At 39.5% G+C, this 57251-nt stretch carries 59 protein-coding genes, 1 tRNA gene, 1 rRNA gene and 1 pseudogene (1 of these 62 running past the window's edge); 34 read left to right on the top strand and 28 right to left on the bottom strand.

The genetic code is table 11. The features are described from left to right. Nucleotides 1–62, bottom strand: a 16S ribosomal RNA gene (locus U1E44_RS04865); the annotation flags it as partial. Nucleotides 63–854: 792 nt separating this feature from the next. On the opposite strand from U1E44_RS04865, the gene thrS reads away from it, so the two are divergent. The 4 genes from thrS (at nucleotide 855) to rplT (ending at nucleotide 4163) form a co-directional block, all read left to right on the top strand. After that, on the top strand, nucleotides 855–2795 hold the full coding sequence (gene thrS / locus U1E44_RS04870; RefSeq protein ID WP_322929930.1) for a threonine--tRNA ligase: 1941 nt from the start codon (nucleotides 855–857) through the stop codon (nucleotides 2793–2795). Between the two features lie 34 nt (nucleotides 2796–2829). Then, complete coding sequence (gene infC, locus U1E44_RS04875; protein WP_322930117.1) at nucleotides 2830–3378, top strand: translation initiation factor IF-3; 549 nt, start codon at nucleotides 2830–2832, stop codon at nucleotides 3376–3378. Nucleotides 3379–3471: 93 nt separating this feature from the next. Further along, nucleotides 3472–3669, top strand: coding sequence for a 50S ribosomal protein L35 (rpmI, locus tag U1E44_RS04880; protein WP_323673850.1), 198 nt, complete (start codon nucleotides 3472–3474; stop codon nucleotides 3667–3669). 149 nt (nucleotides 3670–3818) lie between these two features. Beyond that, nucleotides 3819–4163 carry a 50S ribosomal protein L20 gene (rplT, locus tag U1E44_RS04885; RefSeq protein ID WP_322929932.1) on the top strand — a complete coding sequence of 115 codons (345 nt, stop codon included), beginning with the start codon at nucleotides 3819–3821 and terminating at the stop codon, nucleotides 4161–4163. A gap of 36 nt (nucleotides 4164–4199) precedes the next feature. On the opposite strand, the gene U1E44_RS04890 is transcribed toward rplT, so the two are convergent. Together U1E44_RS04890 and U1E44_RS04895 are read right to left on the bottom strand one after the other, a co-directional pair. Beyond that, nucleotides 4200–4478: an EF-hand domain-containing protein gene (locus tag U1E44_RS04890; protein WP_322929933.1), complete on the bottom strand. Its 279-nt coding sequence runs from the start codon at nucleotides 4476–4478 to the stop codon at nucleotides 4200–4202. Between the two features lie 131 nt (nucleotides 4479–4609). Beyond that, nucleotides 4610–5032, bottom strand: a complete 423-nt coding sequence (locus U1E44_RS04895) for a secondary thiamine-phosphate synthase enzyme YjbQ (protein WP_322929934.1) — start codon at nucleotides 5030–5032, stop codon at nucleotides 4610–4612. A 110-nt stretch (nucleotides 5033–5142) separates the two neighbouring features. On the opposite strand from U1E44_RS04895, the gene U1E44_RS04900 reads away from it, so the two are divergent. Further along, nucleotides 5143–5949, top strand: a complete 807-nt coding sequence (locus U1E44_RS04900) for an HAD family hydrolase (protein WP_322929935.1) — start codon at nucleotides 5143–5145, stop codon at nucleotides 5947–5949. Here the strand turns inward: U1E44_RS04900 and U1E44_RS04905 are convergent. From U1E44_RS04905 to tgt, 6 genes are all read right to left on the bottom strand, one after another. Beyond that, nucleotides 5946–7160 (bottom strand): asparagine synthetase B, encoded by a 1215-nt coding sequence (locus U1E44_RS04905; protein ID WP_323673852.1) that lies wholly within the window; start codon nucleotides 7158–7160, stop codon nucleotides 5946–5948. The two genes, U1E44_RS04900 and U1E44_RS04905, sit on opposite strands and share 4 nt — an antisense overlap. A gap of 112 nt (nucleotides 7161–7272) precedes the next feature. Beyond that, complete coding sequence (gene dnaB / locus U1E44_RS04910) at nucleotides 7273–8814, bottom strand: replicative DNA helicase (protein WP_322929937.1); 1542 nt, start codon at nucleotides 8812–8814, stop codon at nucleotides 7273–7275. A 168-nt stretch (nucleotides 8815–8982) separates the two neighbouring features. Beyond that, a complete protein-coding gene (locus U1E44_RS04915) occupies nucleotides 8983–9936 on the bottom strand; it encodes an acetyl-CoA carboxylase carboxyltransferase subunit alpha (protein WP_322929938.1) in 954 nt (317 codons plus the stop codon). A gap of 48 nt (nucleotides 9937–9984) precedes the next feature. Continuing rightward, nucleotides 9985–10893, bottom strand: a complete 909-nt coding sequence (locus tag U1E44_RS04920) for a DMT family transporter (RefSeq protein ID WP_322929939.1) — start codon at nucleotides 10891–10893, stop codon at nucleotides 9985–9987. After that, complete coding sequence (locus tag U1E44_RS04925) at nucleotides 10880–11959, bottom strand: LptF/LptG family permease (protein ID WP_322929940.1); 1080 nt, start codon at nucleotides 11957–11959, stop codon at nucleotides 10880–10882. The genes U1E44_RS04920 and U1E44_RS04925 overlap by 14 nt, the downstream gene beginning before the upstream one ends. A 1-nt stretch (nucleotide 11960) precedes the next feature. Next, a complete protein-coding gene (gene tgt / locus U1E44_RS04930) occupies nucleotides 11961–13091 on the bottom strand; it encodes a tRNA guanosine(34) transglycosylase Tgt (RefSeq protein WP_322929941.1) in 1131 nt (376 codons plus the stop codon). A gap of 165 nt (nucleotides 13092–13256) precedes the next feature. On the opposite strand from tgt, the gene U1E44_RS04935 reads away from it, so the two are divergent. The 3 genes from U1E44_RS04935 to U1E44_RS04945 all read left to right on the top strand — a co-directional run bounded on the left by U1E44_RS04935 (nucleotide 13257) and on the right by U1E44_RS04945 (nucleotide 15773). Next, on the top strand, nucleotides 13257–14102 hold the full coding sequence (locus U1E44_RS04935; RefSeq protein ID WP_322929942.1) for a transketolase: 846 nt from the start codon (nucleotides 13257–13259) through the stop codon (nucleotides 14100–14102). A 65-nt stretch (nucleotides 14103–14167) separates the two neighbouring features. Further along, a complete protein-coding gene (locus U1E44_RS04940; RefSeq protein ID WP_322929943.1) occupies nucleotides 14168–15121 on the top strand; it encodes a transketolase family protein in 954 nt (317 codons plus the stop codon). 37 nt (nucleotides 15122–15158) lie between these two features. Continuing rightward, nucleotides 15159–15773 (top strand): outer membrane beta-barrel protein, encoded by a 615-nt coding sequence (locus tag U1E44_RS04945; RefSeq protein WP_322929944.1) that lies wholly within the window; start codon nucleotides 15159–15161, stop codon nucleotides 15771–15773. A 53-nt stretch (nucleotides 15774–15826) separates the two neighbouring features. On the opposite strand, the gene U1E44_RS04950 is transcribed toward U1E44_RS04945, so the two are convergent. Then, nucleotides 15827–16786 (bottom strand): FKBP-type peptidyl-prolyl cis-trans isomerase, encoded by a 960-nt coding sequence (locus tag U1E44_RS04950; protein ID WP_322929945.1) that lies wholly within the window; start codon nucleotides 16784–16786, stop codon nucleotides 15827–15829. Nucleotides 16787–16866: 80 nt separating this feature from the next. Here U1E44_RS04950 and U1E44_RS04955 point away from each other — a divergent pair, with 80 nt between their 5' ends. Both U1E44_RS04955 and U1E44_RS04960 read left to right on the top strand, forming a co-directional pair. Beyond that, nucleotides 16867–17259 (top strand): RNA-binding S4 domain-containing protein, encoded by a 393-nt coding sequence (locus U1E44_RS04955; RefSeq protein ID WP_322929946.1) that lies wholly within the window; start codon nucleotides 16867–16869, stop codon nucleotides 17257–17259. A gap of 101 nt (nucleotides 17260–17360) precedes the next feature. Beyond that, nucleotides 17361–17858, top strand: a complete 498-nt coding sequence (locus U1E44_RS04960) for a phosphoribosyltransferase family protein (protein ID WP_322929947.1) — start codon at nucleotides 17361–17363, stop codon at nucleotides 17856–17858. Here the strand turns inward: U1E44_RS04960 and U1E44_RS04965 are convergent. After that, nucleotides 17850–18365: a shikimate kinase gene (locus U1E44_RS04965; RefSeq protein WP_322929948.1), complete on the bottom strand. Its 516-nt coding sequence runs from the start codon at nucleotides 18363–18365 to the stop codon at nucleotides 17850–17852. The genes U1E44_RS04960 and U1E44_RS04965 overlap by 9 nt on opposite strands. Before the next feature lie 320 nt (nucleotides 18366–18685). Between U1E44_RS04965 and U1E44_RS04970 the strand changes: the two genes are divergently transcribed. From U1E44_RS04970 to U1E44_RS04995, 6 genes are all read left to right on the top strand, one after another. Then, nucleotides 18686–18758: transfer RNA gene (locus U1E44_RS04970), tRNA-Lys, on the top strand. Nucleotides 18759–18989: 231 nt separating this feature from the next. After that, entirely contained in the window at nucleotides 18990–20234 is a 1245-nt protein-coding gene (locus U1E44_RS04975; protein WP_322929949.1) for a site-specific integrase, read from the top strand. A 99-nt stretch (nucleotides 20235–20333) separates the two neighbouring features. Further along, a complete protein-coding gene (locus tag U1E44_RS04980; RefSeq protein WP_322929950.1) occupies nucleotides 20334–20609 on the top strand; it encodes an RteC domain-containing protein in 276 nt (91 codons plus the stop codon). A 318-nt stretch (nucleotides 20610–20927) separates the two neighbouring features. Continuing rightward, the gene (locus U1E44_RS04985) at nucleotides 20928–21206 is read left to right on the top strand and encodes a helix-turn-helix domain-containing protein (RefSeq protein ID WP_323673853.1); all 279 of its coding nucleotides are present in this window, start codon (nucleotides 20928–20930) and stop codon (nucleotides 21204–21206) included. Nucleotides 21207–21213: 7 nt separating this feature from the next. Then, nucleotides 21214–21861, top strand: coding sequence for a hypothetical protein (locus U1E44_RS04990; RefSeq protein WP_322929952.1), 648 nt, complete (start codon nucleotides 21214–21216; stop codon nucleotides 21859–21861). After that, on the top strand, nucleotides 21845–22501 hold the full coding sequence (locus tag U1E44_RS04995) for a hypothetical protein (protein ID WP_322929953.1): 657 nt from the start codon (nucleotides 21845–21847) through the stop codon (nucleotides 22499–22501). The genes U1E44_RS04990 and U1E44_RS04995 overlap by 17 nt, the downstream gene beginning before the upstream one ends. Here U1E44_RS04995 and U1E44_RS16755 read toward each other — a convergent pair. From U1E44_RS16755 to U1E44_RS05010, 4 genes are all read right to left on the bottom strand, one after another. Beyond that, complete coding sequence (locus U1E44_RS16755; RefSeq protein ID WP_323673851.1) at nucleotides 22417–22713, bottom strand: DUF5712 family protein; 297 nt, start codon at nucleotides 22711–22713, stop codon at nucleotides 22417–22419. The genes U1E44_RS04995 and U1E44_RS16755 overlap by 85 nt on opposite strands. 8 nt (nucleotides 22714–22721) lie before the next feature. Next, on the bottom strand, nucleotides 22722–23276 hold the full coding sequence (locus U1E44_RS05000; RefSeq protein WP_322929954.1) for a BfmA/BtgA family mobilization protein: 555 nt from the start codon (nucleotides 23274–23276) through the stop codon (nucleotides 22722–22724). A 458-nt stretch (nucleotides 23277–23734) separates the two neighbouring features. Continuing rightward, nucleotides 23735–23932: a hypothetical protein gene (locus tag U1E44_RS05005; RefSeq protein ID WP_322929955.1), complete on the bottom strand. Its 198-nt coding sequence runs from the start codon at nucleotides 23930–23932 to the stop codon at nucleotides 23735–23737. A 17-nt stretch (nucleotides 23933–23949) separates the two neighbouring features. Next, a complete protein-coding gene (locus U1E44_RS05010) occupies nucleotides 23950–24330 on the bottom strand; it encodes a DUF6876 family protein (protein ID WP_322929956.1) in 381 nt (126 codons plus the stop codon). An 834-nt stretch (nucleotides 24331–25164) separates the two neighbouring features. On the opposite strand from U1E44_RS05010, the gene U1E44_RS05015 reads away from it, so the two are divergent. The 12 genes from U1E44_RS05015 (at nucleotide 25165) to U1E44_RS05070 (ending at nucleotide 34646) form a co-directional block, all read left to right on the top strand. After that, nucleotides 25165–25530 carry a DsrE family protein gene (locus U1E44_RS05015; RefSeq protein WP_322929957.1) on the top strand — a complete coding sequence of 122 codons (366 nt, stop codon included), beginning with the start codon at nucleotides 25165–25167 and terminating at the stop codon, nucleotides 25528–25530. Nucleotides 25531–25584: 54 nt separating this feature from the next. Next, nucleotides 25585–26508: a pyridoxamine 5'-phosphate oxidase family protein gene (locus U1E44_RS05020; protein WP_322929958.1), complete on the top strand. Its 924-nt coding sequence runs from the start codon at nucleotides 25585–25587 to the stop codon at nucleotides 26506–26508. Continuing rightward, complete coding sequence (locus tag U1E44_RS05025) at nucleotides 26505–27536, top strand: FAD-binding oxidoreductase (protein WP_322929959.1); 1032 nt, start codon at nucleotides 26505–26507, stop codon at nucleotides 27534–27536. The genes U1E44_RS05020 and U1E44_RS05025 overlap by 4 nt, the downstream gene beginning before the upstream one ends. A gap of 366 nt (nucleotides 27537–27902) precedes the next feature. Then, nucleotides 27903–28097, top strand: coding sequence for a hypothetical protein (locus U1E44_RS05030; protein WP_322929960.1), 195 nt, complete (start codon nucleotides 27903–27905; stop codon nucleotides 28095–28097). Nucleotides 28098–28206: 109 nt separating this feature from the next. Continuing rightward, nucleotides 28207–28923: a bacillithiol biosynthesis deacetylase BshB1 gene (gene bshB1 / locus U1E44_RS05035; protein ID WP_322929961.1), complete on the top strand. Its 717-nt coding sequence runs from the start codon at nucleotides 28207–28209 to the stop codon at nucleotides 28921–28923. A 347-nt stretch (nucleotides 28924–29270) separates the two neighbouring features. Further along, nucleotides 29271–29792, top strand: coding sequence for a peroxiredoxin-like family protein (locus tag U1E44_RS05040; RefSeq protein ID WP_322929962.1), 522 nt, complete (start codon nucleotides 29271–29273; stop codon nucleotides 29790–29792). A gap of 31 nt (nucleotides 29793–29823) precedes the next feature. Continuing rightward, entirely contained in the window at nucleotides 29824–30384 is a 561-nt protein-coding gene (locus tag U1E44_RS05045; RefSeq protein ID WP_322929963.1) for a TetR/AcrR family transcriptional regulator, read from the top strand. A gap of 122 nt (nucleotides 30385–30506) precedes the next feature. Beyond that, nucleotides 30507–31391 (top strand): helix-turn-helix domain-containing protein, encoded by an 885-nt coding sequence (locus U1E44_RS05050; RefSeq protein WP_322929964.1) that lies wholly within the window; start codon nucleotides 30507–30509, stop codon nucleotides 31389–31391. A 45-nt stretch (nucleotides 31392–31436) separates the two neighbouring features. Beyond that, complete coding sequence (locus tag U1E44_RS05055) at nucleotides 31437–31856, top strand: hypothetical protein (RefSeq protein ID WP_322929965.1); 420 nt, start codon at nucleotides 31437–31439, stop codon at nucleotides 31854–31856. A gap of 223 nt (nucleotides 31857–32079) precedes the next feature. Next, nucleotides 32080–32508: a nuclear transport factor 2 family protein gene (locus tag U1E44_RS05060; RefSeq protein ID WP_322929966.1), complete on the top strand. Its 429-nt coding sequence runs from the start codon at nucleotides 32080–32082 to the stop codon at nucleotides 32506–32508. Between the two features lie 106 nt (nucleotides 32509–32614). Further along, entirely contained in the window at nucleotides 32615–33493 is an 879-nt protein-coding gene (locus U1E44_RS05065; RefSeq protein WP_322929967.1) for a helix-turn-helix domain-containing protein, read from the top strand. Between the two features lie 61 nt (nucleotides 33494–33554). Beyond that, nucleotides 33555–34646 carry a 3-keto-alpha-glucoside-1,2-lyase-like domain-containing protein gene (locus U1E44_RS05070; protein ID WP_322929968.1) on the top strand — a complete coding sequence of 364 codons (1092 nt, stop codon included), beginning with the start codon at nucleotides 33555–33557 and terminating at the stop codon, nucleotides 34644–34646. A gap of 96 nt (nucleotides 34647–34742) precedes the next feature. Here U1E44_RS05070 and U1E44_RS05075 read toward each other — a convergent pair whose 3' ends face one another. The 5 genes from U1E44_RS05075 to U1E44_RS05095 all read right to left on the bottom strand — a co-directional run bounded on the left by U1E44_RS05075 (nucleotide 34743) and on the right by U1E44_RS05095 (nucleotide 39190). Continuing rightward, nucleotides 34743–35714 carry an NAD(P)-dependent alcohol dehydrogenase gene (locus U1E44_RS05075; RefSeq protein ID WP_322929969.1) on the bottom strand — a complete coding sequence of 324 codons (972 nt, stop codon included), beginning with the start codon at nucleotides 35712–35714 and terminating at the stop codon, nucleotides 34743–34745. Between the two features lie 369 nt (nucleotides 35715–36083). Continuing rightward, on the bottom strand, nucleotides 36084–36662 hold the full coding sequence (locus tag U1E44_RS05080; RefSeq protein ID WP_322929970.1) for an NAD(P)H-dependent oxidoreductase: 579 nt from the start codon (nucleotides 36660–36662) through the stop codon (nucleotides 36084–36086). 93 nt (nucleotides 36663–36755) lie between these two features. Continuing rightward, complete coding sequence (locus U1E44_RS05085; protein WP_322929971.1) at nucleotides 36756–37220, bottom strand: VOC family protein; 465 nt, start codon at nucleotides 37218–37220, stop codon at nucleotides 36756–36758. Nucleotides 37221–37616: 396 nt separating this feature from the next. Beyond that, nucleotides 37617–38366, bottom strand: a complete 750-nt coding sequence (locus U1E44_RS05090; protein WP_322929972.1) for a haloalkane dehalogenase — start codon at nucleotides 38364–38366, stop codon at nucleotides 37617–37619. Continuing rightward, the gene (locus U1E44_RS05095; RefSeq protein WP_322929973.1) at nucleotides 38363–39190 is read right to left on the bottom strand and encodes a type II toxin-antitoxin system RatA family toxin; all 828 of its coding nucleotides are present in this window, start codon (nucleotides 39188–39190) and stop codon (nucleotides 38363–38365) included. Before U1E44_RS05095 ends, U1E44_RS05090 begins: the two co-directional genes overlap by 4 nt. Before the next feature lie 76 nt (nucleotides 39191–39266). On the opposite strand from U1E44_RS05095, the gene U1E44_RS05100 reads away from it, so the two are divergent. Next, nucleotides 39267–40232, top strand: a complete 966-nt coding sequence (locus U1E44_RS05100) for an AraC family transcriptional regulator ligand-binding domain-containing protein (RefSeq protein WP_322929974.1) — start codon at nucleotides 39267–39269, stop codon at nucleotides 40230–40232. A gap of 117 nt (nucleotides 40233–40349) precedes the next feature. Here U1E44_RS05100 and U1E44_RS05105 read toward each other — a convergent pair whose 3' ends face one another. From U1E44_RS05105 to U1E44_RS05115, 3 genes are read right to left on the bottom strand one after another with little or no spacing between them, the layout of a single operon-like run. Further along, on the bottom strand, nucleotides 40350–41249 hold the full coding sequence (locus U1E44_RS05105) for a helix-turn-helix transcriptional regulator (protein WP_322929975.1): 900 nt from the start codon (nucleotides 41247–41249) through the stop codon (nucleotides 40350–40352). A gap of 56 nt (nucleotides 41250–41305) precedes the next feature. After that, nucleotides 41306–42079: an SDR family NAD(P)-dependent oxidoreductase gene (locus tag U1E44_RS05110; RefSeq protein ID WP_322929976.1), complete on the bottom strand. Its 774-nt coding sequence runs from the start codon at nucleotides 42077–42079 to the stop codon at nucleotides 41306–41308. A 59-nt stretch (nucleotides 42080–42138) separates the two neighbouring features. After that, nucleotides 42139–43461 carry a DUF1330 domain-containing protein gene (locus tag U1E44_RS05115; RefSeq protein ID WP_322929977.1) on the bottom strand — a complete coding sequence of 441 codons (1323 nt, stop codon included), beginning with the start codon at nucleotides 43459–43461 and terminating at the stop codon, nucleotides 42139–42141. A gap of 171 nt (nucleotides 43462–43632) precedes the next feature. Here U1E44_RS05115 and U1E44_RS05120 point away from each other — a divergent pair, with 171 nt between their 5' ends. The 5 genes and pseudogenes from U1E44_RS05120 to U1E44_RS05140 all read left to right on the top strand — a co-directional run bounded on the left by U1E44_RS05120 (nucleotide 43633) and on the right by U1E44_RS05140 (nucleotide 47047). Continuing rightward, nucleotides 43633–44061, top strand: coding sequence for a hypothetical protein (locus U1E44_RS05120; RefSeq protein ID WP_322929978.1), 429 nt, complete (start codon nucleotides 43633–43635; stop codon nucleotides 44059–44061). A gap of 43 nt (nucleotides 44062–44104) precedes the next feature. Beyond that, on the top strand, nucleotides 44105–44467 hold the full coding sequence (locus U1E44_RS05125) for a nuclear transport factor 2 family protein (RefSeq protein WP_322930118.1): 363 nt from the start codon (nucleotides 44105–44107) through the stop codon (nucleotides 44465–44467). A gap of 25 nt (nucleotides 44468–44492) precedes the next feature. Next, nucleotides 44493–45533 (top strand): annotated as a pseudogene (locus U1E44_RS05130) (NAD(P)H-dependent flavin oxidoreductase). 232 nt (nucleotides 45534–45765) lie between these two features. Then, the gene (locus tag U1E44_RS05135) at nucleotides 45766–46848 is read left to right on the top strand and encodes a WD40/YVTN/BNR-like repeat-containing protein (RefSeq protein WP_322929979.1); all 1083 of its coding nucleotides are present in this window, start codon (nucleotides 45766–45768) and stop codon (nucleotides 46846–46848) included. Between the two features lie 37 nt (nucleotides 46849–46885). Continuing rightward, a complete protein-coding gene (locus U1E44_RS05140; RefSeq protein WP_322929980.1) occupies nucleotides 46886–47047 on the top strand; it encodes a hypothetical protein in 162 nt (53 codons plus the stop codon). A 318-nt stretch (nucleotides 47048–47365) separates the two neighbouring features. Here the strand turns inward: U1E44_RS05140 and U1E44_RS05145 are convergent, their stop codons facing one another. From U1E44_RS05145 to U1E44_RS05165, 5 genes are all read right to left on the bottom strand, one after another. Continuing rightward, entirely contained in the window at nucleotides 47366–49864 is a 2499-nt protein-coding gene (locus U1E44_RS05145) for a heavy metal translocating P-type ATPase (protein WP_322929981.1), read from the bottom strand. A gap of 116 nt (nucleotides 49865–49980) precedes the next feature. Continuing rightward, entirely contained in the window at nucleotides 49981–50589 is a 609-nt protein-coding gene (locus tag U1E44_RS05150; protein WP_322929982.1) for a DUF3347 domain-containing protein, read from the bottom strand. A 30-nt stretch (nucleotides 50590–50619) separates the two neighbouring features. After that, on the bottom strand, nucleotides 50620–52395 hold the full coding sequence (locus U1E44_RS05155; protein ID WP_322929983.1) for an efflux RND transporter periplasmic adaptor subunit: 1776 nt from the start codon (nucleotides 52393–52395) through the stop codon (nucleotides 50620–50622). Then, the gene (locus U1E44_RS05160; RefSeq protein ID WP_322929984.1) at nucleotides 52388–53641 is read right to left on the bottom strand and encodes a TolC family protein; all 1254 of its coding nucleotides are present in this window, start codon (nucleotides 53639–53641) and stop codon (nucleotides 52388–52390) included. The genes U1E44_RS05155 and U1E44_RS05160 overlap by 8 nt, the downstream gene beginning before the upstream one ends. 11 nt (nucleotides 53642–53652) lie before the next feature. Then, a protein-coding gene (locus U1E44_RS05165; RefSeq protein WP_322929985.1) for an efflux RND transporter permease subunit crosses the window boundary here: on the bottom strand, nucleotides 53653–57251 show its 3' portion. Its footprint extends 247 nt past the window's final position; the window shows 3599 of its 3846 coding nt (coding positions 248–3846); its start codon lies off the right edge, out of view — the gene reads right to left on this strand; the stop codon is at nucleotides 53653–53655.

Genomic DNA, 57251 nt, shown 5'->3' on the forward strand with positions numbered 1-57251 from the left:
ACTTGCATGTGTTAGGCCTGCCGCTAGCGTTCATCCTGAGCCAGGATCAAACTCTTCATCGTTAATTCTTAAATAATATCTAATTACTCAAAAACTACCAAAATATCCCGCTCATCGTCTCGATTTAATTTCTGTCTTTACAATATGTCAAATGAACTTATCTATTCCTTCACCCCAAACATCTCTGCCTTAAAGCGGGTGCAAATATAATATCGTTTTTTTAATTCTTAAGCCTTTTTACAAGCTTTTTTTTATTAGCACAAATCACAAATCACAACAACTTGGAAAACACCTTTTTAGAACGTTATGTTTCTTGAGGTGAATAAAAATATTTCTTCTAATAAAAAATTTCTTGAAACTGACTATCCCCGAGACAAGCCATAGGGGTATACTTCTACTGCGCTCAGTACGGGTTTCGCTAGTTTCATTTTGGCCTTTGGGCCAAAAACCGAAATGTTGTATTATACCTCACCCGGAACTGCAAAAAGGCAGTTCCGATCGCACGAAAGGAGCGATAAATAGGAAACCCCGACCCAAGGGTCGGGGAATCTTTAGATTGAAGCTTAAATGTATCGAAACGCTTCAACTGTGTCCATCGTGCTAATAGTATTCGCCAAAACTAATTTACTCCGTTTCATTCTCAATTAAATTGAGGCATTCCGCACTCTTCACTTTCGGCAGGAACCCAACTAATAGCTATAACACTTTTCAAAATAACACCTTAACTCCTTCGCATTGTTGGCAAACCTTATCCGTATTCCATTAAATCGCACCTCATACTTAAAATGATACCTTATATATATTGCCGACCTCAATAGTACATCCTATATTTGCACTCCTATTGCCAAAAAAATATGATCAATATTACCTTACCTGACGGAACGATCCGGAATTACGAAAATGGGACTACCCCAATGGACATTGCCAAGAGCATTAGTGAAGGCTTAGCTCGAAATGTGATTTCTGCTGCCTATAATGGCACTACCATTGAAACAACTACTCCCTTAACGCAGGACGGTTCTCTTGTTCTATATACATGGAACGACGCTGAAGGAAAAAAAGCATTTTGGCATTCTAGCTCTCATGTGGTGGCGCAAGTGCTGGAAGAGAAATATCCCGGCGTAAAACTCACCATTGGCCCTGCTATAGAAAATGGATTTTATTATGATGTAGATTTAGGTGCACATTCTCTTTCTGAAAAGGATTTTCCGGAAATTGAAAAAAGAGCCTTAGAAATTGCGAGAGCAAAACACGATTTTAGAATACACCCCGTGTCTAAAGCAGCAGCTTTAAAACTTTACCAATCGCAGGGCAATGAATATAAAATTGAACTAATAGAGAATCTCGAGGATGGCACTATAACCTTTTGCGACCACGATACCTTTACCGATTTATGTAGAGGCGGTCATCTTCCTAATACCGGTTTTATAAAGGCGATTAAAATTTTAAGTGTTGCCGGTGCTTACTGGCGAGGCGACGAAAAAAACAAACAGCTAACTCGGGTATATGGTATTTCGTTCCCAAAACAAAAAGAACTTACAGATTATTTGGCTCTTTTGGAAGAGGCAAAGAAAAGAGATCATCGCAAATTAGGTAAGGAATTAGAACTTTTCACCTTTTCTCAAAAAGTAGGACAAGGGCTACCTCTATGGCTACCAAAGGGTGCGGCATTGCGTGAACGTTTGGAGCAATTCCTTAAAAAAGCGCAAAAAAAAGCAGGCTACGAAATGGTAGTTACGCCTCACATAGGGCAAAAAGAACTTTATGTTACTTCCGGACATTATGCTAAATATGGAGCAGATAGCTTTCAGCCTATAAAAACGCCTAAAGAGGATGAAGAATTTTTGTTAAAACCAATGAATTGTCCGCATCACTGCGAAATATACAAAACCAAGCCCTTCAGTTATAAGGATTTACCCAAACGCTTCGCGGAATTTGGAACCGTATATCGCTACGAGCAAAGCGGGGAACTTCATGGGCTAACTCGCGTTAGAGGGTTTACCCAAGATGATGCCCACATATTCTGTACCCAAGAACAACTAGACCAGGAATTTAAAAATGTGATCGATTTGTCACTGTATGTCTTGCGATCTTTGGGCTTTGATAATTTTACGGCTCAGGTTTCGGTACGCGACTTGGAAAAACCGGAAAAATATATTGGCTCTATTGACAATTGGGAAAAGGCAGAAAATGCTATTATCAATGCTGCCCAAGAAAAAGGATTACGCTACAAAATCGTTTCCGGAGAAGCCGCCTTTTACGGCCCTAAATTGGATTTTATGGTAAAAGACGCACTAGGGAGGCATTGGCAGTTGGGTACTATTCAGGTAGATTACAATCTTCCGGAACGATTTGACCTAACCTATAAAGGGAGCGATAATGAGCTGCATAGACCGGTTATGATTCACAGGGCTCCCTTTGGTAGCATGGAACGATTTATAGCCCTTTTGTTAGAGCATTCGGGCGGTAATTTTCCATTATGGCTTACCCCGGAACAAGCCATCATCCTGCCTGTGAGCGAGAAACATGAAAAATATGCCGAAAAAGTTTTAAATTCACTGGAAAATAACGAAATTCGCGCCCTCGTAGATCGTAGGAATGAGACGGTTGGAAAAAAAATCCGAGAAGCAGAGATGAATAAAATTCCGTTTATGCTCATCGTCGGAGAGAACGAAGAATTAGAAAACACCATTTCTGTCCGAAAACATGGAGGTGAAGACATAGGATCTATTTCCATAACAGAATTTATAGACTTGGTTTCTAACGAAATAAAACGTACCTTAAAGTCGTTCTAAAAATAATGTTTAACTAAAAGATAAGGCCATAGCAATACGAAAAAGATTTAAACCTCAACCGAGGAGGGAAAATAAAAATCCCCACAACATCAATGAAAAAATAACGGCACCACAGGTAAGGCTCGTTGGTGACAACGTGGAAGTGGGCGTGTACTCCTTCAGAGATGCCATTACAAAAGCAGAGGAATTGGAGCTGGATTTGGTTGAAATTTCACCCAAAGCAGACCCACCGGTATGTAAAATAACGGATTACAAAAAATTCCTTTACGAGCAGAAAAAAAGGGAGAAAGTGATAAAGGCCAAGGCTACAAAGGTTATTGTAAAAGAAATACGCTTTGGTCCGCAAACCGATGACCACGATTACGAATTTAAAAAGAAGCACGCCGAAAAGTTTCTTAAGGAAGGTGCCAAGCTAAAGGCGTACGTCTTCTTTAAGGGACGATCTATCGTTTATAAAGACCAAGGAGAAATACTCTTGCTAAAATTGGCTTCTGAACTCGAAGATTTTGGTAAGGTAGAGCAGATGCCGCGATTGGAAGGAAAACGAATGACGATGTTCTTGGCTCCCAAAGCGAAAAAATAATACAAAGTTTCCCCGTTGTAAAAGCATATGGTTACTTCTTAGAACGAAGTACCTTAAAAATAGTAAGTGAGATAAACCCTAAAGCAGGAAAAGATGCCTAAAATGAAAACAAAATCCAGTGCTAAAAAGCGATTTAAGCTTACGGGTACCGGTAAAATTAAAAGAAAACACGCGTACAAAAGCCACATTCTTACAAAGAAATCGAACAAGCGTAAGTTAAAGTTAACACATTCTACGCTGGTACATGTGGCCGATGAAAATAGTGTGAAAGAACAGTTATGTTTAAAATAATTGTTCACAAAGGTAATTCATAATAACCCTGGAGTAAGGCAAAAAAAAGAGTTGAGAGTTAAAAGTTGAGAGTTTAGAGTTTAATAAAAACGCATCTCTACTCACTTTTAACAGCGTTGACCGCCTACTACAAAAAAAATTAAAAACTTATGCCTAGATCAGTAAATTCAGTTGCTTCAAGAGCACGAAGAAAAAAAGTAATGAAACAAGCCAAAGGATACTTTGGCCGACGTAAAAATGTTTGGACGGTAGCTAAGAATGCGGTTGAAAAAGCCATGTTATATGCCTACAGAGACCGAAGAAATAAGAAAAGGAATTTTCGTTCCTTATGGATAACCCGTATCAATGCGGGTGCCAGATTACATGGCTTGTCTTATTCGCAGTTTATGGGAAAAATAAAAGCCAACAATATTGAGTTGAACCGAAAGGTTTTGGCCGACTTGGCCATGAACCACCCGGTGGCGTTCAAAGCTATTGTTGACAAAATAAAATAGATTTACAAACCTATCTCACTTTATAAAAACCGATTCTTAAGAATCGGTTTTTTTTATTTTCGCTATGGCCGCCTTAAATTCTTCCCAATCAATTAGTTCGTCCCTGTTTTTGTCATATCCTGCGATGAGTTTTGAGGAAACAATCCCTCTTAGAAAACCACTTACTTCAGCCTCTTTAAGCAGTTTTATGATTTCCGCCTTGGATAGCTTTTGGTCGTTATCGGCATCAAAAAAATTAAAGGCTTCTTGTGGTGTTTCAAAATGATTGGTGATCAAAATCTGTAATTTGTTTAAAATAGACTCTTCTGCTGTCATAAGTATGGTATTTTAAAGCGAATGTATCACAATTTCTATAAAATCATCAAGCCGATATACGTGCTTATATATGTGCACTTTGTTCCTCTCTACGATGTACTCGGCCTGTCCAAAGCGTGTTTCCTTCTCGTCTAAATCCCAAAGACCGAAACCACCAAATTTCGCCCGGAAGCCCTATTTCTGTGTTCACACAAATATATGCCTTGCCAAATTCCCAAATTAAGTGCGCCATTAGTGATCGGTATCTGTACCGATACGCCCATTAAGGAGGACTTGATGTGCGCCGGCATGTCATCGGATCCCTCATAATTGTGAATATAATACGGTTCGTTTTCAGGCACCATAACGTTCATGTGGCTTTCAAAATCTTGGCGCACGGTAGGATCTGCGTTCTCATTTATGGTGATGCTCGCCGAAGTATGTTTTATAAAAACCTGAAGCGTCCCCATTGTAAACGTTTTCAATTCCGGTAAAGCCCGCACTATCTTGTCGGTAATAACATGGAATCCTCGGGGGTATGCCGGTAACGTAATTTCATTTTGGTAGTATCGCATCGTACACGAAAAATAGTGCAATAATTTGGCCTAAAATAAGCTAAACTTCCTATAACTACAAGCTAATTTCGATCTGTATCGTATACCTTTGCCCCCTTAATTGCTATAGTATGGATTTTTCAAAAATAAAGATGGTCGTTAGCGATATGGACGGCACCTTACTGAACTCGAAACACGAGGTGAGTTCACAGTTTTTTCGACTGTTCTACGAGCTTCAAAAACGCAACATTTTATTTGTAGCTGCCAGTGGCAGACAATATAACAGTATCGTAGATAAGTTACATCCCATAAAAGATGACATCATCATCATTGCAGAAAACGGGGGCTTTGCCAAGCACCGCAATGAAGAGCTTTTAGCTACCCCATTACCGACCAAACATACCACTACGGTTTTAGATATCTTAGAACAAATAGAAGGTGCATACCCGGTACTTTGCAGTAAATACAATGCTTTTGTTACTAATAAATCGCCCGAATTTGTGGCCAAATTACGAGAGTATTACAGTGCGTTTGAAATTGTAAATGCGTTGTCTGATTTTGATGGTGAAATTATGAAAATTGCGACCTACCACTTTGATAGCTCCGAAAAATTCCTATATCCTGCCGTGCAACAATTTGAAACGGAATTAAAAGTGAAGATTTCCGGGGAAAATTGGATGGATATCTCAGATATTAATGCTCATAAAGGCTTTGCGCTGCAAAAAATACAAAAACTACATGGGATACTCCCGGAAGAAACCATGGTCTTTGGCGATTATAATAATGACTTGGAAATGTTAGCCCAAGGGCATTTTAGCTTTGCCATGGAAAACGCGCATCCAAACGTACTGCAAGTTGCAAATTACCGTACCAGCAGCAATGATGCCTTTGGGGTGGAGCGCGTTTTGGAAAATTTAATTGCCCGTACCACAAACTAGGTTTTCTGCTTTTGTTTCTGTGCCGCAGGAAAAAGGACATTATTCAGGATTAGTCGATATCCCGGCGAATTGGGGTGTAATTCCAGTTCGGTTTTTGGGTCGCCCACCCGATGCTGGTAGTCTTCCGGATCGTGTCCGCCATAGAACGTAAAAAATCCCTTGCCTTTAATACCGTGAATGTAACGTGCCTCGCTATTGATTTTATTTTCGCCCAAAATTAATACCGTAGGCTTTACTTGATTGCGATCAAAGGCCGTTGTTTGCCCCATAAACCCTTTCACCAGCGCGGTATGGTTTTGGCAAAGCATGGTAGGGATGGGATCCCATTTGGCAGAAAAATCCATCAACGAAAAATAATCCATTTCCTTAGGAATGACATTCGCACGGCGCTCGGTCATGTCTATCGATGAGAATTCGTAGCGCATAGGGTTGCGCTCCAGCACAAAATCGGTAAAGGCAAAGGTATTGGCATAGTTCATTTTTGAAGCATAATCCGGATCGGAAGGATCCCCATCGAACATGGGTTCACAAATATCTACACCTTCTGCGGCTAGGGCAATGTCAAAACTATCGGTGGCAGAACACATGGCAAACATAAAACCGCCTCCAACCACATAATTCCTAATTTTTAATGCCACATCGCGTTTCGATTCTGACACCTTTTGATACCCCAGGCGGTTGGCCATAGCCTCTGCCTTTGCTTTAGTTTCTATATACCAAGGGGCGGCCCGGTAAGCGCCGTAAAATTTGCCATACTGTCCTGTAAAATCCTCGTGATGCAAGTGCAACCAATCATACAAAACCAACTGATCGGAAAGTACTTCTTCATCATAAATAGTTTCATACGGGATTTCTGCATAAGTAAGTACCATTGTTACGGCATCATCCCACGGAAGATTGTCCTTGGGAGAATAGACGGCAATTTTTGGCGCCTTTTCTAAAATTATAGCCTCCTGATTTTGCGAAGGGCTACTAATACCTTCTAACAATGTTCCCGTCTGCGCATCGGTTAAGATCTCGAATGTGACACCTCTAATTTGGCATTCTCTTCGAATTTGTTCCCCATCGGGTAATAGAAAAGAACCTCCTCGATAATTGAGCAACCATTGTACTTTTTGTTGTTTGGAAAGTACCCAATACGTGATACCGTAGGCTTTTAAATGATTTTTTTGGCTTTCGGCATCCATGGGTATTAATAAGGACGACGCCATGACCGATGTGGACAAAAACAATCCCAATACACCAAATACCACTACTATAGTACGTCTTACGTAGGGTGTACCTTTAGTGCATTCCGAATTTAAATGGCTATTTCTAAAGGGTTTAAAAAGGTACGTCATTATCATCCACCTCATCATTCATACTACTGCCAAAAGCCTGATTGGCATCTGGTAGATTTTTTGTTTTGAAGGGATTGTCTTCATTGGCATTCATCTTAGATTGAAACTCAAAAGGAGAATCAAAGTCTTCTAAATTATCAAATTTACCTAGATTACCAATAAACTTTAACCTAATATTATCCAAACCACCATTCCTGTGTTTGGCCACAATAAACTCGGCCTGCCCAGTAGTGGGCGATCGTTCTTCATCATCCCATTCATCAATCTTATAATACTCCGGCCGGTAAATAAAAGATACGATATCCGCATCTTGTTCTATAGCACCGGACTCCCTAAGATCGGACAAAATAGGTCGTTTGCTACCTCCTCGGGTTTCAACGGCTCGGGACAACTGAGAGAGTGCAATAATAGGCACATTAAGTTCCTTTGCCAAGGCTTTAAGGTTTCTGGAGATGGTAGAAATTTCCTGTTCCCGGTTTCCTCCTTTCTGACTGCCACCGGCGGTCATTAACTGCAAATAATCGATGATGATAAGCTTAATGCCGTGTTGCGAAGCCAATCTTCGCGCCTTGGCCCGTAAATCAAAAATAGACAGGGAAGGGGTATCGTCTATGAGTAAAGGGGCGCTTTCTAACGACTTTACTTTTACGCTGAGTTGTTGCCACTCGTGTTTCTCCAATTTTCCGGTTCTCAACTTCTCGGAAGAAAGTCCGGTTTCGGAAGAAATGAGTCGGGTTATAAGTTGCACGGAAGACATTTCTAAGGAAAAAAAGGCCACCGGAATATCCGAATTAACCGCCATGTTTCTGGCCATGGACAAGGTAAGTGCCGTTTTACCCATACCCGGACGGGCTGCCACAATGATAAGATCGCTAGGTTGCCAGCCCGAGGTTAGTTTATCTAGTTTGGTAAATCCGGAGGGCACGCCACTAAGCCCTTCTTTTTGAGCAATCTCCTCGATCCGTTTTTTGGCCTGAATCACTAAATTTTGTGCTGTCTCGGCAGAACGTTTTAAATTGCCTTGTGTAACCTCGTAGAGCTTGGATTCTGCACTGTCTAAAAGATCGAAAACATCTGTGGCATCTTCATAGGCATCTTCAATAATTTCATTCGAAATTTTGATAAGACTACGCTGAATAAATTTCTGTAGGATGATACGCGCATGAAACTCAATATGCGCAGAAGATGCTACTTTTTGAGTGAGTTTGATAAGGTAAAAATCGCCCCCACTAGACTCTAATCGTCCATCTTTCTTTAATTGCGAGGAAACGGTTAATAAATCGATAGGTTGCGAATTTTCAAAAAGTTTTATAATCGCCTCATAGATATAGCGGTGCGCATCCTTGTAAAAAGCTGTCGGATGTAAAATATCGATGACTTCATCGATTCCCTTTTTATCAATCATCATAGCGCCCAATACAACCTCTTCTAAATCAAGTGCTTGAGGTGGTATTTTTCCCCTTTCTAAGTTGATAATAGTGCTTCTATCTATTTTATGACCAATAACAGGACTTGTTTTTTCCATGGCTGCTAAAGTATACAATTAACCTTAAGGTAACTTAAAAAAGGGACATTACCATATCAACATTTCGCAAACAATTACAATGTTGATAAGTCTTAAAAACTGTTGATAACCAAAAAATCCAAAGTTGCCGGACTTTGGATTTTTTGTAGTGTTCTTAAAAAGTGTTTCTTATCCGTTGAACACACCCATATTAGCGTATTTGTCCATGCGCAATGCCACCAATTCGGTTGGTGATAACTTTTTTAATTCCTCGTAATGCGCTACAATTTTGTTTTTTACGATTTCGAAGGCCTTTTCTCTATTGGTATGTGCGCCTCCGATAGGTTCTCTAACGATTTCATCGATCAGTTTAAGTTTTTTCATATCGGTTGCCGTCAGCTTTAAGGCTTCGGCAGCCTGCTCTTTATACTCCCAACTACGCCATAAAATAGACGAACAAGATTCGGGCGAAATTACAGAATACCATGTGTTTTCGAGCATTAAAACCTTATCGCCTACCCCAATACCCAAAGCACCACCCGAGGCGCCTTCACCAATAATAACCACGATGATAGGAACCCTTAAGCGGGTCATTTCTAAAATATTACGGGCAATAGCCTCGCCTTGTCCGCGTTCTTCTGCTTCAATGCCGGGAAATGCACCGGGAGTATCGATTAGTGTAACTACGGGAATACCAAATTTCTCGGCAGATTTCATTAAACGTAAGGCTTTGCGATAGCCTTCTGGATTGGCCATTCCAAAATTGCGATATTGTCTTGTTTTGGTATTGTACCCTTTTTGTTGGCCAATAAACATGTACGTCTGATCGCCAATTTTTCCCAGACCGCCAATCATCGCTTTATCATCCTTTACATTGCGATCGCCATGCAATTCTAGAAAGGTATCGCCAAAAATAGCATTAAAATAATCTAACGTATACGGTCTGTTGGGGTGTCTGGAGAGCTGTACCCGCTGCCATGCTGTAAGATTTTTATAGATTTCTTTGCGCGTATCGTCCAGTTTTCGTTCTATCTGTTTGCAGGTTTCGGAGACATCCACATCGCTTTCTTTCCCAATGATCATGCATTTGTCCAATTGCTCTTCGAGTTCCTTTATAGGGAGTTCAAAATCCAAATATTCCATGCTTTTTTATAGGTTTAGCTAAGGTTATGATGGGCAAATATAAAACATTCATGCCGAACCTTTAGTAACCAACGGCTTTTTTAACCTTGATCTGTTTTTTATAATTCCACTGGCTACAACGGTGGTGAGGATAACCAAAGCTCCTATATAAAATAAGGGATTCATTTTTTCTGAATCGCCCAAAATTAGAAAAGCAAGTACAATACCGTATACAGGTTCCAGATTGGTGGTTAGCATAACGGTATACGGACTTATAAATCGCATGATTTTTACAGATGCAATAAACGCATAGGCCGTACAAATGGAGGCCAACAGAAAAATAAAAGTCCAATCGCTCATTGTAAGCGTAAAGAAATCGGCGCTGAATCTATTCTGGAATGCCAAGACAATGCTTAACACACACATACCACTACTCATTTCAAACAGAGCGATGATAGACGGTCTTTCTTGATGGATTAATTTACCATTTATCAAAGAAAAAACAGCTGCTAAAAATGCAGAAACTAGTGCCAGTAAGATACCGTAGGCATATTGTGTTTCCACTTTAAAAATGAGGAACAATGCGCCCATAACAATAAGACCAAAAACAATTTCGTATCCTATTAGTTTGCGTTTGTACCAAATAGGTTCTAACACGGCTGCAAATAGCGCACCGGTAGCCATAGTGGCTAGAGCAATAGACACATTAGATACCTTAATGGCTTCAAAAAAAGTAAGCCAATGCAATGCAATTATAAGACCTGCCACACCCATGGTACCCCATAACTTGCCGTTCCATTGCATTCGTATTCCCTTAAATACGATAAATAGAAAGATAAGTACGGCGGCCATACCCATTCTGTACCACACTAAGGAAAGTGCATTAATAGTTATTAATTTTCCCAATACAGCCGTAAAGCCCCAAATAAAAACAATGACATGGAGATGCAGGTAGTTTTTAAGTTTATCGTTTTGCATTTTGCAGTAAGTAAAACGCTAAAAAACCAAAGGCAATGTTGGGAATGAGTACTGCCAACGCGGGTGAGAAACCCGATTGCTGTGCCAAGGTACCAAAGACCTTATCAAAGAAAATAAAGATAAACGCCACTAAAATGCCAAATGCCAAATTAGTGCCCATGCCGCCTCTGCGCTTCACCGAAGACACGGCCACCGCAATTATGGTTAAAATAAAAGCGGTGACAGGCAGTGCCCAACGTTTGTATTTCACTAAAATATAGGTGTTTATATTTGATGCTCCTTTTCGTTTCTGATCTTCAATGAATGAATTGAGTTCGAACAGATTTTTGGTTTCAGCAATGTACGATACCGGGGTAAGATCATCTATCCGGAAATTAAAAATAGTATCTAACCTGTTTTTTGTTTCCATTATTTCAATACTATCTCTAAGCTTCCTTTTTTTGTAGGCCGTAAGCCGGTATACCGAGTCCTTTGGAATCCACCGAATGTTCGCTGCCGAAATTTTGAATTCTAAAACGTTTTGTTCGTTAAAATGTTCGTAGGTAAAATTATAGCCTATTTGCCGTGCGGGATCAAAACTGCTTACGTAGATATAATCGTTTTCATTTAACTGATTGTAAATATTGCTGGTAACCCTATCTTTTTTTCCTTTTTTTAAATAGGTATAAATAAATTCGTTAAAGCCTTTACTGGAATTTGGCACAATAAACATCCCCATAAAAAACATGAGTACCGCAATAATAGAAGCTCCTATTAGGTACGGTCTTAAAAAACGATTAAAAGAAACGCCGGAGCTCAAAATAGCGACAATTTCGGTATTGTTCGCCAATTTTGATGTAAAGAAAATAACAGACAGAAACAGAAAAATAGGAAACAACAGACTCCCAATATACACTGTAAAATGAAGATAATAGATCAAAATTTCATTTAATGGTGCTTCATTGGTAATCATCTTATCGATTTGCTCGGCCAAATTGGCCATGATACCAATGGGAATAAAAAGCATCAACATTACCGCAAAAGTAAGAAGATAGCGTTTTAATATATATTTGTCTATAATGGTCACCTTACAGCCTTTTGTCCATTTGTTGTACCATACTATTTTTCCAAGGGGTAAAATCTCCTGCTAAAATATGCTTTCTGGCCTCACGAACCAACCACATGTAGAAGCCAAGATTATGGATAGTTGCAATTTGCTTTCCCAAATATTCGTTGGCGGCAAATAGATGTTTTAAATATGCTTTGGAATATTCTCTGTCTACAAACGTAGTGCCGTTTTCATCTATAGGCGAAAAATCATCTTCCCATTTTTTATTTTTGATATTGATGGTGCCCTGCGCTGTAAATAACATCCCATTTCGCGCATTTCGGGTAGGCATGACACAATCGAACATATCTATGCCTAAGGCTATGTTCTCCAGAATATTTATGGGTGTACCTACTCCCATTAAATAGCGCGGTTTATCTTCGGGCAAAATTCCACAGACTACTTCGGTCATGGCATACATTTCTTCAGCGGGTTCCCCTACCGAAAGTCCACCAATAGCATTCCCCTCGGCTCCTGCATTGGCAATATATTCTGCAGATTGTATGCGCAATTCTTTATAGGTAGATCCCTGCACGATAGGGAAAAAAGTTTGTTGGTAATCGTAAATCAATGGTGTTTTCACTAAATGAGCCATACAACGGTCTAGCCACCGGTGTGTCATGTGCATAGATCGTTTGGCATAGGTATAGTCGCAGGGATACGGCGTACATTCATCAAACGCCATAATAATATCGGCACCAATGATACGCTGAATTTCCATCACGTTCTCTGGGGTAAACATATGATGAGAGCCATCGATATGCGATTTAAATTTTACGCCTTCTTCCTTTATTTTTCGATTGGCCGATAACGAATAAACCTGATATCCACCGCTATCGGTAAGAATATTCTTTTCCCATCCCATAAATTTATGGATACCTCCTGCCATTTGAAGAATATTGGTTTTGGGTCGTAAGTACAAATGGTAGGTATTTCCTAAAATTACATCGGGCTTTATCTCATCTTTCAATTCCCTCTGATGCACTCCCTTTACAGAGGCAGCAGTACCTACAGGCATAAAAATAGGGGTTTCTATGGTACCGTGATCGGTAGTTAAGGTGCCCGCACGGGCTTTACTTTGTGGATCTGTATGTTGTAAGATGTATTTCAAATCTATATTTAAAGCTGCAAATATAGGCAACTGAAAGGCACATCGTCCTTAACAAAAAAATAAAGTTAACCCACTACGAGTACTCCAAGAAAAAAATATCGCAAATCATTCTTGTGTACCCAAAAGTTTGAGGTTACTTTTGGAGTACTAAAAATTTAGAGACACATGTCAAAATTGGAAGCATTAGAGGATTTGGTAACACAAGTCCGAAGGGATATTTTACGAATGGTGCACAAAGTGAATTCCGGACATCCCGGTGCATCTTTAGGTTGTACCGAATTTTTTGTAGCCTTGTATAACGAGGTATTAGAACTACAACCTGAGTTTGAAATGGACGGTATTGGAGAAGACCTCTTTTTTCTCTCTAACGGGCATATTTCACCTGTATTTTATAGCGTACTGGCCCGCAAAGGCTATTTCCCGATAGAAGAATTGAATACATTTCGTTTGATAGATTCCAGATTACAGGGGCACCCTACCACCCATGAAGGCCTCCCGGGCGTTCGTGTGGCTTCGGGTTCTCTGGGGCAAGGGATGTCTGTGGCCATAGGTGCCGCGTTGGCGAAAAAATTGAACCAAGATACGCATTTGGTGTACAGTTTGCACGGAGATGGAGAATTGCAAGAAGGACAAAATTGGGAAGCCATTATGTATGCCGCCGGAAGAAAAGTGGATAACCTCATTGCTACCATCGACTACAACGGTCAGCAAATAGATGGTGCTACTAATGATGTATTGCCTATGGGCGACTTAAAACTGAAGTTTGAAGCTTTTGGTTGGGATGTTGTGGATGTAAAAGAAGGCAACGATCTAAAAGCGATCTTAGAGGGTCTAAAAGAGGCTAAAAATAAAACAGGACAAGGAAAACCGGTGTGTGTGTTACTACATACCGTAATGGGTCACGGGGTCGATTTTATGATGCATACCCACGCTTGGCACGGGAAGGCACCGAACGACGAACAATTGGCCAATGCCTTAGGGCAGAATCCCGAAACCTTGGGAGATTATTAATAAAAATTTGCGCCGTTTTATAATTCGGTTAAAAAAAATAGGAATATAAACCTGAAAAGTACACGATGACAACATATACAGATCAAGGAAAAAACGATACACGAAGTGGTTTTGGTGCCGGATTGGCCGAACTAGGCAGGACGCATCCCAATGTGGTAGCCCTATGTGCCGATTTGGTAGGCTCTTTAAAAATGGAAAAATTTATTGAAGAAAATCCGGAACGTTTTTTTCAAATAGGAATAGCCGAAGCCAATATGATGGGCATCGCTGCCGGACTTACCATTGGCGGTAAAATACCGTTTACGGGTACCTTTGCCAATTTTTCTACGGGACGCGTTTATGACCAAATACGCCAATCTATAGCGTATTCTGATAAGAATGTAAAAATATGCGCCTCTCATGCCGGATTAACGCTGGGTGAAGATGGTGCTACCCACCAAATATTGGAAGATATTGGCCTCATGAAAATGCTTCCGGGCATGACGGTGATTAATCCTTGCGACTACAACCAAACGAAAGCAGCTACTATTGCCATTGCCGATCATCACGGTCCGGTGTACCTCCGTTTCGGACGACCTAAAGTGGCTAATTTCACCCCTGTAGATCAGAAATTTGAAATTGGAAAGGCATTGATGCTTAATGAGGGAAGCGACGTTACCATTATCGCCACAGGCCATTTGGTTTGGGAAGCCCTAATTGCTGCCGAAAATTTAGAAAAACAAGGTGTTTCTGCGGAAGTCATCAATATACACACCATTAAACCTTTGGACCGTGAAGCCGTGTTAAAGTCTGTTAAAAAAACAGGCTGTGTGGTTACTGCTGAAGAACACAATTATCTTGGTGGTTTGGGCGAGAGTATTGCCGGATTGCTGGCAATGCAACACCCTACCCCACAAGAATTTGTGGCTACCATGGACACTTTTGGCGAAAGTGGCACCCCCGAAGAACTTATGGAGAAATACAAGTTGAACAATAAAGCCATATCAGAGGCCGTTTTGAAGGTGTTAAAACGAAAATAGACCTTTTAGTGTCTGTTTTCACAAAAAATGAGACACCATGAAAAAAACACTTCTTACAATGGCACTTGCCTTTATTGGCATGGCCGCAATGGCACAAAGCGGTTCCGGATTTGGTATTAAGGCGGGACTAAACTACAACCAGAACGGGGATTTACGATTCCAAGATATTCAGAATGCCGGACAGGATTTAATTCGCGGATCTGATGGTAAAGTAGGTTTCCATGTAGGCTTTTTTGGCAAAGTAGATTTGATTAAATTCTATCTGCGTCCGGAGCTGGTTTTTACACAAACAAAAAGTAGTTACGAACTTAACGGTACCAGCAATGAATACGACGTTTCCAAACTAGACTTACCCCTCTTATTTGGGTTCAAAGTCATTGGTCCGGTACATATTTTTGCAGGGCCGGCCTTTCAGTATACCTTAAATAATGATTTGGATGATTTTAGCGTAGACGATGTAAAAAATGATTTTACTGTGGGTCTCAACATTGGTGCCGGCGTAAATTTAGGTAGAATTGGTTTGGACGTACGTTACGAACGCGGTTTTTCGGAAAATGAAGCCAATTTTATAGACCGTAATGTAACCTCCGTATCCGGAAGGGTAGATTCCAGACCATCGCAGGTTATTTTTGCCTTATCATTGATGCTTTAAGTAAAATAAAAAAAAGGGCTAATTCATTAGAATTAGCCCTTTTTTTATGATTTTTAGAAACAACAGGTGTCATCCAAATAATCCGGAATACCATTACCATTGGTGTCCGGAAAGGTGATAGAACCATCCGGATTAATGATGATCTCATCGCGTGTTGGTATGCCATCACCATCATCATCGGGATCGGCATGATTGGGCGTAAACGGTATAAAACGTCGCCTCTCCAAATCGGCATCTGTATTGTCATCATTTAAGTTCCCGTTACCGTTAAGATCTTCTAAAACCGAAGGAATACCATCATTATCAAAATCGGTATTTTCTACATAAAGACCTACATCTAACTTAAAAATTAGCGGATCGTAAGCGCCAATAAGCACGGTCGGTGGACTATTAAAATAGCCCATACCGGAGGGAAAAATAACCAATCCTATTCCTGTGTTCTCAATGGCCGTGGTACCATCATTATTTACAATAATACCATTCCCAACTTTAAAACTAGCCACACCGTTGTAAAAGCCCGTTAAAAATCCAGGCAGATATAACCAGTTAAAATTTGTGGTGCCGTCGAACACTGAACCATCTAACAAGGAGCCTTCAAAACGCACAAATGTGGAATCGGCCACCGTTGGAATTCCGCCGGCGCCATCGCGAGCTTTAAGAATGTAATATCTATGTAAAATATCATCCTCTTCCTCTAGACCATTAAAAGCGGAGGAGGACACACTAAACGTTTTGGTTTCCACCTGATCTATCAACGGCGTTTTCCCTGCATTGTCCCCTTCTATGGTGTCCAGTTTTATGGTAAAATCGAAACCCGCCGGAGGATTCGCAAATTCTTCATAGTTGTAGAAATGCGTTTGTAGGTATGCTCTAATGGCAACATCATTCTCTACCGCCACTTCACTTAATAGCCTGGGCGGTGTAATGGTTCCTGAAACACCATCGTCCTTTTTGCACGAACTACACAGCACCGAAAGCAATAGTATAAAGGGAACCCATCTTTTCAAAATCATCTTGCGCTTCTTTTTAAGGGGGCAAGATACAATTTTCCCTTATTTTTGTAGAAATCGTTAACAAACATTTTGAATTGTTTATGAGAATAGACAAATATCTTTGGTGCACCCGCTATTATAAAACGAGGAATATGGCTTCTGAGGCCTGTAAAAAAGGCCATATCCGGGTAAACACACTTGCAGCAAAACCGTCTAAAGAAGTGTACCCTACCGATACGGTGGTAGTACGCAAAGATCAAATTAACCATGAGCTTGTGGTGCTGGAATTACCTGATAATAGAGTTTCTGCCAAATTGGTAGATCTGTATCGTAAAAACACCACCGCAGCGGAGGCTTTTGAGCATTTAGCGCTGGTAAAACAAGCCAAAGAACACTACCGCAAAAAAGGAACGGGACGGCCTACCAAGAAAGATCGGCGGGATATTCAGGAATATACCGCACCATCTTCAGAAAACAAAGATGACGTTGCATAATGGATGGTGTGGTTGTACATAAGGAGGTAACACAAACTAGGTGTAAGGAAGTATGCCTCTATTGGTTGATTGTGTATCTTTGATTTTTGAAACAACAGGCCATGGAGAACAAAATTCTAAACCATATAGAAATTCAATACAAAATAAACCGTATTGCGTACCAAATCTACGAGAGTAATGTGGAAGAAACTGAAATTTATGTGGCAGGAATAGATGGTGGGGGACTTCAATTTGCAAAAAAAATACAAGAAGTACTTCAAAAAATAACCGAAGCACGCATTATTTTATGCACGGTCTATATGGACAAGAAAAATCCGTTGCGGAGTGGGGTTTCTACGTCTATACCCGAAAAAGAGTACACAAATAAATCGGTGGTTTTGATAGATGATGTTTTAAATTCGGGTTCTACATTAATTTACGGAGTACATCATTTTCTAAAAACACCACTTAAGCAGTTAAAAACGGCGGTGCTGGTCAATAGGAATCACAAAAAATACCCGGTTAAGGCCGATTTTAAAGGTATTTCCTTATCCACTTCCTTACAAGAACACATTAAAGTAGTATTTAGTGCTAAAAATGATGCCGTGTATTTAGAGTAGTATTTCCGCAATTTCCTGAGCAATAGTGTCGATACTTTTTTGCTGGCACGCAATGGTGTGCGTAGCCTTTGAGTAAAATAAATTTCGCTCAAAAAGGTGTTTCCCAATAAATTCGGGCAATTCTTCATCCGGTATATGCTTAATAAGCGGCCTATGCTCCTTTTCCATGGAAAGTCGTCTTACAAGTGCCGGAATGGGAACCTGCAAATAAACCACATGATCTGCATGTTGTAGTATGTAATCCATATTGCCGCTGTAGCAAGGCGTACCCCCGCCTGTGGATACGATAAAATTATCGTTTCTTGATAGAATTTCCGCTAAAACCTGACGTTCGTGCTTTCTAAAAAACAACTCGCCTTTACTCTGAAATATGTCCGGAATCTTGATACCAAGGGAGTTTTCTATAGCATCATCCAAATCTAAAAAGCGCATTCCGGTACGTTTGGCCACTGCATTACCAATGGCACTTTTTCCACTTCCCATATACCCAACCAGCACTATTTTCATATGTATATTGTTATTTTTTTTAGCGGTTAGTTGTACCCTTTTGTGATTAAAATAATCATTGCCCAATATGTTTAAGGGTTATTTTGGTCTTATCAATTCCTTTAGCTTCCTTATTTCGAAGTCATTTTAGATTAAATTCTGCGGTAAAACCTCTAGACCTTCGAAACTAAATCCGTTTAGAAGCGGTAAAAATGAGTCAAATTTATCGGAATTCAAAAAAAAAGAAAATTATGCAAAAAACGCCTTGTTAACTAAATTATAGATACTATATTTGCAGCCGCTAACAAGGAAACGGCGTTGCTATAGGAAACCCGATGAACGACCTGGTAGCTCAGCTGGTAGAGCATCTCCCTTTTAAGGAGAGGGTCCTGGGTTCGAATCCCAGCCAGGTCACTTAAGGAGGTATTAAAAAACATTGAAATTCTGTAAAACTTATGATAATGAGAATTTTACATATTTTTTAATATCATTCCATTCGATTTGTTATCCGATCTAAGGTTCGCAAATCGACAACAAAAGTTAACCGTGTCAACATCTGTTGACACGGTAAATTTTTAAAGAACATAAAGTATAGTTGATTTGACTTTCGTCTCACTGAATGTTTAATCGTTTAAGACGACAACTATGCAAAATTCAAACACCTTTTCAATCCTTTTCTGGATTTACACGGCTCGTGCTAAAAATAACCAATGTAAAATTTATGTGCGGATAACAGTAAATGGAAAGCGCACCAACCTGAGCCTCAACAGAAGTATAGACCCAGACTCATGGGATTCAGCACGGCAGCGGGTAAATGGGAATTCCGAAATCACCCGTCAAATTAACACCCTTTTGGATCTGGTTCATTCGCAAATCCTTGCAGCCTACAATGAACTAAGTTTTAGTGGAAAATTAGTTACCGCTGAATTAATCCGGGCTAAATTCCTAAATCAAAGCGACGATGGAAAAACGCTATTGGATATCATTGACTATCACGCAAAAAAAATTGAAAACACCTTAGCCAAAGGTTCCATCCGGAATTTTGGTGTATCTGAAGGGTACCTAAAACGGTTTCTTTCCCAAAAACTGAAAACACCCAATGTGTATTTATCCGAACTGAACTACAAGTTCATCTGCGATTACGAAAGTTTTCTGCACGGTTACTGGCCTAAGGGCCACCCCAAGGCCATGGGCAACAATACCGTGATGAAGCACATCCAGCGTTTGCGAAAGATAACGACCCTTGCCTATCATTTGGAGTGGATAGAGCGAGACCCCTTTGTGCGTTGGAAACCCTCCTTTGAGAAAAATGATCGGGAATTTCTTTCGGAACATGAATTGTCCGATTTGGTCGGGTATCCCTTTCCCATAGAACGTTTGGAACGCGCAAGGGATATCTTTGTGTTCAGTTGTTACACCGGAATCGCTTATGCGGATTTAGTCTGTTTGACCAAGGACAACATTGTCCGTGGCATTGATGGCGATTATTGGATTATGGCAAAACGCACAAAAACGAAAACGCCATTTAAAATTCCCTTGTTACCAAAAGCCCAGGAATTAATTGAGAAGTATGACGGGCATCCAATAACCTGTATATCGGGAACACTTTTTCCTTCCATTACGAATCAAAAACTAAATCTCTACCTCAAGGAAATTGCAGATGCCTGTGGGATCGCAAAAAACCTGACCTTCCATATGGCAAGACATACATTTGCCACTACGGTTACTTTGACGAACGGGGTGCCTATAGAAACTGTTTCTAAACTATTGGGGCATACCAAATTGGCGACGACCCAAATCTACGCCAGGGTTATTGATAGAAAAGTAAGCGAGGATATGGCCGTGTTGAGGCAAAAACTTGCCAAGCCCATTAGCCACAAAAGAAGGTGATTGTTGTGAAACCGGGGTATTGATCTAGGGTATGATAATGCTTTTGTAATTTGGCAAGGCCAAGTTTTAAACACTACTTGGATTCGCCGGGATCACTCTGTGAAGTACATAAGCAGGCAAAATAACCGCTCAACCAACCACAATTCCAAAGCAAGAATCGAATTGATCTACGCCCTCCATTATGCCAGAGTCATCAAAGACGGCAAGTCGGACATCCAGGAGATCGCCCTTAGCCTACAGCAATTGTTCAGTTTTGATCTGGGGGATTTCTATAAGACGTTCAATGAGATTAAGGCCCGAAAAAAAGGCAGAACCAAGTTTCTGGACGACCTGGCTATGGGATTGATCACCCAATTGGACAAAGAGGATCGATAGGCCTATTATTGCATTTTTATGGGCAAGTCCAAATGTTAAAAAAAGACCGTACTCGGACGACCTCCGGTGTTTTTGAAAATCGGCGTGTTTTTAGGTTCATTTTCTTCATAATCTCCCTTTTTTGTCGTTGGGTAGCCCCTAAATACCTGTAAAATAGACCAAAATTAATTATGTTAAAATTTGACCGGAGGTCGGTCATCTCCTGATTTTTATTGCAGGAAAACCTTCAGTTTTGTCCCAGAAAGTCAAATCATGATCGGAGCCACCATGCTAAAAAAGACGAACCAATGGTGGCTCCTTTCTTTAAAAACTAGAATTATGCCAGCACATCCGATTACCTCTGATGATCTCCGGGAGTTTAAATTGGAACTCCTTGAAGCCATACAAAAACTGCTCACCGATCCCGTATCGGGTGGCACCAAAAAATACCTGAAATCCGGGGAAGTGATGAAGCTGCTCCAGATCAGTGCCAGCACCTTGCAGACCCTCCGGATCAATGGCACGCTTCCCTACTCCAAAATGGGCGGTACCCTTTTCTATGCCGTGGACGATATCGAAAGAATCATGCAGGATAACAAAATTCAACATTCGTATTAATTGCTCTATGAATTACATTAAACACCTCAATGCGGTCTTTGTACGGTTTGTAAAGGATCCCCGTCTGAACCCTACCCATGTCAGCCTGTACATGGCACTTTTCCAATATTGGAACATACAGAACTTTCCGGAGCGGGTCTTTGTCAGCCGGGACTATATCATGCAAATGAGCAAGATTGGTTCACTGGCCACCTACCATCGTTGCCTGAAAAACCTCCATGACTGGAGCTACCTTCATTATATGCCCTCTCATAACCCCTATCAGGGCAGTCAGGTGAGGATGCTCAAATTCGGCACAAGCTCTGAACAAGTGCCAAACAAGTTAGAAACAAGTACTGAACAAGCATTAGTACCTAATATAAACCTATACAAACCTTTAAGAAACTTAAATAAACTAAACACACACACTATGGAAAATGAGGTTGCTTTATTTTTTAAAGAAAAAAAATGGCCTGCTGTTGAAGGAAAAAAATTCTTTCACCACTATTCCAGTTTAGATTGGACGCTCAATGGAACGACCATCATCACCAACTGGAAGGCACTGGCCGAAAAATGGATGATCAATGGCATTCGCATCCATGAGCCTAAAACAGTAAAGCCGATTAAAGACCATCTCCGAACCGTAAAAAACAAAGATTATGGAAAACCCCTCTAGGATCGAGGAAGGCGGGGTGGTGTATACCCTGGCAGACGTGATTGGTGGAAAATTAATATACAACTTTCCAAGGATTTTGCGCTTTCTGGATGTTAAAGGGAAAAAATTGTTTGGCTCCGATTTTAAGATTCATGCCGAAGACCATAAAATACTGTTGAAGCTGGCCAATTATTTTATCCGGGACGAAGAGCGGTGTCGGGAAAACGGCCTTGACATTCACAAAGGGCTTTTGTTGAGCGGTCCGGTGGGCTGTGGCAAAACCAGCTTTATGCGCCTCTTGCGGTATATTGTGCCACACCAACGACCCTACGAGGTTATTCCCAGTAGGAACATCGCCTTTGCCTTTAACCATCTTGGCTATAAGGTCATTGAGGATTACGGGCAGAATGGCTCCTACTGTTTTGACGATTTGGGTGTAGAACCCACCGGCCGATTTTATGGTAAGGATTGCAATGTCATGGGCGAAATCCTTATTTCACGGCACGATTTGTTTATTAAACACAACCTAAAAACCCATGCCACCACCAACCTCAATGCCGAGGAACTGGAGGATCTTTATGGTAACCGGGTACGGAGCCGCATGCGGGAATTGTTTAATCTGGTGGCTTTTGATGCAGATACCAAGGATAAAAGGAGGTGAAATTTTGGTTCGCCTTGTTTCAATTTATAGGTATTGGAATCAATCGATTTTACAACTTCATTTTTATATACCTTGTCCCTGTTTTGATTGAAAAAATGTTCTTGTTCTGATTTAGGAACACCTTCATTTTCCTTTTCCAAATAGGCCACAAAATCCGCTACGCTTTGTGCATAGCCAGTTGTTAGTTTTTGTGCTGTGATGGTGATGTACATTAGGTTGATTATTGAATTGATTTTTTGATGGATTCCAATTGTTCTTCCGTAAGGTTCAGTTTGAAATAAGGCTTCCCAAAATTGTTCCGGACGATAACGACGTTTTCTATTACAATTTTGATACTGTCCTTGTGGGCGGTCAATTCCTTTTTCAGTTCCAGGGCCTCCATCCGCAATTTGATGGTCTGTAACTTTGTGTCTTGAGAGGTATCATTTCCATGCTCCGGCTTTCGTTCTAACCACAGTTCCTGTTTGGGCCACGGGGCTTCTTCGAAAAGCAACTGCATCATAGCAAGAATTGGTTTAGTTTGTGTCTTTTCTATATTTTTAATAATGGACACAAGACCATTTACCCGCTTTTTTATAAGGTACTCGAGCGTCTGGATTTTTGGTCCTAAAGACTCATTGGGAGATACGCCATTGTCTTCGAAAAATTCGAGCATCATCAATAATGTTGCGGATTGAGTCTTCGACATTGCTCTGCTATACTGACGAAACTTTACTGCTACAGCACTTTGAATACTGACGCTCTCGTACTGCTGTTTTCTAGGTTTTTCTTTCATTTTCCGTGAAAAAATTGCCGTTTTTATTGGGCTGACAGCGTTTTTCCGTGAAAAGTCCGCCCAAAACGTGATTTTTAATATTTCTAGTTACCGCATAAAATATTGATTATAAATATTTTAAAACAAAAATGAAAAACTGTAACCCCGCTCTGCGGGTTACCCTCTTGCTTTTCATTTTACGTCCGTCAAAGGCGGACAAAAATTTCAAACAACCAGGCCTTGCCCTGTTGCTTTTTTTGAAACCAAAGATTCCGTATTTGTTGTTTTGTGATGGGTATTGTTTCCGGCGAAAGTCAAATAGTGGGAAAACAATACAAATAAAATGTGCTGCGTATCAGCATGGAAAAGATACGATTATTTTTTTTTCTTAGGGAAGATTTTTCTCTTTTAGTCCGTCTAAAAACAAAAAAATGCACTACCAAAATAGCGCATCCGTTATTGTGTTTTGTGTGCCTAGTTCATACCCGAAATTCATAGGTATAGGTATAGAGATTCCGTTGGGCTTCTTCCTCCACTAATGCATCAAAATTCAGGCAATTGGTTTTTGCATAGTTTCGAATAGCTTCTCCAAATTTGCGTTCCACGTCCCTGATAGATTGCTGCAGCAATCGCTTTTGGGTTTCCTCACTGAGATCAGAATAATTTAGCTGTATCATAAGACCTGTTTTAAGGGTTAATACTCGCTTGGAAGTAATAAAGTATCATCCACAAAATAGAGCCGTAATTGCTCTAGTGGAAAATCGGTAGCGGCATACCTTTGTTCAAAAAGAATATTCCCATTCCCGTCGCTGTAGGTCACTATCGCTTCACATTCGTTTCGAATAGCTTCATCCCCCAAAAAGCGTTGTACATCAATGGTTATAAAATAAGAATGGTCTTGCAGACTTTTTGCCACTATGGAAGCATCGGTTAACAACCAATAGCATTTTGCACGTGCTGCCAAATACTGTATTCCCTCCGTATATTTGGTTTTACAATGGGGGTGACTGTAAATAACCTGTGACCCGTTAAATTGGTTCAGTCCGGCTTTGATTTCATTTGCTAGTGTTTCCATATGATTATGATTTAAAGAGGTTATAGTAGGGTCACATTTTGATTATTCATCCCATTAAAAAGTGATTTACTTATGCTATCCGTAGCGATTTCCCTGCCTGCGGCAGGCAGGCCCTTTTTGCTTTTTTTGTTGTCTCGCTTCCTTTTTAATGTGTAAGATTGATTTCATTCGATTCTATTTCGATGTACTTCCGCTAGTGCCTTCGCTGATACCCTTTTTTGATGCTTATTGTGGTACAATATCCAGGCTTGGTAAGACGTATAAATAAGAGACCGCCAAAGCGGTCCTGGTTTATGCCGTCGGGCAAGAATGGGTATTGTTGTTTTGCCATCAAAAAAAGGTAGCGCAGTGAAGAGATAAGGAATCGAAATGGGTAGTTTGAGAAATCAGTACACATAGGAAGTGAGACGACAGGCAACAAGATGAATTTGCCGGTATGCCATTGTGTCCTTTCCTCCCAAAGGACATTGAGGATAGCTATGTCCGTCCAAATAACCCCAGTTTCGATAGGTGCTGGAGGAACTTATGGTGATTTGTATCCACCCCATGAAGTGCAAATTACAAAATTGCTATCTCATATTTGTATTTGCTCAACTATAAACAAGATGAATGAATAACAGGAGTTGTAAGCCCTGATCGATGAATTTGAGATTATCGCCCTTAAGGGTAGATTTTTGTATGGACAAAGAAAAGGTGATCCTAATCTTTTATGCATTTATAAAAAAATTATATTACCGAACGTTTGGTTTGTTATTAAATTTGTTTATATTTGCATCATAATTTTCAACCCATTTGGGTAAAACATCATTCTTTCACTATTAAATTTTTAAAAAAATGAGTAAAACTGCAATTGTTGTACTTTCAGAACCCAAATCGGGTTCAGAAGAATCGTTGGGTCGTGTTTTTAACGCCTTGGCCGCTGCGTACGATTTTAAAGAAGCTAAAGAGGAAGTAAAAATCCTTTTTCAAGGAGCCGGTACCCGTTGGCCGGAAGTACTCCAAGACACAAAACATCCGGGAAACGCACTATATAAAGCCGTTGAGGATAAAATAGAAGGTGTTTCCTGTGGTTGCGCTGATGTTTTTGGAGCCAACCCTTCAGGCTTGGATTTGGTTAGGGACAATAAAGTGCCTGGAACGACGGGTTTGCCCAGCTTTGTGAAACTTCTAAGCGAAGGATACCGTATTTTAACATTTTAAGCAAACAAGGCCTGTATCCTATAGCACTGGAGCAGGCCTTTTAAAATTAGATGTATGGAAAATGTTTACCATCAGGGAGAGATCCAAATCCAAGAAAAGGTGGGTGAATCGCTAATGGCACAGTCCAATGGAAGGGTCATTTCTAGAAACATCATAAAAGGAGCTGTCAATTTTATAGAAAAGCAGCCAATGGCCATCGTAAGTTCCGTTGATCACTACAATCAGGTATGGGTATCCCTACTCATTGGGGATTACGGGTTTGTCAGTGTGCGAGATGAACAAGAATTGTTGTTTGACAAAACCAAAATTCACAGCGATCCCAAGGATATTTTTTTTAACAATATTACGTCTTCCGGTCCTGTAGCTTCTCTTTTTATTGAACTTGAAACTAGAAGAAGATTCAGGATCAATGGAACAGTAACAAACAATGGCCATTTAATAAAAATGTTAGTTCTGGAAGCCTATCCGAATTGCCCAAAATTTATACAACAAAGGGAAATATCCGTTCCCGAACACTTCAAAAAAACATCACCTTTGAAAATGACCGGCAAAACGCTGCCAGAATCGTTAATGCGTTGGATTATGACATCGGACACCTTATTTGTGGGCAGTCAGAGTGCACACTCCCGCTTAGATGCTTCACACCGTGGCGGGCCAAGCGGCTTTGTGGAGATCTTGGATGACCAGACTCTTAAAATACCGGATTATCCGGGGAACAGCATGTACAATACTTTTGGCAATATTCACCAAAACCCCAATGTAGGCCTACTTTTTATAGATTTTGAAAAGAAAAAAACACTGCAACTCACTGGAGAGGCTGAATTGACATTTAATCGAACCACTCCTCTGGATATGCTTAAAACTTCAGGTACCGGAAGATATTGGACCTTTAAAACAAAACAATGGATACTAGCAGAAAACCACCATGAAGTCGTCTGGAAGTTCTTGAGCCATTCACCCTATAATCCCCCTATATGAATTTTGAAGAATTTATTGTAGATCATATAGCACAGGAAAGCAGTACAATTATTTCTTTATATGTAAAGAAGAAAGTGGGCAATAAGCCTGTATCGTATTTACCCGGTCAATATGTTGCCGTACAGGTGCCCATCGGTGGATCCCTATTGATCCGGAATTATACTTTATCCGACGCTCCTGATAGAGAGCATTATAGACTCACTATCAAAAAAGAACCAAATGGATTGGTTTCTAATTACGTACACAATGAAATAAAAATAGGCAGTACTTTAAAGGTCAGTTCCCCAATGGGAAATTTTTATTTGGCTACCGAAAATGAGGATCCAGTTCTATTCTTGTCGGCAGGTGTTGGTATTACTCCGATGATAAGCATGTTAGAGTACTTGGCACTGCATCAGCCAAGCAGAAAGGTATTTTTTATTCATTCAAGCAGGAGTCAAAATGAACAGCCCATGGCTCAAAGGTTGAAGGAACTTGCCAATAAAATGGTTGGGGTCGAAATGCAAATCCATCACACACAGCCCGCAGATGGTGAAATAAGTGGTGTTGACTACGATGTATGCGGTAGGGTTGAATATCGTCACCTTAAAAAGCGGTTAGCAGGCCTGACCAAACTTGTATGCTATATTTGTGGCCCTATAGACTTTATGAAAGTAATGACAGGAGACCTAATGCAATTAGGTCTTTCAAAGCAACAGGTTAAGCAAGAATTTTTTGTGTTAAACCAAAATGAACAACCACATCCTAAGGAGGAAATCGTTAGACCCTCTACTTTGCACCAAGTGCATTTTGTCAAGTCTGAAAGAAAAATAGTTTGGGATCATTCGAAACAAAACATTTTGGAATTGGCTGAATCTGTAGGTGTCCAAGCCACCAGCAGTTGCCGAATAGGTACCTGCGCAACTTGCGAAACCAATTTGTTGAAAGGAAAAGTCAGCTATAACCCCGAACCGTTTATGGAACCTCAGTTTGGTAAAATATTCATCTGTTGCGCTAAACCGGATACCAATATCGAAATATTACTTTAGATGTGTCTAAATACGAAGGTATTTCAGAAAAAGATACGTGAGCTAGCCGAACAGGCATGCGTAAGTGACAAAAGGCCGGAAGGTTCCCCATTTGTCCCTCAACTAAGTGATCGGATCTGAAGTGTAATCAGTAAAAACCACCGGAAATGTACCATATTAGGCTGAGATTATTTCCTTCAATGTCCAAAATCTAGGACAGAGCCTTTATTGGGAGTTGCCAGAGGCTTGGAGAGCATTATTTGTCTTGGTTCTAAGAAATCCAATACTATTCCCGCAAACATAAATAGCTAAAAACTTGAGAGATGCTTTACACTATATTTGATTTGGTAGTGCGAAAATCTAATCAGAAAGGAAATAAAAAATTTCTTGAAACTGACTATCCCCGAGGCAAGCCATAGGGGTATTTCCGCAGTTTCATTTTGGCCTTTAGACCAAAAACCAAAATTTTGTATTTTACCTCACCCGGAACTGCAAAAAGGCAGTTCCGACCTCTCCAAAGGAGAGGTAAATAGGAAACCCCGACCCTTGGGTCAGGGAATCTTTAGATTGCAATTGTATTAAATAATACCTTTGACGCACATGGTCATATAGTGCCGTTGCTTTATTGAAAAGGTTACGCATTTCAAGCTTATTATGTCCTTAATTTAATAAATTAAAAACGGTAAGAAAGATGAAGAATTTTAATGTTGATATTTTGGCGTTTGGAGCGCATCCCGACGACGTGGAATGTGCCGCAGCTGGGGTAATTTTAAGTACCATTCACAAAGGAGGAACGGTAGTGTTAACAGATCTTACACGGGGTGAAATGGGGAGTTACGGAACAGTAGAATCCCGAAAAGAAGAGGCTTTAAAAGCTGCCAAAATAATGGGTATTTTCAACAGAGAACAGCTAGACCTGTGCGATGGTAAAATCAAAAATAGTATTAAAAATCAGGAAAAAGTGATAGAACTGATTCGAAATTATAGGCCCAAAATCGTGCTGGCGAATGCATTTACCGATAGACATCCCGACCATAGAAAGGCAGCAAAATTGGTGTCTGATGCCTGCTTTCTATCCGGTCTAAAAAGGAACATCACAAAATATAACGGTAAAATTCAGGAACAGTGGAGGCCCTTAGCGGTGTATCATTACATACAAGATTATTTTATTCAACCACATTTCGTAGTCGATATAAGCGATTACTTTACCACGAAAATGGAGGTTGTAAAAGCTTATAACACCCAATTTGTGACTGCAAATGATGCCCATCCCAATGGCACAAATGCGTTGTTGGATCAAATTAAGGCTACAAATCAGATTTTTGGGCGGTCTATAAACAGAAGATTTGCAGAAGGCTTTGTTTCGCAGCGCTATGTTGGCGTCGAGGAAATTACATCGTTAGTTTAATAATTCAATCAGATAAAGAGAAGTCGTAGTATAGGAAAAGCGCACTGTATTACTTCAATTACACCTTTATAGCTAACGCCTTTGTTTGCTGTTGTTTTTTCGATTTACGTAATGATTGCATTTAGGATTGCTTGAGATAAAACGTTTTGATATGTAGTCTGAGGTATGCGATTTGTACCAATTCCCTAAATCATCATCTATTGTAAAAAAAGGATAGGAACTTTACCATTACTTTTAAATTAGTTTAATTGTGAAAGAATGATATGTTTTTAGCGTTTTATAAATGTTAAAATTTAACGAACGTTAGGTAAATAATTTTTATTCACTATTTTTGACAAAAAAAACCCATGAAGTTACTTACTCAGAAAGTTGCTCCCGACTTTAAAGTTGACGATTACCGCGGTTCCAAAGTACATTTAAGTGATTACAAAAATAAAAAAGTGCTTTTAAGCTTTTTTAGAACGGCTTCTTGTCCCTTTTGCAATATGAGGGTACAGGAGTTGATTCATAAGGAACAGCAGTTTAAGGATAGCGGAATTGAAGTGATTGCTTTTTTTAGTTCAAATGCCGATGAAATAAAATCCTATGCAGGTCAACAAAACCCTTGGTTTCCTATGGTAGCCGACCCTGAAAAAAAAATTTACACCTTATATGATGTTGAAGCGTCTAAAAGCGGCATGCTAAAGACCATGCTCAAACCCTTAAAAATGATGAAAATGATGACTAGCGGTTTTTTTAATTTAAAATCAATGAAGGCGGCACCTATTATACCGGCAGATTTTCTACTGAGTCCTGGTTTAAAAATTGAAAAAACATATTATGGTAAGGACTTTGGGGATCATATTGATTTAAAAGATATTTTAAATTAAAATTCTTAATTTTGAACTCTAAACAATAAGCTTGAGACCTCAAAAAGTAGATACAGAAACATTATTAATGGGCGCACTTTCCGTTTTAAAAGAAAAAGGGTTTGATGGTGCCAGTTTAAACGAATTGGCAAAAGCCACCGGACTTCAAAAAGCAAGTTTGTATCATCGTTTCCCCGGTGGCAAAGAAGAAATTGCGCAAAATGTGTTTTGTTTTATTGAAGAATGGATATTGAACAAATTGGTAAAAATTCTCAATGATCCAGCAGTATCTCCTGAAAAAAGATTATCACGCGTTTTAAAAAATATTGATGCCCTCTATCAAGGAGGTAAAGATGTTTGTTTTATTCGTTCACTATCTATGGGTACCGGCAAGCAACTTTTTAGTGATGATATTCAAAAAGTATTACATATATGGATGAAGGGATTCTACGAATTTGGATTAGCGATTGGCTTTGAAAGTGAAAAGGCACAAGAAACCGCCGAAAATTCACTAATGTTAATCCAAGGGAGTTTGGTATTATCCAATGCGCTGGATGAACCCAAGCATTTTAAAAATGCCCTTAAACAGGTAAAAGAAAATTATTTGTTCTAAAAAAATTTGATTTTATAATTATCCGAACATTCGTTTTTTAATTAAAGAATGCAAACACAAACCAACAACATTTTGTTCGTTCATGGAGCCTGGTACGGCACTACATTCTTAAAACTAAACTCATGATACTCTTTAAGGAAATGACCGGCGAATATTTTGAGATTCTAAACATTGATCGCTCAAATAATGAGTTAAGAAACTACATTTCCAATAATAGCCCTCAAAATTTATTAACCATCCTGTGGTTTCTTGACGATGATAGTGCCATCGAAGTCGATGGTGTTAGACATCATATTTTGAAGAATGAACTCCTATTTTTAACAGACCTACATCAGGTAAAAACACTTGAAATAGGATGCTTGCGCATGTTGCGTTTCAATCGCGCATTTTATTGCATCATCGATCATGATCAAGACGCAAGTTGCAAAGGATTGCTGTTTTATGGAGCATCGACCTTACCCAAGATCCAATTATCACAATCACAAATAAATCTTCTAAACCCCATATTTAGTACTATTTCAAAAGAAATTACCATTACCGACCAACATCAATTGCCTATGTTGCAACTTTTATTAAAGCAATTTTTAATTCACAGTACACGGTTTTATAAACAACAAAATATATTGGGAAGTTATAATGTGTCTAACATAGAAACCATTAGAGAATTTAATTATTTGGTAGAACTACATTTCAAAAATTTGCACAGGGTAAAAGACTATGCCCAAATCATGAACAAATCCTCTAAAACGCTGTCCAATTTATTTAGCCAAAATTCCAATAAATCGCCTTTTCAAATTATTGCGGAAAGGAAAATATTAGAAGCAAAGCGATTATTGTGCTATGGTAATTTATCTGTTAAGGAAGTGGGTTACGACCTTGGATACAGCGATATACAATCATTTTCTAGAGCTTTTAAAAATCACGAATTAGTATCGCCAATAACTTTTAAAACAAAATGCATGGGAAATATTGCTAATTATTTAGGAAAAAAAGGTTCTTTAAATTGATGTCAAGCAAAGGATATTTGTCTGGAATTTTAAAATATAAATCAAATGGAAAAAAATGGAATAATTAATTGGAGGAATGCCCTATTGGGTGGTCTAATTGGCACACTCTTTTTTGATGTAATTGGGTACACTGCCACCGGAATCTGGTGGGATATACCTAGTGTGTTGGGTGAGAAAACGGGGCTTGGTATGGTCTATGGTGTTTTGGGACACTATGGAAATGGCTTATTGCTGGCAGTCCTTTATGCCGGGATAGCACCATCGTTGTGGGGACCTGCATGGTTTAGAACGTTTACTTTTGTAACTGTCGAAACAATTGCATTAGTTTGGTTTTTTATGTTTCCGCTTTTAGGTGCCGGAATTGGCGGTATCGGATTAGGACACATAATCCCGTTAGTGTCGTTAATAAGACATTTTGCTTATGGGGTGCCTTTATTTTACTTTGTACATAAATTTTCAAAATAGGCTTTTGATTCATTATAAGCTGCATAGTTTTAGTTTAAAGCGTTTTAGCAGCTTTAATTTTTCACCCTGTAAGTCTGGAGGGCATTAAAGGACGGAAAATAACAGCTGGCCTACAGCCTCCATCTCGCCCTAAAGCAATCCATTTATAACCCAAGATTTGTTACCTTTTGTTTCAATGAGAAGTCACCTAATTTTAATTTTATTTACTCTAGTTTCCTTCATTATGCAATCACAAAACATTGAAATAAAGCACCCCGTTCCACCCTTTACAGAGGAGACGGCCAAACAAAAAATACAAATGGCGGAAGACGCCTGGAACAGCAAAGACCCACAACGTGTGTCAATGGCCTATACGCCTAACAGTGAATGGCGCAACCGCAATCTTTTTATAAACGGACGGGAGGAAATAGTGACCTTCCTTACTCAAAAGTGGGAAAAGGAACGCCATTACAGGCTTAGAAAAGAATACTGGGCGCACAGCGGAAACCGTATTGCTGTAAGGTTTGAATACGAATATCAAGATGCCAGCGACCAATGGTGGCGTGCCTATGGCAATGAAAATTGGGAGTTCGACGAGAATGGGCTAATGGCCAAACGCTTTGCTAGTATTAATGACTTGAAAATTGAGGAAAAAGACAGAAAATTCAGATAAGAGTTGCACTATTTAGAGATAACTTAACCTTTTTATCTCGCTTGTTTGTTTAAATTCCCCTTTCCTTAATACATTGTATTATTTTTGTTAAAGGGGAATTTTTTTTATGAAATATCTCAGTTTTGAAAATAAAAAATACGGTTTTGATTTGGCGATGGACTTGATTCCTTTAAAGAATCCGCCATGCAATTATTTTATTGACGAAATCCATGCTACTAATTTTTTCGAGATTTTTTTGTTTGACGCTGTTCATGAGGGCTTTTTTCAATTTGATGAGCATAAAATTGAAATTTCCCCACATTCCGTTTTTTTTATTTCCCCAAACCAAAGAAAGTTATGTGGCATAAATCCTGATGGATTAAGTGGCTATCATCTTATTTTTCAAAATGAGTTTTTAACCGACTTTTTTCAAGACAAACTATTTGTATATAAGCTCAGGTATTTCCACAACCCTTTTATTCGACCCAACCTCACCTTGCCTGCAGATGAGTTTGCTTTTGTTGAAATTATTTTAACCAAAATCTACTCCGAAGTCGTCAATTTCAGAAAAAACAGTCGCCACATTATTCGCGCTTTGCTCTATTATCTCTTGGTGAAATTGAACGAAGACTTTGAATTTCAATATCAACTTACTTCAGAGGGCTATGGCGAGTCGGTGTTTTTTGAATTTCTGTTTACTTTAGAACGGCACTTAAAACAACAACACGATGTTCAGTTTTATGCTCAAAGTTTACATATAAGTACTTCAAAATTGAACGCTTTGGTAAAAAATCAATTTAAAATGGGGGCAAAAGCCTTTATTCTGCACCGCCTATCTCAGGAAATAAAAATTGAGTTAGCCAATACCGATAAAATCATTAACGAAATAGCCGAAGAATTTCATTTTAGCGAACCTAATAATTTAAGTCGTTTCTTTAAAAAAACATTCGGAATATCACCCGAAAGGTATAGAGCATCCTTAAAAAGTGATAGTATAAAGACCTAAAATGATAGAAAGGTTGGTGCATAAGTTATAGAACTTAGCAAAAAATCTAAAAATGTTATTTATGAAAACTATTCACTTTATTATTCTGTTTTGTACCGGTACTATTTTTTCAACAATACACGGTCAAAACCAAAGCATAACTATTCCTTTCACCGAAAAGCATTGGAAATTTGCAGAAAATGCGGTGCATAGGTTCGAAGTTTTTGAGAATATGGAGACCTTAGTGCTGAACGGAAAGGCATCTGTAAAAAATATCTCAATGGAAAACGGCAGTATTGAAGTAGCTGTTTACGCCACCCAAAAGCGAAGCTTTGCCGGCATTGTTTTTAGAAAACAAGGCGAAACCATGGAAGAGGTTTACATCCGGAACCACAAGAGCGGACAGCCGGATGCCGTTCAATACGCACCAATTTATAATGGAGAGGGTAATTGGCAACTTTACAGGGAGCATCAGGCGCATGTATTTTTTGAAAGAGAAGGCTGGAACCACTTGAAACTGGTTTTTAACCAACAACATGTGGCTGTTTGGCTAAACGACCAAAAAATATTGGAAGTGGATGGCCTTAAAACCGAAAACAATATTGGAGAAATCGGACTTTTTTCACTTTTTGAAAATCGGTTTGCCAACTTTAAATACCAAGAAAATACTACACATACAATTGTTAAGGAAAGAACCAAACCTAATAGCGGTACCTCCTTGATCACCGAATGGAATCTTTCGGAAGCCTATTTATACGCACCGGAACAGGATAAAAATATCGATTTCAACGGATTGGTTTACAAAAGTGTTCCCACTGAACCTTCCGGTTTGTTGCCTATTTCCAAATACCTAATGAAACCCAGTTTCGGCAATTTTGAAGCAAATGAAGAAGTGTATGCTGTTGTAGCTACTAACATCATGGCCGATGTTAAAAAAAGAGTGAAGTTTTCATTTGATTATAGCGACAAAATTGTGGTTTTTTTAAACGGAACCATTGTTTTTGAAGGCAATAATGCCTTTTTATCTAAAGGACCTCAGTTTCAAGGACATTTAGGGATAACCGCCAACACAATTTATTTGGACTTGGATGCGGGCGAAAACACCTTGCATTGCATGGTGATTGACAAAGCCAACGGTTGGGGCATTATAGGAGGTATTGAGGAGCTGAATTGACAGATTTTTTTTATACTAAGGCAACCATTTGATTATTTTTTACTTCAATATAAAAGAATTAAAGGCTTGTGCAACGATTACCGTTGTTGGGCGTTGTTATTTTTCAATTTCAACGACAATCTTTCCCAAATGCTTGCCCTCACCAAAATATTGAATCAACTTAGGGATTTTATCAAAACTGTAGGGGCCATCAACAACAGGTCTAATTTGTCCCTTTTCCACAAGTTTAGAGATCTGGTCCAAACCTTTATTTGGCTTATGAATGAGTACACTCAGCTTTATACCGGAAAAAAATGATAATAGTGATCCTACAAATGCTATTTCTAACAATCTGTACATCGATCCTCCAACTGTTATATAAGTGCCATTTTTTTTGAGGGATCGCGCATATTTAAATACGGATCTGTTTGATTTGGTATCAAGGATAAGGTCATATTTTTCTCCAGTATCGGTAAAGTCCACTTTTTTATAATCCATTACGCTATCAAATCCCAGTGATTTCATCAAATCAAGTTTTTCGTTGGTGTCAACACCGGTCACCTTTACACCATATGATTTTAAGATTTGAATTCCCAAGGTTCCTACACCGCCTCCGGCACCATTGATTAGTACACTCTGACCGGATTTCACCTTTCCCTTCTCCACAAGTCCCTGAAGAGCGAGTAATCCGGCATGTGGCAGGGCCGCGGCATCATTATAACTGATATTAGAAGGTTTTTTGGATGCTATTTTTTCTGGTACGCAAACGTATTCGGCAAACCCGCCACATCCGCATTCCGACAGATCGCAGTAAATCTCATCACCGATTTTGAAGGAACTCACTTTATCACCCACCGATTCGATTTTTCCGGAAACATCTACCCCGAGAATATTTATTTTTGGCTTTTTTAGACCGAAAAACAAACGAATCACAAATGGTTTGCCCCTAACCAGCCCCCAATCCCAATCATTGATGGACGCTGAGTGAATTTTCAGCAGTACTTCCTTGTCATTCGGAACGGGTTTTGCAACTTCCCCAATCTCAAGAACATTCGGCAAACCGTATTCCTTTAATATAGCAGCTTTCATTAGATTATTTTATTTGTATAAAATGACCTACAACTATATTGTAGATAAAATCATTTTTCAATCTTTTAGTTTTTTTATGACGATACAAGCTTGTTTTTGTTACCCCATATGATTTGTCAGTCAAATTAAGTGTTGATTATGAAATATTTTCAAAAGTGCTTTTTCGTGTCAAATTTCATCATATTTAAGCTGTTAAATTTTTGATGTCAATTTATACTGAATCTTGTTTTTGAGTCGTAATAAAGAGTTAGGTGTCTTTTATTCACTAAATTAACATTTTGTCATCTACTACATGAGCTTGGTAACCCTCGCATTCTAAATTAAAACCGTAGAAATTGGTGAGATAAAGGAACGGCTACAGGTCATTGTTTATTTATTCTGTTTACCAAGTCTTTCAATTTTTCGTAGCCATTTCTGCCGGTATCTGTCCTTTGAAAGTCGTATAGGACCTATTGTTGTTACCCGAACAGGGCGTATGCCGCTATACTCCAAGGTCAATTTTTTCATGGCATTAGTACTCGGCGCTTTGTAAACAAACCAATAATACCAAGCAGGTTGGTCAAGTGTGGAAATAATTCTAGCCGATTTGTTTTTAAGTAATTTGTCCCACCAAACAGAATTTTCTCTTTTTTGAAACGCAAATCCCGGAAGAAATACTCTGTCTAAAAAACCTTTCATAATTGCTGGAATAGAACCCCACCAAACAGGATAAATTAGGACAAGGTGTTCCGCCCACTTTATTTTCTTTTGAGCTTCAATAAGGTCCGGTTCTAGTATAGTTCTTTTGCGATAACCAAACTGTAGATTAGGATTAAATTTTAGTTCTCTAATTACAATTTCTTTAACTTCCGCACCTGAGGCAATAGCACCCTTCTTATAGGATTCAGCGAGTCCGAAATTAAAACTTTCGCTATCAGGATGCCCGTTTATTAGTACTATTTTCTTCATTTTTTTTCTCTGTGTAACTCAACTTAGGTCTTGATCGTGCGTAGAAAGCCCAACAGCGGTGGTCTATTTACAATGGTCGGTTTTCTTTTCTTATTATTTTGTTGTCTTCACACCCATTGCAGTAAATACACTATCAACAGCTTCCCAAAGCTCAATCTTGTTACCTTCTGCGTCCATAATGTGAACAAACTTTCCATAATCGAAGGTTTCAATGCTGTCAAGAATTGGTACACCATTGTCTTTTAGTTTGTTTACTAGCCCTTCAATGTTTTGAACTCTATAGTTTACCATAAATTCCTTTTTTGAAGGTGAAAAATATTCGCTACCCGGCTTAAACGGGCTCCATTGTAAATAATTTATTTCGTCTGGTCTGTTGGCATTTCTAAATTCAAAACTTGAACCCCATTGGTTCACTTCAAGTCCCAAATTTTCTGAATACCATTCTTTAGTCTTTTCAGGATTTTCAGAGAAAAAGAAAATCCCACCAATCCCAGTCACTTTCGGTGTTGTGTCTTGTGGTGAAACTGATTCGTCAGATTGCTCGTTCTTTTTTGCCATATTTGTTTATTTTATAATTGTCAAGCGCAAGTTGTTAGTGTTGCTAAAATTGAAATGAAGCTAACATGGATTTTTGATAAAATTATATGATTATACTTCTTTTCATAATTTTCATTAGATTAAATTAATGATTTTCAATTAATCAAATGGCCTAATTTGCAGAGGTATAATCCATTTACGTCTTAAATTTTTATATCAGTTTAGATTACAAAGACTTACTACCATAAAGTGATTGAAAAATGCTGAATAATTCAGACAACATAAGTACTGAGCCATTTCCTAATTTCCTTTCCGATATTTTCAGGTTGATCTTCCTGAATAAAATGCTTTCCGGCACCAATGAATCTTGTTGTTAAGTTTGGAAATTTTGTTTTATACAATACAACTTCTTTGTTTTTAATTTGAACCAGGCCTGGCATAAAGTAGCAGCTTTGGAATTTCAGTATGTTGAAGCCAACTGTAATATTCCTTGGCAATTTCCTCATTCAAAGTGCCCTCACCTTTAAAAGGCAACTCCTGTGGAAATTTGATTATAGGTTTTCTGCTAGCTAAGCTTTTAAATGGTTCATTATAAACTTGCTTCTCATATTTGGACAATTTGCGGTTCATTGATAACGGAAGGATAAAACGCAGGAAAACGTTATAGCGGCCATTCCATTTTTGGCCCTTGACCGGATCGCGAAATTTTTTGAACAACCACCGTGCAATGGGATCCAGCGCACTCCATTCCATTGGTTTACAAAAGGTTTCCATAAACACAATACCTTTGATTTTCTCAGGGTTTTGTTTTGCAAAGTGAAACCCTATTGCTCCACCCCAGTCGTGAAGAACTAATATGATATTCTTCAATTCCAATTTCAGAATAAATTCATTGATGTAATTAAAATGGTCTTGGAACGAATAATTGATATCAGGCTTCCCAGACTTTCCAAAACCTATAAGGTCTGGAGCAACACATCTACCAACTGACGATAAGAAGGGAATGATATTGTGCCACAAATAACTTGAAGTCGGGTTGCCGTGAATGAAAAGAAACATGTGATCAGTTTTTGTCTTTGGGGATTCATCAATATAATGAATACATGTATTATCAATATCAATGAAGTGAGACTTAAACGGAAAATCTGCTGCTATTTTGTTGCTCATTTTTCGAGTATTTTTTGCCAATTATCCAGCAATTCTTCTGCAGTTTTTGAAAACTTGCTTTTTAGAAAGGGGTGCAATACCCAGTTTTGATAGTTACGTTTATACTGAAATTCAAAAAGCATACTAATTTTTGTGGTTTTGTTGTCTATTTCCTGCACTTTCCAGGTGCCCTTTAAGAATTTGAACGGATAAGGGTAATCAGGAGCCGAGGTGTTTACTTCAAAAGAGTATAATTCTTCTTCAATCCATAATGTACAAGTTTCTGTCCAACTGTCCTTACCGTGTGAGCAACTGCGAACCATCCCACTACCTTCGCCTGAAATAATTGTTGCTGCATCAATGTTTGGTGCCACTTTATCGTAATTTTCAACGTCTGATATTACTTTCCACACAGATTGTTTGTTTGCCTTTATTATTTTTTCAAATTTAAAGTGTTTATTGTTAGTATTTTCAAGACTGTCAATTTGTGCCAAAGCCTTGAATTGGTTGACACCCATAAATAATACTATCGTTGCAATAACTGCAATGGTTGAATACCCTGCTTCAGAAATTTCAAATAAGTTAACCGCAATTATTATAAAACTTCCAATCACCCAAAGAAAATCCTGTATTATAATCCATAGAACGGCAACCGGTCGTTGTTTTCTGATTTCATACATGATTGTACTTGCAAAAAATAGTAATACAATGCCTATTACCGAAAATACTGTTGTGTTTGCAGTTCCAAACAAACCTGCAATTTCGTTATTAAATACAATTAACACAATGCCTGATAATCCAGAAAAAAGGGCATTAAGACCCAGGGCTTTTTGTAATTTATTCATCTCTATTTCTATTTTGTTCTGCAAAAATAGCTGCCATATATTTGTTTATAGTGATATTTTGCGCCAATTTTGACGTATGAGAATACAGGCTATATATATTGGAAATTTATTTGACTATGCCACATATCAAGGTGTTTCTGAAGAAATGTTGAGAAATTACCTGGCAGAAAAGGATCTTGACGTATGCAATCAAAATAATACAGTTACAATAAATGAGTATTTAAATGTATTTGACGCCTTACAGAAAAGAGTAAAGGACACTAATTTTGGAATTCATTTTGGCTGTTATTTGAATCTAAAAGCTTTGGGGTTTATCGTTCAACTTTCCCTTAATGCATCAAGTCTTGAGCAAGCGGTTTTTATCCTTCAAACTTATTTACAAAACACATTTCCTATCGTTAGTTTAGAAAGTGAAGAGCGTAATGGGAAGTATATTTTGAGCTTGACTGCTAAAATTGAAAATGAAAAATTGAAGCATCAGGTTTTGGATTTTGTTTTCTGTTTTATTTATCGAGAATTGAAACTGATGCTGTCAAATGATTTTAAACCTGTACTTGAAGTGCCTGGTTCAAATCCTACCGAATTTACATATTTCTTAAATGCAGAAGTAAAAAAAGGTATCAAACATAGATTTATCTATGAAGCCTCCGTTTTAAACGCAGAAATAAACAAAAAGACTGTAAAAGAAATTGAGATTTTACTTCCAAAATTTTTACAGATGTTTAACAAAACAAAGCCCGGTTATAATGAATTTAGTATGCAGGTTAGAACTATGGTTTTGAATTTGTGCTGCCCTGAACTACCCACGTTTAAGCAAGTAGCCATTCACTTTCCGTTAAGCAACAGAACCATCCAACGAAAGCTCACGGAGGAAGGCTTATCGTTTCGTAAAATAACAAATGAAATCAAAAATGAATTATCAAATTATTTATCCAAAGGGCATCAAATGAAAACCCAAGATATTGCCCATCTATTGGGTTATTCGGAAACCAGTGCCTATCTCCACGCCGTCAAAAAGTGGGAAACCGAGTTTATTTCATAATATTTATCTAAAATGTGATCTTGTAACTTAGATCAATTAATGGTGTTGAACACTAGAAAATTAAGTTGAATGAAAATAAACTATTTCCACTCATCAATCCACTAGAGCAAATAAAGGTCAAATCTGTTTTCCTTCAACAACCCTATTCAGCCTATATTTTTTAGGGGTAGCACCATAATAAAATTGAAATTTTTGAATAAAATGCGAAGTGTTCTCGTAACCTAGTTCAAAGGCAATTTCATTAATATTTTTTTGTGTATTGTCTAATAAATTTGAAGCCCATTCTAAGCGCTTTTCGCTAATCCATTTGGCCGGGGATTTTTCAAAATGCTTTTGAAAATAACGTTTAAAGGAGGAAACACTCATACCACTTAAGAAGGCCAATTCCTCAACACTTAAATTACTGTTGACATTCTTGAGCATCAGGGCTTCTATGTTCAACTTGGATTTTTTGTTCAATTGAACTAAAAAGTCTTTAAATTGTCCTTGTTGATCATTCATTAAAAACCCCAATAACAACTCCTCAATTTTAAGCCGTAACAACGCGTCATTCAATGGGCTTTTTCCTTTAAAATAGGGAAGTAATGAATTGACATAGCCTATGAGGCTTGGGGTTGCATCAAACTTATAATGCCCTTCACTTCCCTTGCTTTTACTTTGTCCCAATGTTTTAAGATGCTGCTCGTTCTTTTGATGAAAATTGGCCAAAAATTGGTCTCCTAAAAAGAATAAAACACTTTCGTATTGATGGTTTTGTGCTACCTTTTCTGTACTTACAAACAGCCCTTTTTTTAGAAATACTGCTTCATTTTCCTCTAGGGTTAGCACCAATTCGGGTGCCATAAACTTTTTTTGACCGTTTACTCCGAAAACAATCAAATGTTGGGTGAAATTGATTTTTGCCTTTTTAGTAACGGGTATTCTATTTACATATACTATACTGCTGTCGTCTATTTTATAGACAAGGCTGTTGTGAATGTTCGAGCTGTTGATGTCTTCCGGCAGATTAACAATCATAAGAATTTCCAATTTGGAACTAAAAATACTTTAAAAATGAAGAACTCCATCAAAATTCAATTGGTTCTTAATCCACCATCTGCATTCATAACGGCACCGGTAATCCAACCGGAAAGGTCGGACGCTAAAAACAAAGCTACATTAGCGATGTCATCGGGATTTCCCAAGCGTTGTAATGGATATATTTTTTGAATGTTTTGTTGAAATTGCAGTCGCTGTTGGTCGCTCATCTTTTGCAATGCGTTTTCTAACATCGGCGTGTGCACGCTGCCGGGAGCTATGGCATTTACCCTCACTTTCTTTGGGCCTACTTCGCAAGCCAATGCCTTGGTAAAAGAGTTAATGGCGCCTTTGGTCAAGGAATAGGCTGTGCTGGGTCTGCCGGCCGCCATTCGGTCTGAAAAATAAGATGAAATGTTGATGATACTTCCCTCTGTTTCAATTAATGAGGGTAGCAATTCCTGAGATAACAAATAGGGCGCTTTAACATTCACGTTAAAAATGTGTTCTAATTTTGAAAGATTTACGGCTTCAACGGGCTCAAAATAGGCAACCGCCGCATTGTTTACAAGTACATCTACCTTCGGCCACACCATAGTTATCGATTTTACTAATGCATTAATTTTTGAAACCTCAGCCAAGTCAAATGGCATCGTTAGCACTTCGTTGCCATTGGCAGTCAATTTTTTATGAGCAAGCCCCAATTTTTCTCTATCTCGTCCTATGAGCAGTACCGCTGCCCCGTTTTCAATAAATCGTTTTGCAATGGCAAAACCAATACCTTCACTGCCGCCGGTGATTACCGCTCTTTTTCCATTCAATAACTCCATTCCATTTCTTTTGAAAAAGTGCGTGAACGTAGTCGATACCTCGCCCACGCACATTAATACTACTGTTGTTGAACAATAAACACTTCCAATTCTTTAAACGCTTGGTCCCGAAGTGGGATCAAATTTTTATAAGATTCCGAATTAAATACATCCTCAATGGTGCCTTGGTCAGGAAACTCCATTATCGCAATTAATTGTGGACTCCTAGTTCCCACAAGGGTCTTAGACACTTTGTACTTACCAACGGGTACAGCTCCGGCATTTTTAAAAATGAGGGCCGATTTTTCAGAATATTCTGCAAAAGCCTCCTTTTGTTCAGGAATTAAAACGGCATTGACAATCATTAGGGTTTTTTGTGACATATTATTTTGGGTTTTAAGGGTTTCTGTTGAATTAAAATCTACTCGTGTAATTTCAAATGTTTGTGCTACAGTGTCGTTTCCCCCGAAAAGCATTTGTAATTTGGCGTACATCACAAAAAGAGCATCGCCCGCTTTGGTGAGTGTGGTGGGAAACGTATTTCCGGTTTTAAAGTGTGCTGTGGTTTGTGCCGTAGTCCATTGGTCTTTGGTCGCAATTTTATAAACCACACTAGGAAAATCGGCCCCGGTGAGGTTGTTGCTGGCTAGAGCTAAAGTTTGGTGATCGATCAACAAAACACCGTCTATGGTTGGAAATGGTTTGTTGGCAATGTGTATCTCGGTTAAACCAGTCGGATTTTTTAAGGGGATTTTGAATAATTTTCCACCATTGTATATGGCTGTAATCAAATACCCATCCGGATGGTACACCAACCCGTTTAAACCAAAAGTGCCTTGTGGGGCAACCAATCTTTCGTCATTGATAAAAATGGACGGTTTTCCGCTACTATCTATTTTGTAAATGATGGGTGCAAAGCTGTCCGTCACGTAATAATTACCATCGCTATCCATAGTGACATCGTTTGCCAAATGGGCACCTGCCGGTGCTATTTTGGTTAGGTTGATGTATTTTTCTCTTTTCCCGGTTTTCAAATTGTAAAAAACAACTGAGGCAAGGGTTCCCATTGTGGCAGCACTGCTTTTTTTGCCCACACCGAGGTCGCTGTTGCACAGCACTAAGCGATTTTGCTTTGAATCGATTTCGAGGCCAATGGCAGAAATCAGGTCATTGTCTTCGGCAAACACAGAAAAGTTACCCGATTTATCCACTTTTATAATTTTACCTTCCGAAACAGAAGTTGTAAAAAAGGATTCAGATACAGCGTCATAAACCAATCCTTCGGGATACAGTCCGGGGCTTTTTATAATAATTTGATTTTGCGAAATTGTGGTAGTAACCGACAATAAAATGGTAAGAATGGCGAGCCAAAATCGCACATTGGTTATAGTTTTAAAATTCATAAATTTAGGTATTAGGTTCCGGGCAAAGGTAGGACGAAGGGCTACCTTGAAAATATTGTATTTAGCCCATATACTATTTCAAAAAGTTCAACTTTACCGTTGGTAGGGTGTTAAAATGGCTGTAATTTTTAGTTCAGAACACCGACCTTTATACGTGAATACAATAATTCTATGTCCACAAAATTTCTTTTAACCTTCGGTATTCTAATTTATGCCGTAGGTGTTCCTGTTCTTGAAATTAACGATACGCACGTTTTTAATCCGGATTGGACGCCTCACGTTCGTATTCACGAAGTATGGCAATTAATAACAAACAGCAGCATAGGGTTGTTCTGTTTGTGGCTGGTTTGGGCGAAACAAAAAATTGTATTGCCCAGTGTTTTAGGACTTTTTATTACCGGTGGATTTCTCTTGGCTTTCATCCTTCAAGATTTTTACGGAGGTTCAATGAAGTATTTAGATGGCTCTGAAAAAACCCTATTTGGCATCAATATAGGTATCCTTGGTTTTGGGATAGTATTCATCGTCTTTCTATATACTTTATTTCAAGGAATGAAGAGGAAAGACGGTTTGCAAAAATATAGGAGTCACGATATATAATTGCATATGTCGTTCGAAAATTTACAACGAAGAGAGTTTTGCCATCCAAAATACGGTCAACAATTATTTCGAAGGCGTGTTTTTTGGAGACATTTTTAAGTTAAAAACTGCCTTTCATCCCGAAGCGCTTACTTGTGGTGATATAAATGGCGCCCCTTATTTCCGCAATTTGGAGCAGTATCTAGAAGGTGTAAAAAACCGCAAGAGCCCAAACGAGCTCAATGAAGCGTTTACCATGAAAATTTTGTCTGTAGAATTATTAGGCCAAAATGCCATTGCAAAATTATATGTGCCAATGCTGGCGTATAATTACTACGACATCGTATCCCGAACTAAGGTGGATGGCACTTGGGTGATTGTAAATAAAATATTTGCCAATGTTATACACCGCACAGAAATGGCCTAACACCCGAGTTAGCTAGCTTTTAGGGATTAGATATCCCATACTTCAGGAGCCGTTTGGCGGAGGTATTTCCTCTGCCAAATTGGTTGCTGCGGTGTCTGATAGTGGTGGTTTGGGCGGTTTTGGGGCATACCATTTAGAGCCTGAAGCACTACTAGAAATTAATGCTGAAATTAAAACCTTAACTAAATTACCCTATAATATAAACTTGTGGGTAAACGATGTTGATTTAGATCAGGCCTATTCAGAGGAAGACTATCAACAATTATTGTGTTTCTTAAAACCTTATTTCGATAAATACAATATACCTTATCCTGAAGCTCCTAAGCCAATTGAAAGCAAATTTGAAAGACAAATGGAGGCTATTTTAAAGGTGAAACCTCCTGTTTTTAGTTTTATTTTTGGTATCCCTGATGCGGCCATAATGAAAGAATTGGCAAAATCGACTATTAAAACCATTGGAACAGCAACTACTTTGGAGGAGGCGCTAATGCTAGAAAAGGCTTAAGTAGATGTAATTGTGGCTTCAGGGTTTGAAGCCGGCGGACACAGACCTTCATTTTTAAAAAATACAGAGACTTCCTATTTTGGGTCATTTGTACTTGCCCAACTAATCGCAAAAAATGTTAAAAAGCCATTTGTAGTTGCCGGTGGTATTGCCGATGGCAACGGAATCCTAGCTGCATTACAACTAGGTGCCTCCGGAGTGCAAATAGGAACTGCTTTTTTGGCTACCCAAGAAGCAAACACAACTGCATTTCATAAGGAGATTTTATTTTCGCCAAATGCGCAGAATACTAGTTTAACAAAAAGTAGTACAGGAAGAATGGCAAGAGGAATTCCGGGCGAATTGTCAATGAAATTTGACGCGTTACTCCATCCCCCAAAACTGCCTTTTCCGATACATTCAAAAATAATCTCAGTACTACGCAAAACTATTCAAGAAAATGATAGTCAGCGTATTTTAACCTATTGGGCAGGCCAGATCGCACCATTAATTCAAAAAGGTAATGCCAAAGACGTCATGGTTCGATTGTTGGCGGAGATGGAGCAGTTAAGCATACCGTAATATCCTTTTGGTAAGAATAAGGAATGAACAATTTTGAACATAAATTTCAATTGTTTCCAACCGTCCATTTAAGTCAGGATGAAGACTCTCAGAAAATAGTGCTTATATAATTTTCGAAAAATTAAACACGCACGCAACCTTTACATCTCAATAACATCTACCATAAAGATTTAAACCAAAAGCCTGACGGAAATTCAGGATCATAAAATACATTTCACTTAATTTTTACTGTATGAAATTACAAAACCCTTTTTCGCCTTACAAGGCGCTAGTCCTTTTAGTTCTATTTTCGTTAAGCGCTTGCAATAATGACGATAACAGCGGTACTCCCATCGAAGAAAGTCGTTTTGTTTGGAAAAAAATTGGACTTAATGGATTAAAAATTAACAAATTGCTTCTAGAAGATACTTTTCTGTATGCAGTCACCGAAGATGGAATTTACAGAAAAAATAGTGTTGATGATAGTTCATTTCAACCTATAGGACTGCAAGGTCTTAACATTGAAGACGTTGTAGTTTTCAGTCCCAATGAATTGCTTGCTTCGGTGGCCGATTTTCAAGAGGACATCGCAATTCATATAGCGACAACTAATGATGGTGGTCAAAATTGGCAGGTTTTGGAATCCGATTTCGGGGGAGGCTTTGACCCTCATATTGTGTGGGACTTTTTGAAGGCGCAGAATTCCGAAGATAATCTGTATGCCACTAGCAATTATGTGGTTGCAAAATCAACAAATAAAGGGGTTCATTGGACACCCATATGGGGAGATTGGGATCAATTTGCGCGGGCAACCTCAGTGGTTGCTATAAACCCATTACTACCTAATGAAATCTGGCTGGGTGGGCAAGGTGGAATTGAAGACGGCTATTTAATTCGATTAAATGGAGATACGGAAGCTAATCGTTGGACAGACTTAGTGCCCAACCCCACTACGGTAAAGAACATTACATTCGACACACAAAATCCACAATCCATTTACGTGGGGTTTGAAGGAGCATTGTTAAAAACCTCGAATAATGGACAATCATGGCAAACGCTCATAGATGAACATGAAAGTGCCCGGTTTTTTAACGGTATCGTCTTAAGCAAATTGGATGTCAATAAAGTGTACACCTCCGGGTGGCTCAAAACCGATGAACCTCAGCCCCTGTTACTATATTACAGTACCGATGCAGGAACAACTTGGAAACAAGAGATTTTCACAGAAGAACCCTTTGGAGGAGTAGAAGATATGGTCATGGCCACTATAGGAAATCAAGAACATTTGTTTTTAGCCCTTAATAAAGGGGGGGTATATGAAGTTATTGAAAAATAGGTTATAACATTACAGCCTGAATTTTATTTTACAAGATATGCAACCGTCAGAAAATAGAACTTCCGAAGGATTTTCTAAGATTGTAAAAGGAAGAATCTTAGAGGCTGCTTGGGATACTGTTTTGATCCTAAAAGAACTAAAATTATACGGTAATTGCCTTGTTATTTTACATCTGGAGGATGAGTTTTACCAGAAATAAAACCTAACTTTACTTAAACGAAATTAAATCGACCAAATTTTAGGTTCACAAATCGACAACAGCCAACTGCTACTCAGCTTATCTAGTTGATTTTCAGATGTTTTTAAAATCGGGTTCGAATCCCAGCCAGGTCACAAAAAGGGACTTTCTAAACATTCGTTAGAAAGTCCCTTTTTTTATTTCCTTTTTATGATTCAAAAATCAATGAAGCATTTGCGATATTGATCCGAAATGGAATCTGTACGCAACTAAGAGCTCCACAATTTAGGACGCATTACCCATTTTTATGGATTTTGACGTAACGTAATATCTTCCAACCTAGCTTAACGAAGTACTTCGCAATCGAAGCGCATTCATAATAACAGACACAGAGCTAAAGCTCATGGCCAATGCGGCGATCATTGGTGATAATAGCAATCCGAAAAACGGATACAGCACGCCGGCTGCAATAGGCACCCCCAACGTATTGTATAGCATTGCAAAAAATAAATTTTGTTTGATGTTTCGCATCACCTGCACACTTAAATTTCGCGCTTTAACGATGCCTTGCAGATCGCCTTTCACTAGGGTCATTGTAGCACTTTCTATGGCCACATCTGTTCCGGTACCCATAGCAATACCCACATCACTTTTAGCCAAAGCCGGGGCGTCATTTATGCCATCACCCGCCATAGCTACTTTTTTCCCTTCCCTTTGCAACCGCTCTACTTCGTACAATTTATCTTGAGGAAGCATTTCGGCTTTATATTCTAAAAGACCTAGTTCATCGGCAACCGCTTTGGCGGTATCCGAATTATCTCCGGTAAGCATTAGTACAGCAACTCCTCCTTTTTGTAATTCCGTAATGGCTTGTTTACTGCTCGCTTTAATTTTGTCGGAAATAACCACATACCCCACGGCTCTGCCATCTACTGCCAACATAGGTACCGTTTTTCCCAGCTTTTGCTGTTCGCTTACCGCTGCTCTAAGATCCTCCGAAATAGTAGCTTGGCTCGTTACCATTAGTTGTTCATTGCCTAGCGCTACCTGCTTTTCGCTTACTGTACCGATAACTCCTTTTCCTGTTACTGCAGTAAAATCGGTTACCTTCCAAACCGCCACTTGCTGTTCTTTTCCATAGTTCAAAATGGCTTCAGCTAAGGGATGCTCGCTAAATTGGTTGAGGGCCACCATATAGTGAAGCACCTCTTCTTGATCCATACCTGCCGTAAATCCTATTTTTTCTACTGAGGGTTTGCCTTCGGTAATCGTTCCCGTTTTGTCTATAATAAGGACATCTATTTTATTCATTCGCTCCAAAGCTTCGGCATTTTTGATAAGAACCCCATGCTGAGCGCCCTTACCCACACCTACCATAACGGACATAGGTGTAGCCAATCCCAGCGCACAGGGGCAGGCTATGATTAGCACCGCAATGGCATTAACCAAAGCATATACATGGGCAGGCTCCGGACCAAAAACAACCCAAACAACAAAGGTAACCACGGAAATTACGACTACTACCGGCACAAAATAGGCAGAAATCCGATCTGCCAGTTTTTGAATGGGTGCTTTACTTCGGCTGGCTTGGTTTACCATAGCTATAATCTGAGACAAGAGGGTATCTGCACCTACTTTTTCGGCCTTCATTACAAAGGATTGCTTTCCGTTAATGGTTCCGGAACTTACTTTATCATTTAAACCCTTGGTTACAGGCACAGGCTCTCCGGTAATCATGGATTCGTCTACCGTACTTTCGCCTTCCGTAATTATACCGTCTACCGGTATTTTATCTCCCGGTTTTACCCGAAGCAAATCGCCCTTACTAATTTGGTCAATTGCTATTATTTCTTCTACACCATGGGTAATTCTAACTGCCTGATTGGGTGCTAACTTTAATAATGCTTTAACGGCACTATTGGTCTTGCTATGTGCTCTCGCTTCCAGCACTTGCCCCAACAATACCAAGGTTAAAATTACCGTTGCTGCTTCAAAATATACATGTACCGTTCCGGATTCTGTTTTAAACTGCTCCGGAAAAAAATTGGGAAACAACATCCCAAACACGCTAAAGAGCCACGCTATACCCGCCCCAATACCAATTAACGTAAACATATTGAGATTCCATGTTTTTATGGACTTATAGGCCCTTTCAAAAAACATCCATGTTGCATAAAAAACCACAGGAAGTGATAACCCCAACTGCACCCAATTCCAATAGCGCATCTCTAGAAAATTGTATAGGGGGTTGTTGGGTGCCATTTCGGACATAGCGATCACAAAAATTGGTAGGGTAAAGCCCACCGCAATCCAAAATTTTCTAAGCATTTTTTGATAAGTGTCCTCTTCTGCCGAAAGCGTTCCGGCCTTAGCGACCAAATCCATACCGCATATTGGACAGGCTCCAGGTGTATTTTGCTCAATTTCAGGATGCATGGGACACGTATAAACTGTCTCCCGCTCATGAAGGGGAGCTTGCTCCTGCACTAAATCCATGCCACATACCGGGCAGTCTCCGGCCGTATCATAGGTTTTTTCACCTTCGCAATGCATAGGGCAGTAAAAAGCACCCTTCCCTGTAAACTTTGGCTTTTTTGAAGATGTCTTATGCATTTTATTTGACTGTCCCGGTAGGGAAATGGTGTACGATCCACCATCGTCTAACAGTGCCTTTTGGAATGCATCTACGTTACGATGTGATTTCATTTCTATGGTCGCCTGCGCCTGTTCCAAATCTACCGATACCTTCGTGACCCCTTCAACGGTTTTCAGAACGTTCTCTACATGACTACGGCATCCATTGCAGGTCATTCCTTGAATGTGATAGGTGTGTTTCATTTGTATTTTATTTTTTTATAAAGACATGTTGTAGCAGGCGATAAGGGTTTCAAAATTGAAAAAATCTAGTCAAAATATACAACGGGTTGCTTTTAATGCACTATTGCGGATGTTTTTTACATCTTTATTTCCCGTTGCACGCTACCACAATGCAACATTGTACTACCATAATACGGATTTTTTATGGCACTACTCATACTTAACCAGGAACTCCCTTTATCATACATAGGGCAATGCTGTTCGTATACGGTGTACGGTGTTCCGGTAATGGCAACTATTTCGGTAACCGTCGCATTGAGTTCTTTAAAATGTTTTCTTTGATCCTCTATTGTGGTTTTAGAAATGGCACTAGATTGAACTTTCCCTTGAAGCAGCAATGGTTTCAATTGGACTTGCTCTTCGGGGGCGTAGGGATCTAAATTGAAATTCTCGAGGGCTAGATGCATGGCAGAGGCTCCTATAACAGCCCTTTCGGCATCATCGGCCACCAAGGCATCCTTAACCTCAAAATAAAAATCCAATATGGAACTCTTACCATCTGCTATGGTGCTATTTTGACCGTTTACATCCGCATTTTCCTTTGCTTCCTTACGCACGTCTTCCGTTTTTGGTTGTTGATCCTCTGCTTCGGGTGTCTGTGCGTCTTTGTTGTCCTTACAAGAGAAAATGATACCCAGACTACCCAGCACTACGATAAATGGTAGCAACCTATTTTTTTTGTTCATGGTTTAAAATTTTAAATTATTGAATTAAACTTAATTAATTTGATTGGTGATCTCACCGCAAGTGGCCATAGCCTTCCCAAAATACGGATTTTTAATTTCATCGGAAAGGCTTAACCAGTTCGCTCCCTTATTGCTATCTGCCATAGGGCAGTGTTGTACATATAGCGTTTTGCTCAAGGGATTAACCGTTTGGGATAGCTCTATCATAAGGTTTGAGGTATGCTGAAACACGTTGCGCAATTCTTCTATGGTACTAAAATGCTGCACGTGCGTAAGTGTTTTTGACAGATCGTTGCTAAACCGCATCCACACCTCATGCGATGCGCCTTGAAACAACCTTGCATCAATCGTATTCAGTATTTGCAGCAGCGTAGTGCCTGCCTTCTTCGCATCCTTCATTTGGTCATTTGTAAGGGCATCCTTCATGGTTAAATAGGCTTCAAAAAGGGGCTCCATCGCTTTTTTTGCATCCGCAGAAACAGCCATTTCTTTTTTATGATTTACAGGTATTTGCTCGTTGATTCCGCCATGATCATGGCCCGTCATTGTAGCACCTCCTTCCGGATTCATCATACTTGGTTTTCCGGCCAATTGGGCTGCGGCATCGATACTAAATGTACCGTTAATTGCTATTTCGTCGCCTTCTTTCAATCCACTTTCTATGATAAAACCATCTCCTAAAGATGCGCCCAAAGTTACTTCGCGCATCCTAAAACTAATTCCTGTAGATGTGAATTGCTTTACATACACCACAGACCGCTTACCTGTCCACATGACTGCCGTTTTTGGAACGATTATAGCATTATTGGATGCCACTGAACGCGTAGACGCCAACGTGCCTGAAGCAAACATTTCCGGTTTTAATTTAAGGTCTTTATTTGGCACTTGTACCCTTGCCTGTACTACCCGCGTAGAAGCATTAATAACAGGGTCTAAAAAATCGATAGCCCCTTGAAAAGTTTCTCCCGGAAGGGATTGCACCGTAAAATTAATTTTATCTCCTTTTTTTATCCATACGAGATCTGATTCATAGATATCGAACAAAACCCAAACTGTGCTGAGGTTCGCCACTTCATAAATAGGCATTCCCCGGCTGACATAATCGCCCAAGTTTACTTTTTTCTCAGTAACATATCCCGACACATCTGCATACACCGAAAATTCCTCTTTTGCCTGTCCGGATACCAATAGTTGTTCTATTTGCCGCTCTGACAGTTTCCAATTTCTAAGTTTTTCTTTGGCTGCATTGAATAGCTGCGGTTGGGTTGCCTGTAACTTTTGGGTTTCAAAAAGTTCTTCTTGAGCAATCACTACATCCGGAGAGTACAAAGAAGCAATAACTTGTCCTTTAGTGATGTACTCGCCCGTGAAATTTACCATCAAACGCTCTATCCTACCCGGGATGTGAGTCACTTGCGAAAAAACCGATCGTTCATCTGCTTGTACTTTTCCATTTAATCGTAACTCTTTTACAGGTTGCAGGGAACTTACCACGGCTGTACTTACATTAGCCATTTTCATGGCCGCAGGCGACATGCTTATGGCCATTGGATCCTGCTCATTTTCGGATTCGTTAGAAATTGGTATTAAATCCATGCCACAAATAGGGCAACTACCTGCTTCGGATTTTCGAATTTGCGGATGCATGGAGCAAGTCCATATTGATTCTCCTCCAATTTCTGTGGTATGCAGATGCGTTTCATTTTTAGATGCGTTAGAGCCACCAAAAAAAATCCATCCTAAAAACAAACCCAATACTAATGTAAGACCTGCAATGACACTTATTTTTTTTATTTCGTTACTCATTTCTATTATTTTTTGCGGTGATATAATCCAGTTTTGCAAGCGCTATTTGATATTGTGCCAATGCACCAATTTTTTGCTTTTCGTACCTTAAACGTTGTTGCTGCATGCGCAAGACTTCTTCCAAATCGCTCCCCGAATTGCTATACGTTTTGTACAGTAAATACAGTACTTGATCGGACTGTTCGGTGAGTTGCGTAAACAAGGCGACAAGATCTGCCTGTCGCTCCAATTCGTACTGTGCCATTTCATAGGTAGCGCGCAAGTTATTGGCTATTTCTGTGCGTTGCAACGAAAAACTTTCTTGCCGTAACTGAGCCTCCTTTAGTGCAGCCTTATATTTCCCTCTAAAAACAGGCAAACTAAATGTTAGCATAGGCATAATCACATCCTTTCCATTATCGGACGGAGGTGTTGCACCAACTGCAAGATCTTCGCGTTGGCCCACCGAAATAAAATCGACCCCTACCCCTATTTTTGGCAAACCCTGTTTCACCGCCAGACGCTCTTCTGCCCTACTGGCCTCTAATTTTAGCTCCAAAGCAGAAAGCAAAGGGTGATCGGTTAGTACTGAATCCTTCTGATCTATCGTAGGCAATTCTTGTAATCCGGGCATTTCGGATAGCAGAATCGTTTGCTTGGGATCGCGATTAAGCATGGTATTTAATGAAACCAACAAGGGGATTTCCCTTTTTTTCAAGATTTCCAAATTCTTTTCGGCTTCTTTCAACAAAAGATCAATACGCAATACATCTACCAAACTACCACTGCTATTGGCAAATTTTGAATTTGCAATGTTCTTATAAGTATGGAGCAGATCTACATTTTTCTCCTCAATACTCAGTTGTTCTCGCAGCTCCAACAATGGAAAATAAGCCACGGCCAAATCATACCGCAATTTGTTCTTTGCTTCTATGTAGATTTGATATTTGGATGCCGCCATTAATGCAGCCACATCACCTTGCACTTTTAGAGTGCCAAACCACGGAAACATTTGTGAAAGCGAAAAACGAGCCTTCTGTGGCCCTACTCTAGTTTCTACCATCTGGCCAAAGGCACTTACCGTAAGTGAAGGATCTGGCAAGGAATTGGCTTGCGCCACTTTTTCTAAAGAGGCCTTAAACTCTTTATACTGAGCCTGTAACCCGGGATTATCCTCGGCAGCCAGCTCAAAAAATTCGGTCAAGGATTGGGCTTTAACACCAAACCCAATACAGATAAATATGATGAAAATTACTTGTTTTTTCACTAGTTCATTATTTAACGATTTCGAGATTCCTTTATTTCTTTTCGTAGTTGATTTTTTATCACGGTTTCCCTCCAAAACGATTGAAGCACCGGTACCACAAATATGGTCATAAGCTGTATCAACATTCCCCCAAAAGTGGGTATGGCCATGGGGATCATAATATCGGCACCCTTTCCGGTAGATGTTAGTACCGGCAACAAGGCTATAATGGTTACGGCGGTCGTCATCATGGCCGGGCGCACCCTTTTTTTTCCTGCCACTACGACCGCTTCTCTTACACCTGCTATAGTATCCGGTTTCCGCTCTTCAAACACCTGATGAATATAGGTTCCCATGAGTACGCCATCATCTGTAGCGATACCAAAAAGTGCTACAAAACCTACCCAAACTGCAACACTAAGATTAACCGTATGCATTTGAAACAAATCGCGCATATGTACCCCGGACACCGAAAAATTTAAAAACCAATCCTGTCCGTAGAGCCAAATCATTATAAACCCGCCTGCAAATGCAACAAAAACACCTGAAAAATGAATGGATGACGCAATAATTGTCTTGAACTGAAAAAAGAGCAACAGAAAAATAACGATTAAACTTATAGGGATTACAATAGAAAGTCTTTTTGCCGCTCTTATCTGATTTTCATAACTTCCGGAAAATGAATAATTAATTCCAGCTGGAACGACCAACTCGCCAGAATCAATTTTTCTTATAATTGCGGCTTGTGCATCTTCTACCACCTCGACTTCCGCAAAGCCATTTCGCTTGTCAAAAAGGACATAGCCTACTAAAAAACTATTTTCGCTCTTAATTGCTTGCGGCCCACGGACATAGTCAATAGTTAGGACCTGCGATAAGGGTATTTGGGCACCCACAGGCGTAGCAATTAAAATAGCACCAATGGCCTCCGGGCTATCTCTGAGTTCTCTGGGATACCGCACCCGAATAGGAAAACGTTCCCTTCCTTCTACCGTAGCCGATACCTGCATGCCTCCAATAGCGGTTTCAATGCTCTGTTGCACATCTTCTACACTAAGACCAAACCGACCTATTTCATCGCGGTTAATAGTAAGATGTATATAGGGTTTTCCTACAATTCTATCGGCAAAAACGGCTTCACTTTTCACCGATCCTACTTCTTTTAAAATGGCTTCCAATTGCATCCCAAAGGCTTCAATAGTAGCCAAATCCGGGCCATAAACTTTAATCCCCATAGGCGCCCGCATGCCTGTTTGCAGCATCACCAACCGTGTTTCTATGGGCTGTAATTTTGGTGCAGATGTAACACCGGGTATTTTAGTTACTTGTACAATTTCATCCCAGATATCATCGGGCGATTTGATATGTGTCCGCCAGTTTCTAAAAAATTCCCCCTTACGATCTTCTATAAGCTCTTTTTCAGAAATACCGATTTTTAATGCCTCGGCGTGGGTAAGCGTGTCTTTATTCCGCGTAATGAAACGCGATTTTCTATCCACCTTAAATCGCATCCGATGCCCTAACGCGTTCAGAATATATTCGGGTTTGTAGGTAATGATGTTTTCATACATAGATATGGGAGCAGGATCTAGTGCTGATTCTACTCGGCCTACCTTGCCTACGGCTAAATCTACCTCGGGTATACCATTGAGCACCATGTCTAATTTACTTACCACCTCGCTGTTGTACGCAACCCCGGAATGGGGCATTGCACTAGGCATTAAAAGGTAACTTCCTTCATTTAAGGTGGGCATAAATTCTGATCCAATTCCCGGAAAACGATGCGCCGAAGCACTCCAAATAGTGGTTTGCCTCACGTTTTTCCACCCTATTTTTTCAAATCCGCTCTCCACAAACCCGAACGTACTTTCAAAACCAATCCAGATGAGCACGCCAAAAAATAGGGTTATAAAAGGAAGGAGCATAAACTTACCTTTGTTTTCCAAACACCATTGTAATATGGGTTCGTAAAAACGTACTATAGCCATTAAGGCCATCAGAATAAGACCTATTAAAAGCAATACAAAAAAATAGTTCACCCCAATTCCATTTTGGGGTCCTAAAGGCATCCACTCTTGAGTAAGAAAAAAAGAAGCGACAAACACGGTGAGTCCTAAATTGATGTAATTAGGGTAGGCCTTCCACTTCTCGGACCATTGAGGTTCCAAATAATTATTAATGCCGATTAAGGTAACTACCAGCGGTAATAGCATGTGCGCAGAAATCGCAAAGACGATACCACTCACTACCAATAGAATACTCCAAAAACGGCGCACTCTTTTCTTGTCGTAGTTTATTCCGAAAACAAAATGAGCCAGAGCGGGAAGCACTATAATGCCAAGTATAAAGGCACTGAGCAGAGCAAAAGTTTTTGTAAATGCCAAGGGTCTAAACAGTTTACCTTCTGCTGCTTCCATGGCAAATACCGGCACAAAACTCACTACAGTGGTAGCTAAAGCTGTGGTTATGGCCGATGCTACTTCGGTAGTACCCTTATAAATTACCTGTAACAATTCTTTTCCTTTGGCGTCCTTATTTTCTGGCAATGCCAAATGACGAATGATATTCTCTACAAATACAATCCCTACATCTACCATAACCCCAATAGCAATAGCGATACCCGAAAGTGCCACTACATTGGCATCTACCCCGGCATACCGCATTACGATGAATGTCATTAATACACCAATGGGTAATAATCCGGAGATGATTAACGACGCCCTTAAGTTTAGCACCAAAAGCAACACCACTATAATGCTGATAAGGATTTCGTGCGAAAGCGCATTTTCTAATGTGCCAATGGTTTCTTGTATTAATTGAGTGCGATCGTAGAACGGTACTATAGTAAGTTGGCTTTCCACGCCATTGGCCAAGGTTTTTTTAGGAAGGCCAGGCGCAATTTCCTTAATTTTTTCCTTAAGGTTATTGATTACTTCTAAGGGATTAGAACCATACCGAGCCACCACTACTCCACCAACAGCCTCAGCTCCACCCTTGTCTAACATACCTCTGCGCGTAGCAGGTCCTAAACTTACTACGCCAATATCTTTGATGCGAATGGGCACGTTCTGCTGCACACCTACTACAGCCTTTTCCAGATCTTCAATATTTTTCACATAGCCCAATCCACGAACCAAATATTCGGCCTGATTGATTTCAATCGTCTTTGCGCCTACATCCCTGTTCGATTTCTGAACCGCTAGCATGACGCTGTTCAGTGGAATATTATAGGCTTTAAGGGCATCCGGGTTTACATCAATCTGATATTCTTGAATATACCCACCGATGGAAGCTACTTCGGATACACCTTCTGCGGCATTTAAACCGTACTTCACATAAAAATCTTGTACGGTACGTATTTCCTGTAGATCCCAACCTCCGGTAGGCTTATTATCTTTATCTCTTCCTTCTAATGTATACCAATACACCTGTCCCAAGGCTGTGGCATCGGGACCTAGAGAGGGTGTTACCCCTTCGGGAAGTATGCCTGCGGGTAATGCATTTAGTTTTTCTAAAATTCTGGAGCGCGACCAATAAAATTCTACCTCATCCTTAAAAATAATATAGATACTGGAAAATCCGAACATGGAAGAGCTGCGAATGGTTTTCACCCCGGGGATTCCCAATAAAT

This window comes from Aurantibrevibacter litoralis, from assembly GCF_034651555.1.
GTDB classification, from domain to species: Bacteria; Bacteroidota; Bacteroidia; order Flavobacteriales; family Flavobacteriaceae; genus Aurantibrevibacter; species Aurantibrevibacter litoralis.

What these genes read in the sequence shown, in the direction of transcription:
- thrS (WP_322929930.1), top strand. Translation starts at nt 855, where the DNA reads ATGATCAATATTACCTTACCTGACGGAACGATCCGGAATTACGAAAAT.
- rpmI (WP_323673850.1), top strand. Translation starts at nt 3,472, where the DNA reads ATGCCTAAAATGAAAACAAAATCCAGTGCTAAAAAGCGATTTAAGCTT.
- rplT (WP_322929932.1), top strand. Translation starts at nt 3,819, where the DNA reads ATGCCTAGATCAGTAAATTCAGTTGCTTCAAGAGCACGAAGAAAAAAA.
- U1E44_RS04890 (WP_322929933.1), bottom strand. Translation starts at nt 4,478, where the DNA reads ATGACAGCAGAAGAGTCTATTTTAAACAAATTACAGATTTTGATCACC.
- U1E44_RS04895 (WP_322929934.1), bottom strand. Translation starts at nt 5,032, where the DNA reads ATGCGATACTACCAAAATGAAATTACGTTACCGGCATACCCCCGAGGA.
- U1E44_RS04900 (WP_322929935.1), top strand. Translation starts at nt 5,143, where the DNA reads ATGGATTTTTCAAAAATAAAGATGGTCGTTAGCGATATGGACGGCACC.
- U1E44_RS04905 (WP_323673852.1), bottom strand. Translation starts at nt 7,160, where the DNA reads ATGGCGTCGTCCTTATTAATACCCATGGATGCCGAAAGCCAAAAAAAT.
- dnaB (WP_322929937.1), bottom strand. Translation starts at nt 8,814, where the DNA reads ATGGAAAAAACAAGTCCTGTTATTGGTCATAAAATAGATAGAAGCACT.
- U1E44_RS04915 (WP_322929938.1), bottom strand. Translation starts at nt 9,936, where the DNA reads ATGGAATATTTGGATTTTGAACTCCCTATAAAGGAACTCGAAGAGCAA.
- U1E44_RS04920 (WP_322929939.1), bottom strand. Translation starts at nt 10,893, where the DNA reads ATGCAAAACGATAAACTTAAAAACTACCTGCATCTCCATGTCATTGTT.
- U1E44_RS04935 (WP_322929942.1), top strand. Translation starts at nt 13,257, where the DNA reads ATGTCAAAATTGGAAGCATTAGAGGATTTGGTAACACAAGTCCGAAGG.
- U1E44_RS04940 (WP_322929943.1), top strand. Translation starts at nt 14,168, where the DNA reads ATGACAACATATACAGATCAAGGAAAAAACGATACACGAAGTGGTTTT.
- U1E44_RS04945 (WP_322929944.1), top strand. Translation starts at nt 15,159, where the DNA reads ATGAAAAAAACACTTCTTACAATGGCACTTGCCTTTATTGGCATGGCC.
- U1E44_RS04950 (WP_322929945.1), bottom strand. Translation starts at nt 16,786, where the DNA reads ATGATTTTGAAAAGATGGGTTCCCTTTATACTATTGCTTTCGGTGCTG.
- U1E44_RS04955 (WP_322929946.1), top strand. Translation starts at nt 16,867, where the DNA reads ATGAGAATAGACAAATATCTTTGGTGCACCCGCTATTATAAAACGAGG.
- U1E44_RS04960 (WP_322929947.1), top strand. Translation starts at nt 17,361, where the DNA reads ATGGAGAACAAAATTCTAAACCATATAGAAATTCAATACAAAATAAAC.
- U1E44_RS04965 (WP_322929948.1), bottom strand. Translation starts at nt 18,365, where the DNA reads ATGAAAATAGTGCTGGTTGGGTATATGGGAAGTGGAAAAAGTGCCATT.
- U1E44_RS04975 (WP_322929949.1), top strand. Translation starts at nt 18,990, where the DNA reads ATGCAAAATTCAAACACCTTTTCAATCCTTTTCTGGATTTACACGGCT.
- U1E44_RS04985 (WP_323673853.1), top strand. Translation starts at nt 20,928, where the DNA reads ATGCCAGCACATCCGATTACCTCTGATGATCTCCGGGAGTTTAAATTG.
- U1E44_RS04990 (WP_322929952.1), top strand. Translation starts at nt 21,214, where the DNA reads ATGAATTACATTAAACACCTCAATGCGGTCTTTGTACGGTTTGTAAAG.
- U1E44_RS04995 (WP_322929953.1), top strand. Translation starts at nt 21,845, where the DNA reads ATGGAAAACCCCTCTAGGATCGAGGAAGGCGGGGTGGTGTATACCCTG.
- U1E44_RS16755 (WP_323673851.1), bottom strand. Translation starts at nt 22,713, where the DNA reads ATGTACATCACCATCACAGCACAAAAACTAACAACTGGCTATGCACAA.
- U1E44_RS05000 (WP_322929954.1), bottom strand. Translation starts at nt 23,276, where the DNA reads ATGAAAGAAAAACCTAGAAAACAGCAGTACGAGAGCGTCAGTATTCAA.
- U1E44_RS05005 (WP_322929955.1), bottom strand. Translation starts at nt 23,932, where the DNA reads ATGATACAGCTAAATTATTCTGATCTCAGTGAGGAAACCCAAAAGCGA.
- U1E44_RS05010 (WP_322929956.1), bottom strand. Translation starts at nt 24,330, where the DNA reads ATGGAAACACTAGCAAATGAAATCAAAGCCGGACTGAACCAATTTAAC.
- U1E44_RS05015 (WP_322929957.1), top strand. Translation starts at nt 25,165, where the DNA reads ATGAGTAAAACTGCAATTGTTGTACTTTCAGAACCCAAATCGGGTTCA.
- U1E44_RS05020 (WP_322929958.1), top strand. Translation starts at nt 25,585, where the DNA reads ATGGAAAATGTTTACCATCAGGGAGAGATCCAAATCCAAGAAAAGGTG.
- U1E44_RS05025 (WP_322929959.1), top strand. Translation starts at nt 26,505, where the DNA reads ATGAATTTTGAAGAATTTATTGTAGATCATATAGCACAGGAAAGCAGT.
- bshB1 (WP_322929961.1), top strand. Translation starts at nt 28,207, where the DNA reads ATGAAGAATTTTAATGTTGATATTTTGGCGTTTGGAGCGCATCCCGAC.
- U1E44_RS05040 (WP_322929962.1), top strand. Translation starts at nt 29,271, where the DNA reads ATGAAGTTACTTACTCAGAAAGTTGCTCCCGACTTTAAAGTTGACGAT.
- U1E44_RS05050 (WP_322929964.1), top strand. Translation starts at nt 30,507, where the DNA reads ATGATACTCTTTAAGGAAATGACCGGCGAATATTTTGAGATTCTAAAC.
- U1E44_RS05055 (WP_322929965.1), top strand. Translation starts at nt 31,437, where the DNA reads ATGGAAAAAAATGGAATAATTAATTGGAGGAATGCCCTATTGGGTGGT.
- U1E44_RS05060 (WP_322929966.1), top strand. Translation starts at nt 32,080, where the DNA reads ATGCAATCACAAAACATTGAAATAAAGCACCCCGTTCCACCCTTTACA.
- U1E44_RS05065 (WP_322929967.1), top strand. Translation starts at nt 32,615, where the DNA reads ATGAAATATCTCAGTTTTGAAAATAAAAAATACGGTTTTGATTTGGCG.
- U1E44_RS05070 (WP_322929968.1), top strand. Translation starts at nt 33,555, where the DNA reads ATGAAAACTATTCACTTTATTATTCTGTTTTGTACCGGTACTATTTTT.
- U1E44_RS05075 (WP_322929969.1), bottom strand. Translation starts at nt 35,714, where the DNA reads ATGAAAGCTGCTATATTAAAGGAATACGGTTTGCCGAATGTTCTTGAG.
- U1E44_RS05080 (WP_322929970.1), bottom strand. Translation starts at nt 36,662, where the DNA reads ATGAAGAAAATAGTACTAATAAACGGGCATCCTGATAGCGAAAGTTTT.
- U1E44_RS05085 (WP_322929971.1), bottom strand. Translation starts at nt 37,220, where the DNA reads ATGGCAAAAAAGAACGAGCAATCTGACGAATCAGTTTCACCACAAGAC.
- U1E44_RS05090 (WP_322929972.1), bottom strand. Translation starts at nt 38,366, where the DNA reads ATGAGCAACAAAATAGCAGCAGATTTTCCGTTTAAGTCTCACTTCATT.
- U1E44_RS05095 (WP_322929973.1), bottom strand. Translation starts at nt 39,190, where the DNA reads ATGAATAAATTACAAAAAGCCCTGGGTCTTAATGCCCTTTTTTCTGGA.
- U1E44_RS05100 (WP_322929974.1), top strand. Translation starts at nt 39,267, where the DNA reads ATGAGAATACAGGCTATATATATTGGAAATTTATTTGACTATGCCACA.
- U1E44_RS05105 (WP_322929975.1), bottom strand. Translation starts at nt 41,249, where the DNA reads ATGATTGTTAATCTGCCGGAAGACATCAACAGCTCGAACATTCACAAC.
- U1E44_RS05110 (WP_322929976.1), bottom strand. Translation starts at nt 42,079, where the DNA reads ATGGAGTTATTGAATGGAAAAAGAGCGGTAATCACCGGCGGCAGTGAA.
- U1E44_RS05115 (WP_322929977.1), bottom strand. Translation starts at nt 43,461, where the DNA reads ATGAATTTTAAAACTATAACCAATGTGCGATTTTGGCTCGCCATTCTT.
- U1E44_RS05120 (WP_322929978.1), top strand. Translation starts at nt 43,633, where the DNA reads ATGTCCACAAAATTTCTTTTAACCTTCGGTATTCTAATTTATGCCGTA.
- U1E44_RS05135 (WP_322929979.1), top strand. Translation starts at nt 45,766, where the DNA reads ATGAAATTACAAAACCCTTTTTCGCCTTACAAGGCGCTAGTCCTTTTA.
- U1E44_RS05140 (WP_322929980.1), top strand. Translation starts at nt 46,886, where the DNA reads ATGCAACCGTCAGAAAATAGAACTTCCGAAGGATTTTCTAAGATTGTA.
- U1E44_RS05145 (WP_322929981.1), bottom strand. Translation starts at nt 49,864, where the DNA reads ATGAAACACACCTATCACATTCAAGGAATGACCTGCAATGGATGCCGT.
- U1E44_RS05150 (WP_322929982.1), bottom strand. Translation starts at nt 50,589, where the DNA reads ATGAACAAAAAAAATAGGTTGCTACCATTTATCGTAGTGCTGGGTAGT.
- U1E44_RS05155 (WP_322929983.1), bottom strand. Translation starts at nt 52,395, where the DNA reads ATGAGTAACGAAATAAAAAAAATAAGTGTCATTGCAGGTCTTACATTA.